Raw genomic sequence first — 57671 nt, forward strand, 5'->3', positions numbered from 1 at the left:
GTCGCAGGACCTTCTGAAGTTTCGCGACGCCTTTACCTTCAGCCTCGTCATCGTGATCCTGCTCTGGCGCCCCGAGGGCCTCATCAAGGGTCCGGCGAGCGGTCAACGGACCTGAGGAGCGAACGCCATGAAACACGCCTATCTCACCGCCCTCATCCTTATCGCCGTCATCCTGATCATCGGTGTCGGCAGCCAACTTCTCGGCATTCGCCTCTATGACCGCATCGCCACCAACCTCTTGATCTCCCTGGTGCTGGTCGTCGGGCTTCAGACCTTCATGGGCAATTCCGGCCTGCTCTCCTTCGCCCATATCGGCTTCATGGGGCTTGGCGCCTATACGTCTGCCGTACTCACCATCCCGGCACAGATGAAAGGAATGGCGCTGCCCGACCTGTACGACTTCATGAAAGTGGTGGAAGTCTCGCCCCTTGTCGCGATGCTCGCCGCCGGGATTCTCGCCGCAGTCGTTGCCGCGGTCGTCGCCTATCCGTTGATGCGACTTTCCGATGCCGCGTCGGTCATCACCTCGTTTGCGCTTCTTGTCGTGCTCTACACGATCATGAACAACTGGAGCGCCTTCACCAACGGTCCGCGCACGCTTTTCGGCCTGCCGAAGACGACGGACATGCCGATCGCTGCCATCGTCGCCGCCATCGTCGTTGTTGTGGCTCTGCTGTTCAAGGAGTCGCGCACCGGCAAGCTCCTGCGCGCGTCGCGCGAAGACGAAGTGGCGGCCGCGGCGCTTGGCGCCAATATCCCGCATCTGCGCTGGCGCGCCTTCATCCTCGCCGCCTTCATCGCCGGCATCGGCGGTGCGCTGTGGGGGCACTTCATCACGTCATTCGCGCCAAAGGCCTTCTATCTCAAGGAGACCTTCCTGATCGTCACCATGCTAGTGATCGGCGGGGCCAACACGGTCACCGGCGCGGTTGCCGGCACGGTGCTCATCACCATCGCCTATGAGGGCCTGCGCAGCACCGAGGGCGCGATTAACGCCACATCCTTCGGCGCCGGCCAGGTCATCGGGCTTACCGAAATCGTGCTCGCGCTCGCCATGATCGCCGTGATGATCCTCAAACCCGGCGGTCTCTTCCCGAACCGCGAGATCGGCCACATCATCACCCGCGCCCGCCGCAAGAAGGAGACCACCGCATGAGCTGGAAAACCACCTACCGCTCCTTCTACTACGCCAATGCCGAGGCGCCGGATGACATCGTGCTCGATCCGCAGACGACGGCCCTGCTCGTCATCGATATCCAGAACACTTATCTCGACCCGAAGGATACGCCGGAAGAGACCGCCCGCTGGCAACCCTTCTACGACCGTATGCGCGCAACCGTGATCCCGAACACCGCGCGGCTGATCGACGAATGCCGCAAGCGCAAGGTGGAGGTCATCTACGCCCGCATCGCCTGCCAGAAACCGGACGGCCGCGACCGGTCGCTGAGCCAGAAGAAACCGGGCTTCAATTACCTGCTGCTGCCGAAAGATCTGCCGGAAGGCCAGGTCGTGCCCGAACTCGAACCACGCCCCGACGAGATCGTCATCACCAAGACGACAGACAGCGCGCTGACCGGCACGAACCTGCGCCTCATTCTGCACAATATGGGTATCAAGGACGTCATCTGCTGCGGCATCTTCACCGATCAGTGCGTCTCCTCGACCGTGCGCAGCCTTGCGGACGAAAGTTTCGGCGTGGTCGTCGTCGACGATTGTGGTGCCGCGGCAACCGACGACCTGCATCGACGAGAACTGGAGATCATCAACATGATCTACTGCCATGTCGTCCAGCTCGACGAGGTTCTGACCTTCTTCAAATAAACGAGGAAAGCACGATGTCCGATCTCTACGCCCGCGAAAGCCGATCGGTCTCGAAGATGGCGCACCTGCGGTTCTTCCCGCAGGCAGTCGTCGGCGGCAGTGGTGCCTATCTCACCGGCGACGATGGACGACAACTCCTCGACTTCGCTGCCTCCTGGGGCGCGGTCAGCCTTGGCCATTCCCATCCCGCAGTCCGCGAAGCAGTCAATCGCGCGCTTTCGGACCAGGCGGGCGCGAGCTACCTGTCGACGGCAAACGAATCCTGCGTGCTGCTTGCGGAAAAACTTCTCTCCCTCGTGCCAGAGCGCGCCCGCGGCCGCGTCTGGTTCGGCCATTCCGGCTCCGACGCCAACGAGACGGTCGCTCGTATGGTCGTCGCGGCCACCGGGCGCCCACGCATCTTGGCCTTCAGTGGCGCCTATCACGGCGGCACGGTCGGATCGATGGCCGTTTCGGGCCACCCGGCGCAGCAGGGAGCCCGGGCCGAAGGGCTGACGCTCGTGCCGTACCCGAACAGCTACGCAGCCGGCAGCCCCGAGGCGGCCAAGGATACCGCGCTTGCTCATCTCGAAAGGCTGTTTGCGACCGAGGTCCCGCCGGAAGAGGTTGCCGCCTTCTTCATCGAGCCGATCCAGTCGGACGGTGGCATGTTGGTGCCGCCGGACGGCTACTTCAAGGCGGTGGAAGGGCTCTGCCGCAAACACGGTATCCTGCTCGTCTCGGACGAGGTGAAGGTCGGCCTCGGCCGCAGCGGACGCTTCAACGCCTTCGAGCACTCCGGTATCGAGCCTGATATCGTCGTCTTCGGCAAGGGCCTTGGTGGCGGTCTGCCGATCTCGGCGGTGGTCGGTCCGGAAGCCATCATGAACCATGCCGTCGCCTTTTCGCTGCAAACGGTCCATGGCAATCCGGTCTGCGCCGCCGCGGCCCTTGCCGTGCTGCGGGCGATCGAGCACGATCATCTCGTCGAGAACGCGGAGAGAACCGGCACGGTGTTGCGCAAGGCCCTCGACCGCCTCGCTGCCCGCCAAACGCTGATCGGCAACGTGCGCGGCCGCGGTCTTGCTCTCGGCGTCGAGCTTGTCACCGACCGCGTGAGCCGCGAGCCAGCGGCGCGACAGACCGCACTCACCGTCTACCGCGCCTTTCAGCTTGGCCTCGTGCTCTACTACGTCGGGGTCCGCTCCAACGTGCTCGAATTCACTCCGCCTCTGACCCTGACCGAAAGCCAGGCGCAGGAGGGCGTCGCCATCCTCGACCAGGCGCTCGCCGACGTCGCGGCGGCACGCGTCGATGAAAGCCTCCTTGCGGCGTTTGCCGGTTGGTAGCGCATCTCTCGACAACCGCCTCCAGCGCGCTGACGACCTCCATTCTAAGCCGGTAAGTGTGCCTGGCGAACAAGTTCGCCCTTGAGACGTGCCGTCTCCAGGCCAAGTTCGATGAACCGATGGGCGTGGCGGGCGAGCGCGATATTGTCGTCCCAGAGATTGCGCCAGATCGCGGTTTTCAGCGACAGGTCCTTGTCGACGATCGTCGTGGAGAAGGATTCGAAGGTAACGTAGTCGTCCCAGCCGATCGCCACCAGCGCGTCGAAGATCGCAGCGAAATCGATCGTACCCGTGCCGAGATAGCCGCGGTGGCTCTCACCGATATGGAGGTAGCCGATCTTGTCGGCGGCGTGGCGGATCGCGAGGCCGACATCGGCCTCCTCGATGTTCATGTGGAATGTGTCGAGGTGCAGCAACACATTCGATGCGCCCGTATCGCGGATATAGGCCATGCCCTGCGCCGCGGTGTTCAGCATGTTGCTTTCGAAGCGGTTGACGATTTCGAGATTGAGGGTGACGCCGGCGGCCTTGGCACGGTCTGCGACCTTGGTGAGCGCCGAAACACTGGTGTCCCAGCTCTTGCGGGTCAGCGCATGCTCCTGCTTGCCGTGCGCGGAACTCAGGATGCCGGCGAGCTTCGTTCCACCGAGATCACGCACGAGCGCCACAGCCCTGTCGAGAATGTCCGTCCCATTGACCACGACAGAGGCGTCATCACTGGAAATGTCGCCTTCCGGCGGCAGGCCCATGCTGATCGCCACATCGAGCCCGAGTTCCCGGATGCGGCCGGAAAGCCATGGAACATCGACCTGTTGCGGATCGAGATAGGAAAACTCGATGAGCTTGTAGCCGAGCCTGTGTGTATTCTCGAGCGCCTTTTCAAGCTCGTCACGCGAGGAGCCCGCGCTCCAGACGAAGGAATGGACACCGATCTTCGACATATCCCGGCTGCTTTCTAAAATGGATTAAACAAGGTCGGCCGGGCAAACCGCTTTCGCCTGCATGCCCGGCCATCTGGGAGGAATGTTAGCGGGCTGCGCTCCAGCCCTTGTAATCCTTGACGTTTTCCGCCGTGATGAGCTGCGGGTCGAGCAGCACGACCGGCTCGGCCGGCTTTGTGCCGTTCAGAACCTCGACGCCGAGCTTCAGCGCCTGGCCAGCCATCACATAAGGATCCTGCGACGCCGATGCCTTGATCATCGAATTGCCGCTGGCGAGCGACGTTTCGATATCCGGTGCGCCGTCGACGGCAGTGAAGAAGAATTCGCTACGGTTCAGCTGCTTGGCGGCAAGCTCGGCGCCGATCGCGGTCGGGTCGTTGATCGCGAAGACCGCATCGATCTTGTCGAAGCGGGTGAGAAGGCCCTGCATCACGGCAAGGCCGCCGTCGCGCGAACCCTGGCCGTTCTGGTCGTCGGAGAGGATCTTGATGTCGGCATGTTTGCCGAGCGCATCCTTGCAGCCCTGCACGCGTTCGAGGATCGACGAGGAAGCCGGGCCATTGATGATGATGACGTCACCCTTGTTGCCAAGCTTGTCGGCAATGTAGTTGCAGGCTTCTTCACCAGCCTTGACGTTGTTGGTCATCACGGTGACGTCGGCGCCTGGCGCGGAGACGTCGAAGGCGGCGACGACGACGCCGGCGGCCTGCGCCTTCTTCACGGCGGGAGCGATCGCCTTCGCATCGACGGCGTTCAGCATGATGATGTCGACGCCGGCGGCAATGAAGCTGTCGATCTGCGAAACCTGCTTGTTGAGGTCATAGTCGGCCGAAACCGAGATGACTTCGACATTCGGGTTGATTTCCTTGGCGCGGTCTTCGATGCCCTTGATGGTGGCGACGAAGAACGGATTGCCGAGCAGACCGACGGAAATGCCGATCTTGTTGAGATCCTTGGCGGTCGCGGGCATGGCGAGTGCTACGGCCATGGCGGTGCCGACGAGCAACGTGGAAATTAGACGCATGTTTTCCTCCTATGGTGGCGCTTGCCGCGCCGTTGTCTCCGGTTGCGACCGGTTCGTTCAGCCGGACCTCATGTCCGGCCAAGCCCCTTGAGCCTGTAGCGATCGAGGCCGACGGCGACGATGATGACGAGGCCCTTGATGATGTACTGCCAGATGTCCGAGACCCCGACGAGGATGAGGCCGTTGGAGAGCACGGCGATGATGAGCGCGCCGATGAGCGTGCCCCAGATCGAGCCGACCCCGCCGACGAAGCTGGTGCCGCCGAGGATGACCGCTGCAATCGCGTCGAGTTCGTAGGCCTGGCCGAGCTGCAGGCCGTTCGCGGCATAGAGACGGGCGGCCGACATGGCGCCGCCGAGGCCGGACAGGAGGCCTGACATCGAGTAGACGAAGAGCAGCACCAGCGGCACCTTGATGCCCGTCAGCCGCGCGGCCTCGGAATTGCCGCCGACGGCATAGATCCAAGTCCCGAGCACCGTGCGCTTCAGGATGAACCAGGAGACGATGATCGTGGCGATTGCGATGACGGCAAGCCACGGCACGCCGAACAGCGAGCCGTTGCCGATGAAGTCGAACGGCAGGTCCGGATTGAAGACGGTCGTATCGCCGCCGAGCAGGCGCGCTACACCGCGGATAGCGGTCAGTGAGCCGAGCGTCACGATGAAGGGCGGCAGTTTCAGCCAGGCGATGATCGCACCATTGAGGAAGCCGCAGGCAAGGCCCGCCGCGATCGCAGCCGGAATGCCGAGCATGCCGAGATCCGGCACCAGCGAGACGATGACCGCGATCATGGCGGAAGCGGCAAGGATCGAGCCGACGGAAAGATCGATACCGCCTGTCAGGATGACGAAGGTCATGCCGGCGGCCAGCACCGTGTTGATCGATGCCTGCTGCATGACGATGGACAGGTTGTTGACGGAAAGGAACCGGCCGCTGAGCACATGGAAGCCAATCGCCAGAAGCACGAGGACCGGCAGCATGCCGAGCGCCGTCAGTGTCGAGCGCAGTTTCAGCTTGTCCATCCGGACCTGTTCGGTTTCGCTTGCAGTCATCGTTCCACCCCGTCTTCTTCGTCTCTGTGTATTTTCAGGCCGCGTGGCCGGCAGAACCGGTTGCAAGCGCCATGATCGCTTCCTGCCCGATCGGCGCTTCCGCAGACCCCGTCACCTCGCCAGCGATGCGCCCCTCGCGCATCACGAGCACGCGGTCGGCGATGCCGAGGATTTCCGGCAGGTCACTGGAGATGACGACAATGGCGATGCCGTTCTGGGCAAGCTCGTCGATGATCCGGTAGATTTCCGACTTGGCACCGACATCGACGCCACGCGTCGGTTCGTCGAGAATGATGGCCTTGGGCTTCGTCTCCAGCAGGCGGGCGAGCAGCACCTTCTGCTGGTTGCCGCCTGACAGGGCGCCGACATTGATCTGCGTGCCGGCCGTGCGGATCGACAGCGACTTCACGGCATGCACCGCCCGCTCCCTGGCCCGTGCGAAATCGCGCACACCGCCCGCTTTCGCATCCGCCGAAAGAACGCCAATATTGATGTTGTCGCTGATCGACATGTCGAGGAACAGGCCGAGCACCTTGCGGTCCTCGGTGAGATAGGCAATGCCCGCATCCAGCGCGTCACGCGGCGAGTTAATCGCAAGCGGCTTACCGTTCAGCACCAGATCGCCGGAGGTCCGGTGGTCGGCGCCGTAGACGAGGCGAGCCAGTTCCGTGCGCCCCGAACCGACGAGGCCGGCAATACCCAACACTTCGCCGGCGCGCACCTCGAACGAGCAATCGTGCACCTTGTTGCCGTCACCGATGTTCTTGACGGAGAGCACAGCCGCGCGTTCGCTCCCGACCTGACGATGCTCCTTCTTGTAAAAGGACGAAAGATCGCGACCGACCATCATCGAGACCAGCTTGCTGGCGGAGAGATCCCCGCGATCGAGGGTGCCCACATAGGCACCGTCACGCAGCACGCTCACCCGGTCGGAGAGCTGATAGATCTCCTCCATGCGATGGCTGATATAGATGATGGCGATGCCATCCGCCTTGAGCCGGGCAATCACATCAAACAGCCTGTCCGTCTCACGGCTCGTCAGCGATGTCGTTGGCTCATCCATGACGATGATGCGGGCCTTGGTCGTCAGTGCCCGCGCGATCTCCACCATCTGCCGCTCGCCAAGCGACAGCTCCGCCACGCGGCGCGAGGAATCGAAACCGATGCCGAGCTGCTTGAGGATAGGCTCTGCCCGACGCCGCATTTCGGCGCGGTCGGCAAGGCCGAAGCGGGATGGCTCGTTGCCGAGGAACATGTTCTGCGCCACCGTCAGGTTCGGCGCGAGCGATAGCTCCTGATAGATGACCGCGATGCCGTAGGCCTTGGCCTTCAGCGGATCGCCGAGCGTCACCGTCTCGCCATCGATCAGCACCAAGCCGCCCGGATCGGCCGTGTATGCCCCCGACAAAATCTTCATCAGCGTCGACTTGCCGGCGCCGTTTTCGCCCATCAACGCGTGCACTTCGCCGGGATGGACCGTCAGGCTTACCTGCGACAGGGCCTTCGATGCGCCGAAAGTCTTGCTGATGTCGCGCATCTCCAGTAGCGCGCGCTGTCCGTTCGCCGTTGCGGTCATGCGCACATCTCCCTTGCCGTGGCCCGTTTCCCCGATGCCATGGCATCAACGTGATGCCGCCATTCCCGCCGATATGCATCGAGGCCAGAAAGGGTTGCCGGTTCGGCGATCACGCAGTCATTGACGAAGGGGCTGTGGCCGATCGTATCGAAGACGAGTGCGGCAGCACCAAAGGCGCTGCCTTCCGGATTGCTGCTGGTGTGCACGGTTTGCTGCGAGCGAAACGCCGCAAGAACGGAAGCATAAAGTCCCGTCTTCACAAGGCCGCCATCGATGACGATCGCATTGGCCGAGCCAATAAGGTCGAGAGAGAGATCCGTCATAAGCGCGACGTAGAGCATGGCAACAGCCGCCCGCTCCTCGCCCTCGACCGGCGGGCCGGCGAAATGCCCTTCATGGCCTGGCATCGGTCCGCCGGGTGCGAAGGATGGCAAGGCAAAGGCCCGCTTGGCGATGACCGCAGCCACAGTTTCCGAAGAGATCGGCTTCACCCAGCCACCGCTCGCAACGTCATATTCCCGACCGCCCATGAAGCGGATGGTCGCAACCGGCTGATGGTCGACCGTGACGTTGGCCAGCATGTCTCGTGCAGCGTCGAGTTCTTCTAGCGGACTTGCCGGGTTGAAGATGATGACCCAGGTGCCGGTCGAGACGAGCGTAAAATCCGAGAAGCCGAGCGAGCGATAGAAGTAGAGCGCCGCATTGCTGTCATGCACGCCGTTGTGCACCGCGACCGTCGTGCTTTGTTCGCCGTCGAGCACCACTGCGTAGGTGCCAACAACGCTGCCTGCCCGCGCGAATTCCGGCATCTGGCCACGCCAGCCCATGCGGTCGATGAGACTGCTGAAATCATCCTGCAACGGCGCCCACAGATTGGAATGGCAGCCGAGATAGGAAACTTCCGAGACCATTCGCCCGGAAAACTTCCAGGTCCAGAATTGCGGATAGGCAAGGATGGCGTCAGCCTTGGCGATGAGAGCCGGATCCCGTTCGTTCAGCCAGAGCAAATGCCGTCCATAGTTGAAACCCAACGGCAGTGGCGGCGAAAAGGTCTCGCCAAATTCGGGTGCCATCGCGTCGATGCGACCGGCGATATCAGCAGGCGGCTCCTGCTCATAGTCCAGTATTGCATGAACAAGCACATCGCCCGCAACGAGCGCAAAGGTGCAGCCATGCCCGGAGACGATCATGCGATCGACACCGTGCATCGCAACGGCTCGCGCGAGTTCGTCCTCCATCCAGTGGAAGAGCGCGGCGTCATCCAGAACACGCAGATCGGCGTCCTCGCGCCAGACGGGGCGCGTCCGTGCCTCGTCGATCACCTGGCCCTCGGCCGAAACGATGAACAGCTTTGAATTGGTCTTGCCGAGATCGAAGACGGCGATGGGAGACTGGCTCAACTTGCCCCTCCCATCGTCGCGATGGTGATGGCGACGCCCGCATCTTCCAGCATCTTCGCAGCCGCATCGGTTAGCCCGTCGTCGGTGATGATGGTGCCGATGCGCGACAATGGCAGGGCGACATGGCGCGGCTGAATGGAGAATTTCCGGCTGTCAGCCAGGAGCACGATCTCGTCGGCACAGGCGGCGAGTTCACCGATCACCTTGACGAGCAACGGATGGGATTCGAGCAGGCCCTTGCTACTGATACCCTGCGTGCCGACAAAGAAGCGCGAAGCAAAGAATCCCGGCGATCCGGCAGCGGCATCGTGAATAATGCCGGGTTCGCGATAAAGCTCGCCACCGGCAGTGGATAGCTGGCAGGTGCCGTGCTCGCCGAGATGGGCTGCGAGCGGCATGGAATTGGTCCAGATGCGCAGATTGCGGCGGGCAAGCAGGGTGCCGAGCTCATAGCAGGTCGATCCCGCATGCACGATGATGGAATCTCCGTCGCGCACGAGCCCTGCCGCGACGGCGGCAATGGCCCGCTTTGCCTCCACGGCGATATCGCGGTTCTCGTCATAGGGCCTTGCGGAAAGGCGCCCGCTGTCGCCGGCCTCGCTGGCGGAAATGCCGCCATAGACTTTCCGCGCCCGGCCAAGTTCGTGAAGCTTGTCGATGTCGCGGCGGATCGTGGCGGGAGAGACGTCGAGATGCTCCTGAAGATCCCGTACCGAAGCGAAGGGCGTCTCCCGCAAAAGATCGATGATAGCCTTGTGGCGCTCGGTATCGTTCACGAATGCTCCTCCTCGGCATCTCCCGCGCCGATGAATGAAGATAATCACATAAATCCAAGACCATCAAGGCATGTGAGTTATTTTCTTCATTGTTGACGACATACAATCACATCAATATCATTTGATAATAAAGTTCGCTCATCGCATCGCGAAATACCGTTGACGGGTCGGCAAGCAATCCAGAGGAGGAGGCCAGCATGGCTTCGGACATTCGGGCGGAAGACAATCCGGCCTTCAACGCATTTCTCGATCTCTCCGGAGAAATCGGCGGTGACGTGCTGAAGACGCAGGGTGCCGGCGGCAACACGTCGTTCAAGCGCGATGGCATGATGTGGGTAAAGGCATCCGGCACGTGGCTCGCCCATGCCGCTGAGCGTGACATCATGGTGCCGGTAATGGTAGCGCCGCTGGTAGCAGCGCTACGGGCCGGCGATCCGAGCGCCGAGAAGGCGACGGACTTCATTGTTTCGGCCCTGAACGCCTCCGGTCTTCGCCCCTCGATCGAGACCAGTTTCCACGCCGCCCTGCCTCAGAGCGTCGTTGCCCACTATCACTGCGTCAACGCGATCGCGCTCTCGATCCTCACAAACCGGGAAGCTGTCATTGCGGCACGCATGGCGAAACTCTCCGACTTGACCTGGGCGACCATCCCATATCGTCGCCCAGGTACGCCGCTCGCGCATGAGATCGACCGCGTTGCCGTTACGCGACCGGACGTGCTGATCCTCTACAATCACGGCATCATCGTAACCGGCGAGACCGTCGATGAGGTGCGTGAGCGCATTGCCCGCGTTACGGCCGCTCTCTCGGCCGAAGAGCGCCCGGCCACGCCGGCCGATCTCGCAGCGCTGAAAGCCCTCGCGGATGGTTCGGATTTCCACGTGGCCGAGGATGCCGGCAGCCACAAGACCGCGCTCAGCCAGGCCAATGTGGCGGTGGCGACGCGCGGTTCGCTCTACCCGGATCATGTCATCTTCCTGGGCACCGAGATCGGCGTGCTTGCCGATGGAGAGACGGTGGATGCCTATGTGGGGGCACGCCGCTCGCGCGACCTTGCAGTTCCGAAGATGCTCCTTGCACCCGGCCGTGGTGTGCTGCTTGCCAACGAACTCACTGCGGGCGGCCGTGTGATGGCACGCTGCCTCGCGGAAGTGGTCTCCCGCATTCCAGATGGCGCGTCGGTGGCTTATCTCACTCCCAACCAGGAACACGAACTGACCCACTGGGAGGCCGAGCAATATCGTCAGGCACTCGACCGCAAGGCGAGCAAACAAGCATGAGCACCGACAGAAAGCCCGTCGCCGCCCTCGGCATAGACCTCGGCACCTCCGGCGTGCGCGCCGCCCTGCTTTCCGAGGATGGCTCGCTGGTCGATATTGCAGCATACCCTTTTCCGGATGCCGCATCCGCGCGATTGCCATCGACCTGGTGGTGCGGCGTCAAGTCCAGCCTTGCCGAGCTTGCCTCGCGGAACTCCTTCGCGTCACTCAAGGGCGTTGCCGTTGACGGGACGTCCGGAACGGTCCTTGCGGTCGATTCCGGTGGAATGCCCGTGGGTGAGGCGCTGATGTATAACGATCCCTGCCCCGATCGCACCATTGTCGAGCGCATTGGCGCGCAGGCACCCTCCGACAGTCCAGCGCGGGGGGAGACATCCGCGCTCGCGCGCGCAATCCACCTGTCGCGCCGATCTGGCGTGCGTACGATCATGCATCAGGCCGACTGGATCCTGATGAACCTCGGTCTCGCCACGCCGACGAGTGACGAGAACAACGCACTCAAGACCGGCTACGATCTTGCCGCCGAGTGTTGGCCCAACTGGCTGGAAGCGTGCGGAATGGACATTGCCCTTCTGCCTGTCGTCAAACGGGCCGGCTCGCCCTTGTCGAGGATCACGGCGGGCGGGCTGGCGCTCGGCCTGCCTCGGGAATGCCGCTACTTCGCGGGCACGACGGACGGCTGCGCCTCGTTCCTGGCGACGGGCGCTTCAAACGTTGGCGATGGCGTTACCGCGCTCGGCTCGACACTCGTCATCAAGCTGGCCTGCGCGCTGCCGATCAATGCCGCCAACAATGGCATCTACTCGCACCGCGTCCTCGATTTCTGGCTCGCGGGCGGCGCATCCAACTCCGGCGGCGCCGTCATCCGCACGTTTTTCGATGGCGAGCAATTGAAAGCCATGACGTCGAAGCTGCAGCCGGACGCGCCGACCGGTCTCGCCTATTATCCGCTGCTGGGACCAGGCGAGCGCTTCCCCATCAATGATCCCGCCTACCCGCCCCGCCTGGAGCCGCGCCCTTCCGATGATCTCACCTTCTTCCAGGCGATCCTCGAAGGAATTACCGCCATCGAAAAATCGGGCTATGACCGGCTCGCTGAACTTGGCGGCCCAAGGGTGTTGTCCATCCGCACGGTCGGAGGTGGTGCCGCCAATCCCGCCTGGGCGAGAATGCGGGAGAATGCCCTCGGCGTCCCGTTTCTCGCGTCGCGGTCGGCAGAAGCGTCGGTCGGTGCGGCTTCCCTCGTTCTCGCCGGAAAGGCCCGCTGGCCATGAACATCGCGCCACAGACAAACCTTGCCACCCTCGCCCAGCGCTACGATGCCTTTTTTGTCGACCAGTTCGGCGTCCTGCGTGATGATGATGGTGCCTATCCAGGTACCAACGCAGCCTTGCTTCATCTGAAGGCACTTGGGAAAACCATCATCATCCTCTCCAACTCGGGCCGCAGCGGTGACTACAATGCCGAGCGCCTGGTCAGGTTCGGCTTCGACCGGGCGGGTTTCGACCGTTTCCTGACCTCCGGCGACGTCGCCCACGCTATTCTCGCCGGGGAGACGGCCGATCACGCAGGAAACACCCGCTGTCTGACGATTTCGAGCGGCGGCGATCGTAATCTTGCCGACCGCCTCGGTTTTGAAACCGTCGAGGATGCAGCGCTTGCAGACATCGTGATCGTTTCGGGAAGCGAGGCGGAAAGGATTCCGCTGTCGACCTATCGCGAGCGTTTGCAGCCGGCTGCGCAACGCGGTGTACCCTGCTACTGCACCAATCCCGACCGCCACAAACTGGCCAAAGGCGGCATCACTGTCCCGGGCGCCGGCAGTATCGCGCTTGCCTATCAGGAGCTCGGCGGTCCCGTCCGCTGGTTCGGAAAACCCTACCCGACAATCTACCAGCACGCCCGGGCGCTGCTGAACGACATGGCAGCCGATCGCATCCTGTGCATCGGCGACAGCATCGAACACGATATTGCGGGTGCCGCCAGCGCAGGTATCGCTTCCTGCCTTGTCCGAACGGGGATCCTTTCAGACAGCTCCGAAAGCGAACTCGCCGCAATCGCCGACGCGCACGGCGCGCGCCCCGATTTCCTGATGGATCGCTTCACAACGTGATACCCGGAGACTGAGCGACCTCGGTGTCGTGGACATTCCGAGCACAAGAACAAGCCTGCCAAGTAGAAACGCCTGTCGAGAACCACCAAAGGGATGCGGGCTACCACCGAAGGACTGCAATATGCCTCCCCGTTTCATCTTGCCGCCAATCCTCTCGTCGGCAATAGTGTGCGGGGCGGGATAGGGCATCCCCAGGATTGCAATCTAGAACTGGCTGGCTGGTTTTCTCCAGGTGCAGAAGGGTGCGTCATGCGAAAGTCACTCATTCTGGCGCTCGCTGCCGTTTGCGCGATCGTCCTATTGTTTGCGACCGGTGCCGAAGCCCAACGGCGCAAGGGTGATGTCCTGCTGGGACCGGTCGAGACGTTCAGGGGGCTTGCACGGCGCGAGCCGTCCTCCCGGCAGCAACAGACGGAGCCGACAGGCCGCTGGATGCCGCTTGCGGCGTCCAATGGCACGGGCGGCACGATCTGCAACACCACGGGCAGCAAATATTCCTGTTTTGCCGTGCGCTGCGGCAATGAAGGCCGCGCCGAATTCGCCTTTTTCTACAATGTCGGAACCTATGCGGATGCGGTCAGGCCCAGCATCGTCGTCGATGACCGCCTGACATTTTCGATCGCTCTGTCGCGGGTTGCGGAGGGCGTGATGGCCGGACCGATCGATGCCGGGCGCGACACGGTTCTCCTCGAAGCATTGAAGGCGGGGCGCACCTTCGCCTTCGATCCGGGTTTCCGCCATGTCTTCAGCCTCTCGGGATCGACCGCCCAGATCGATCGGACCCTTTCCCAATGCAGTCCGGCACAAACCCCTTCCTTTGTTGCGGAGGACACGGCGGAGACACAGGTTTCCGAAGCGCAGGGTGGTTCGAGAAGCGGCCTGCAATGGTTCTGGGACACTGATCTGCCTGGCCACGACTATCGCAGCGGGCTCAAGGATCCGGCCCTGCGCGGAATTAGCCGCGACCAGTGCGCATCCTTTTGCGAGGTCGATGACCGTTGCCGCGCCTTCACGCACAACGGCGCAAACAATGTCTGTATACTGAAGGAGGACGCGACACGCCGTGAAATCTTCGCGGGCGCATCCTCCGGCATCTTCCATGCCAAACAGCCGCGCGCCAAAGCGCGCACGGATGTCGTTGCCTCCTTTGCACAGGGGCTTTACTGGCGCGCCGGCGACACGCCGCAACGGTATGTCGAGCGTATCAGGAGCAATGCAACGGGCTCCGGCGGCGCCTGTGAGGACGAGAGGGCAGCGCTGCGCGCGCTGGCTGCAGGGTTCAGCACCGAAATGCCGGCGCGGGATGCGACCGCGAATACGCCGGTGCAGATCGCCTGGGCCAACAAGGCGCAGAATGCCGGCATCACCGCCTATTTCGTGCTGAGCACCAGCGGTTCGGTCCGCTTCACCGGAAAGGGTTTTCTCGCTTTGACGCCGGATGCGGTGGGACCCTTTGGCATCGAGCCGAGGCAGGAGGAAAACCGGGCGATCGTGGCACTCCATAGCCGTGGCGCGGGGCCGGCCGGCACGATCTCGCTGCTGCCGCTTTCGGCGGGCCCGATGGACCTGCACGCAACGCTCGTCGGCTACATTCGAGCCTGCAAGGAGGTCGTCGTTCTTCAGCAATGGGATGGCGCGCTTGCGGTAAAACCGGCAGCGCCGCAGATCGTGCTGAACGATCCCGTCGCCGGCACCCTCTATGACAAGCGTATCGACATTCCCGCTCTCGGGCGAGACGTGCTTTTCAACGAGACCCGTTTTTTGGTGATCGACACAGCCACCGGCAGTGAAATCCTGGACCGGGAAGGCCACGACATCGCGCTGTCCCCGACAAAACGTTTCCTTGCCGTGCGCAGCAACGAGAACTTCGATGTCATCGACCTCGTGGACGGCGCGCGGGTCGCGACGCTCGGCGGCAGCGACCTTGCCTGGTTCAACAACGATTCCTTCGTCATCAGCGAGGCCGAACCCTGGGGCCGTACGTGGCTCGCATCGACCCTGTCGCCTGCGATCATGATCGAGGAGCAGCGAACCGCTTGCGCGGCTTGCAGCAGTTCGATCTCCGCCTCCGTCAACATGGATCTCGAGAACATGCTCGGCATCGTCGCCGGACCGCTCGGCTATGCCGCCTTCGATTTGCAGGATGAAGATTTCGTCTCGCAGGATCCAAACCTGGTCATTGCCGACGAAGGCCTGAGAGGCGTGCGGGAGTTCATTCGGGTCCAAGCTGAAGCCATTGGGATAACCGCACCCATCGGCCTAGAGACTGGATGGAATGCTCCCCTTGGCCTTGCCTATACGCACTATACGGGTCAGCGCTCGACGGGCGGCGAGCGTGACACGAAAAACGCGGCGCTGTCGGCACTCCTGCTGAAGCGCGACTACGTTCGGCCGAACCGCGGCGTGCAGGAAACACAGGTCGCCATTGACCAGTCGCAGGAAGAAACGGTGCTGCGCGGCCTTGCGCCAGTCCGGCTGGATCGCGCCGCCATGGGCGTCGTCTCTCGGCGGACGCTGCTCGATGCCCTGCAACCCTTCGGCTTCACCGCGGGTAAGGCCACCCTCCCCGACTTCACCCTGGAGCCACTCGACGATACGCAGCGGTTCGATGAGACGGCGCGCTTGCCGTTCGAAGAACGGGTCAAGGCTGTAAGCAAGCAGCTTTCCGACGATATGGCCGCCATGAAGGCGCCGCTTGAATGGTCGCACGCAACGGAACCCATGGATGCGATCTATTGCGAACAGGTAAGCCAGGGCTTGGAAAGCGGGAAACTGCCTGACGCGCTGGACCTCGCGCATCGCATTCGCCTTGGCGGCCAGATGATGTGGATCGTCCGCGGCATATGCTATGGCGGCCCCACGGCGGGAAGCCAGCTCAGCAAATCCTATCTGGCGATCTTCGATCAGGGCAGTGGCACGCTTGGCGTAAAGCAGGCACTTGTTGCCCAGCAAGAGACATTCGGCGCTGCGCAGGAACGTTTCTTCCATGAACAGAAACTTGACGTGAAGGCCATCGGCACCACCGCGCTGCTGTTCTATGCGAAGGCCGCTGGCACGATCGGCCTGTTCGATCTCAGGTCACGCCGCTTCCTGTTCGAGAAAATGGACCTGCCGCGGGGCGATATGCTGAAGGATGCCTTCGCGGACGAGAGCGGCCGTTACATTCTCCAGGAGAATATCGACGGAACCTTCTATATCCACAGGGTTTCGGACGCAGCCGTGCTGCTGTCCGGCCGCTTCATTGACGACGAGGTCGTGTTCTGGAACGCGCATTTCCAGTTCGATGCAACGCCCGAGGGAAGCGCGTTCGTCAACCTGCGATTCCCCGGGGCCGGTGGCCAGTACAGCTTCCAGCAATTCGACCGGCGGCTTCGCGTCGAAGGGCTGATGCAGGCGGTGCTTTCCGGCAGCGAAACGGTGGGGGCGCCGACCATCGGTGCGCCGCCGTCGCTGGAGGGAACGCTCGAAGACAGCGGTGCCCGCATCACCGGTGACGTCACTGCGCACGGTGTTCTTCCGGTCGTCGCGGTCAACGTCTACCAGGATGGTGTCCTGACCGATCGGGTCTCAGTGTCGGATGCGTCGAAACCGATCGCGATCGACGTGGCACGGCTACCGGCGGCGCGATGGGTGAGCCTTGTTGCCGAAGATGCCGACGGGCTGCAAAGCCTGCCGATCGGACGCGACTTCGGTATGCAGCCCCAGAAGCCTGTTACCAGCGTGCTGGCGGTCGGCATCGACCTCTACGAGGACACCCGGATTTCGCAGCTTTCCTTCGCGAAGAGCGATGCGGAACGCGTGATCGCGCGCTTCCGCTCCCTCTCCGGCCAAACGATTGATGCGCCGGAGGAAGACCTGGTTCTTCTCGCCGACAAGGCAGCGAATAAGGCGGCGATCCTCGCCGCCGCCGAAAAATTGGCGCAGGGCGTCGGTCCCGGCGAGACGGCAGTGTTCTTCTTCGCCGGTCACGGTTTGCAGGGAGCCGACGGCAAATTCTATATCGCGACCTCGGCGACCAGGGCCGACGACGTCGAGGCAACCTCGCTTGCCTGGGATGACCTCGCCAGTGTCCTCTCCAAGACAAAGGGGCGGCTGATCGTCCTGCTTGACGCCTGCCATTCCGGCGCCGCCGGCACGGGCCTCTTTGCCACCAATGACGATGCGGTCTCGGGCCTGCAACGGTCCATTCCCGCAGGCCTGGTGGTGCTCTCGGCCTCAAAGGGACGGGAACTTTCCCGGGAATCCGCCAAGGCCAACGGCGGTGTTTTTACAACGGTGTTGACGAATGTCATGGGCGAAGGACGGATGAAGGCGGATCTCAACGGCAACGGCAGCCTCGAGGTTTCCGAACTGTTCCGCGCCGTCAAGGTCGGCGTCTCGCAGGAAAGCGGTGGCCTGCAGACCCCCTGGCTCGCCCGCAACCAGATGATCGGAGAGTTTTCGCTGTTTTGATGGGCGACCCGCCGATCAGGCGACCAGCCCTGCAAAAATGTTCCGTCGGAATGGTTTGATTATCTGTCGATTAGGATTTTTTTCCATAAAGCATAGACATTAAGGCGGCGGCATGCCATAAGATGGCCGAATTGCGACGCGCTATCGCATTTGCGAAGCCTCTTGTTTGCGCGTTTTCCCACCAGCTGATTTCTTCATCGGCACATGTTAGAACGAAGGAGAGCGCCCTGCTTCCGGAGCCGGGCCTAGGACAATATGGTATTTGCAACTGAGAGCTATCTTGCGGCGAACGATCGGCCGACCAAGATCAGCATCAGGAACGTTTTCAAGGTGTTCGGCGATCGGCCGGACAAAGCACTCGATCTACTCAAGGCCGGCAAGTCCAAGGCCGAGATCCACGCCGCGACGGGCTGCACCATCGGCGTCAACAATGCGACATTCGACATTCGCGCCGGAGAAATCTTCGTCATCATGGGGCTTTCGGGCTCCGGCAAGTCCACGATGCTGCGGCTCATCAACCGCCTGATCGAGCCCACCGCCGGGTCGATCGAGGTCGACGGCCGCAACGTCGCGACAATGCCGCGCAGCGAACTGATTGCACTGCGTCGCCGTGACATCAGCATGGTCTTCCAGTCCTTCGCTCTCCTGCCCAACCGCACCGTCATCGACAATGCCGCCTTCGGGCTCGAAGTCGCCGGCGTCGCTGAGACGGAGCGCAAGGCGCGCGCCTGTGCCGCATTGCAGGCCGTCGGGCTCGACGGCTACGACGACAGCCGCATCGACCAGCTCTCCGGCGGCATGAAACAACGGGTCGGCCTTGCGCGAGCACTTGCCGGCGAGCCGACCGTTCTCCTGATGGACGAGGCCTTTTCCGCACTCGATCCGCTCATCCGCACGGAGATGCAGGACGAGCTGGTGCGTCTCCAGGCCGAGCACAGCCGCACCATCGTCTTCGTCAGCCACGACCTCGACGAGGCCATGCGCATCGGCGACCGTATCTGCATCATGCAGAACGGGGAGGTCGTGCAGGTTGGCACGCCCGACGAGATCGTGCTCAAGCCCGCCAACGACTATGTGCGGTCCTTCTTCCGCAATGTCGACGTCTCACAGGTTTTTCGCGCCGGTGACGTCGCCCGCAAGACACAGGTGACGATCATCGAACGCCAGGGTGTGTCGGCCGCCGCCGCGCTCGAGCGCATGGAACATTACGACCGGGATGTCGCCATCATACTCGGCCGTGACAAGACCTATCACGGCATGGTCAGCCGAAATTCGCTGATCGAAACCACGCGGGACGGCGCCCGGGATCCCTATCGGCAGGCCTTCCTGCCGGATATCGAGCCGATCCCCGCATCGGAAAGCCTGTCCAACGTGCTCGGCAAAGTCGCCGCCAGCGCTTTTCCGCTGCCTGTTATCGACGAGGCCAACCGCTATCTCGGCTCCATCAGCAAATCGGCGCTTCTCGAAACGCTCGATCGCACCGCCTGACCCAGCCCGTTCGGAGACAATCTCATGACTTTCGATATCGGCGACGGCGTCGACAGCGCCGTCAACTACATTCTCGACAATTTCGCCCCGCTGCTCGATCTCATCGCAAGCGCAATCGGCGCGGTGGCGAACGGCATCCAGTCCGCGCTCCTGGCGACGCCGACATCCGTCGGCCTTGCGATCTTCGTGCTGCTTTCGCTCTGGCGCGTCGGGTTCGGCTTTGCCGCCTTCACCGCCGTATCGCTCTGGCTTGTGGACCATATGGGCCTGTGGTCGGCGATGATGGAGACGTTGTCGCTGGTGCTCGCCTCCACGCTGGTCGCGATGCTGATCGGCCTGCCGCTCGGCATCGCCATGGCGCGCAGCAACAAGGTCGCGGCGATCGTCCGCCCGCTGCTCGATCTCATGCAGACCATGCCGGCCTTTGTCTATCTGATCCCCGCCGCGATGTTCTTCGGCCTCGGCGCCGTGCCCGGCACCATCGCGACCGTCATCTTTTCGATGCCGCCCGTCGTGCGGCTCACCAATCTCGGCATCCGCCAGGTGCATGCGGAGTTCATCGAGGCCGGCAACGCCTTCGGCTGCACCGCCATGCAACTGCTCTTCAAGGTGCAGCTTCCCAACGCCCTGCCCTCCATCATGGCCGGCATCAACCAGACGATCATGCTGGCGCTGTCGATGGTGGTGATCGCCTCGATGATCGGCGCGGGTGGCATCGGCAACACGGTGCTGACCGGCATCCAGCGGCTCGATGTCGGTACCGGCTTCGAGGGCGGCATCGCCGTCGTCATCCTCGCGGTGATCCTCGACCGGATCACCCAGAGCCTCGGAAAGGAACGCGCCGCACCCTGGCGCGGCCTCTTCCGCCGTCAGGCGCAACAGCCGGTGGCCTCCACCGCGACAGCCTGAAGATAGCGGCGTCCGCGCCGCCCCTTGCAAACCTTCAAAAAAGGAGCACCCATGTTCAAAACCCTCGTTACGATCGGCCTCGCGGCCGGGATTGCCGCCGGAACATTCGGCGCCGCGCTTGCTGAGGACAAGGCGCCGGTGAAGATCGGCTGGGCGGCCTGGTCAGACGCTGAATTCGTCACCAAGCTCGCCGCCAAACTCATCAAGGACGAACTCGGCCGCGAAGTGGAACTGGTTCAGACCGACGTCGCACCGCTCTACCAGGGTGTCAGCCGCGGCGACCTCGATGCCATGATGATGGCCTGGCTGCCGGAAACCCATGCCGACTATTTCGCCAAGGTGAAGGACAAGGTGACGACGCTTGGCACCGTCTATGACGGCGCCAAGCTCGGCTGGGTCGTGCCCCAATACATCCCCGAGGAGGTCATCTCCTCCATCGAGGACCTCAAGAAGGACGACGTGAAGGACAAGCTCAAGGGCCGTATCGAAGGCATCGATCCGGGCGCCGGCCTGACACGGCTTTCCGAAGAGGCCGTCAAGGACTACGCGCTCGACGGCTACAAACTGCAGATTTCCAGCGAGGCCGGCATGCTGACGACGGTCGATAGGGCGGTCCGCAAGGAAGACTGGTTCGTCGCCACGTCCTGGAGCCCGCACTGGATGTTCGGCAAATACGAGCTTCGCTACATCGACGACCCGAAGGGTGCGCTCGGCAAGGCGGAACATGTCGATGTTATCGCCCGCAAGGATTTCGAGAAGGACAACCCGGAGGTCGCGGCCTTCCTGTCGCGCATGAAGCTGCCGGTCGGCGATCTTGAGGCGGCGATGTTCAACGCCCAGGAAACCTCTTATGAGGCCGCCGTCGACAAGTACATTACGGACCATCCGGACCAGATCAAGGCCTGGCTTGCCAAGCAAGACGGCTGACGCCCGCGCTCGACCACGCCCCACGAAAACCCGCGGGGCGCACACCCCCTCCTCACGACAAGGAGCATCCCCATGTTTACCGACACCACCCTTCCCTCGCGTGCCGCCGTCGACACCGCCTACGATACGATCGGCGGACGCATCTCGCTTGCCCGTGATGCTGTCGGGCTCACGGTCGACCAGATTTCTGCGATTGCCGGCGTAACAACCGAAACCTGGAACAACTGGGAAAACGACCGTGCCGAGCCAAGGGCCAATCGCCTCGACATGCTTGCTCGCATTCTTCAGGTCAGCATTACCTGGTTGCTCAACGGCCAGGGCAAAGGCCCCGCCGAGGCGAAATAACCTTCCTGCACGCAACGGGAACGTCGCCGGCGGCAAGATTTGACGCCGGCGAGGAGCAGGCCGACACGGAGACATTTCCCGGTTCGCCGGCATTGCCCAAAATCGTATTGACCCGCGGCGAGTCCATTATATAACCACACCATTCGCCCCGGACCCGGTGAAACTCCGGGTGGCTCCTCTGGCCGCCGATCCGCCAGACAACGCAAAGCATCAAACCTGTTCACGAGGCCGGACGCCGTCCGGTCTGGATGCACTTCTTTGCGGACTTTTCCATGTTTAATCTGACGCTTTACAAGCGCGAATGGTTCTCGAACATTCGCGCCGACATTCTCTCCGGCATCGTTGTCGCCCTTGCCCTCATTCCCGAAGCCATCGGCTTCTCCGTCATTGCCGGCGTCGACCCGAAGGTCGGGCTCTTCGCCTCCTTCGCCATCGCCTGCGTCTCCGCCTTCGTCGGTGGACGGCCTGGCATGATCTCCGCCGCGACAGCAGCGACCGCCGTGCTGATGGTCACGCTCGTGAAGGAGCATGGCCTCGAATATCTCTTCGCCGCCACGCTGTTGATGGGCCTCATCCAGATCGGCGCCGGCTTCCTCAAGCTTGGCCGCGTCATGCGCTTCGTGTCGCGCTCGGTCATCACTGGCTTCGTCAACGCGCTGGCGATCCTCATCTTCATGGCGCAGCTACCCGAACTCATCGGCGTACCGGGACTGACCTACGCCATGATCGCTGCCGGTCTCGCGATCATCTACCTCTTCCCCTATGTCACCAAGGCCATTCCGTCGCCGCTGGTCGCCATCCTTGTCCTGACTGGCGCAGCCTATTGGGGCGGCCTGGACCTACGCACGGTCGGCGATCTCGGCGAACTGCCGTCTGCGCTGCCGATCTTCGCGCTGCCGCAGGTGCCGCTGACCTTCGAGACGCTGCAGATCATCTTCCCCTATTCCATGGCCCTTGCCGCGGTTGGCCTGCTGGAATCACTGCTGACGGCGCAGATCGTCGACGACATGACGGACACTCCAAGTTCGAAGAGCCAGGAGTGCATTGGGCAGGGTGCCAGCAACATCGCCTCCAGCCTGATCGGCGGCATGGGCGGCTGCGCCATGATCGGCCAGTCGGTGATCAACGTCACGTCCGGTGGCCGCGGGCGCCTCTCCACCTTCGTGGCCGGCGCATTCCTGTTGTTCCTCATCCTCGTGCTGGACGATCTCGTGCGCGTCATTCCGATGGCCGCGCTGGTCGCCGTCATGATCATGGTCTCGATCGGCACCTTCTCCTGGCGTTCGATCCTCGACCTGCGCCGCAATCCGCTGTCATCCTCCATCGTGATGCTGGCAACGGTCGCGACCGTGGTCGGCACGCATGACCTCGCCAAGGGTGTGCTCGTTGGCGTGCTGCTGTCCGGCGTGTTCTTTGCCGGCAAGGTCGCCAAGCTGTTCCACGTCCGCTCGACGCTGAGCGGGGACGGCACGGAGCGCACTTACCATGTCGATGGCCAGGTCTTCTTTGCCTCGGCCGGGAGCTTTGCCGCCGCTTTCGATTTCACCGAAACGTTGCGCAAGGTGACGATCGACGTCACGGAGGCGCATCTCTGGGACATCAGCGCCGTCGCCGCCCTCGACAAAGTCGTCCTCAAATACCGTCGCCAGGGTGTCGATGTCGACGTCATCGGCGTCAACGAGGCTAGCGCGCACATGCTCGACCGCTTCGCTCTCCACGACAAGGAGCATGCCGCCTCCCCTGCACGGAGTGCTCATTGAACGCAAAAGAGCCTGGGGAATAACTCCAGGCTCCGCTCCCTGGGCAGCCATAGCAGTCCTCGAAGGCGCCGCGCATCGCCGGATGCGCCTTGAAGCGCTGACATTTCACAACTCACAAGGGTCTCACAGGCTTCCACACAAGCTATTGCGGCAAGCTCGCCCTTGAAAGCACCAATGCAGTGCTTTATATATTTCTCTATGGCAGCCAAGTTCACATCTAGTCTCCGGCTCGACCTTCAGCCCACGCCGGACACGCGCCAGGCGCTCGAAGAGACGCTCGCCGCCTATCAGCAGGCGATGGCGATCCTCGACCTGACCCAGGGCGCCAATGTCGTGGCGCTGCATCAGGCGGCCTATGAGGAAATCCGGGCGACGACGGGCCTTCCCTCGCGCCTCGCTACCCTTGCGCTGCGCGATCACGGCCGCCGTAAGCCCGGCGAGGTCATTGCGGATATCCCGCTCGACTCGAAGCTCTTCGCCGTCAAAGGCCCGGATAGCGTGAGCATCGCCACACTGAGCGGCAGGGTCGTCCTGCCCTATGCGGCAAGCGGTTATCGCGAGGGCTGGGCCGATTTTGCTGAGGCAAGGCTCGTCTTTGCCGGATCATCCATTTGTCTCTACGCCGGCATTCAGGCCGGCGTTCACCCGAAGAAGGAGGCTTCCATGTCCAATGAAGGTATTCTCGCCCGCCTCGGGCGCGTCATCGCCGGCGTCGTCAACAATGCGGTCGATGCCGCCGAAGCATCGAATCCGATTGCCGTGGCGCAGCAGGCCGTACGGGAGATCGGCGCGATCGCCGAGGAGGCCCGCGCCGCACTTGGCGTCGCCATGGCAGCCGGCCACCGGTTGAAGGCAAAGGCCGCGGATATCGATGCGGAAATCCGAGACCTCGACGAGAAGATCAAGGTCGGCCTGGAAAACGGCCGCGAGGATCTCGCCCGCGCCGCCACCGGCGTGCAGATCGACCTGGAGGCCCAGCGCGACGCCCTGTCGAAGGCCATTCTGGAAAATGCCGGCGAGATCGCCGAAGCGGAAGCGACGCTTCGCAGCATCGCTTCCGCCCGTGCCGACGCTGCAAAGCGGCTGGAAGACGCCAAGCGCGCCGAGCGCACGGTTCCCCAGGCGGCCACGCCCTCCCAGCGCAACGACCAGCGCCTTGCCGACGCGCTCCAGGCCGTCGAGCGCGTCACCGGCGTTCCATCGAGCCCAGCCAAGGAAAGTGCGGCGGAAGTTGAAGAACTTGGCCGTCTGCAACGTCAAAAGGCGATAGAGGCGCGCCTCAATGCCTTCAAACAGGGTGAGCGATGATGGATTCGATCGTCCAGCCGGGCACAGCCCCCTTCTGGATTGCACTTTTGACGGTCGCGGGTCTCGGCCTCGTCGAGCTCGTCTCTGTTTTGCTCGGGGCATCCGCTTCGGGATTGATCGACGAAGGCCTGGATTTCAACGGGCCGGGCGATGCGGAATCCGGTCTGCTTGGCGGATGGATGTCCTGGCTCAATGCCGGCGGCGTGCCCATCCTCGTGCTTGCGGTCATCCTGCTTTCGGCCTTTTCGGCGGCGGGCTTCGCCATTCAGGCTTTCATCGGCCAGTTTCGCGAACCGCTGCCGCTTTATGCCGCGGCCACCGGTGCGCTCGCCCTTGCCATCCCGGTCACCCGCTGGTCGAGCCGAGGGCTTGCGCGCATCATTCCGCGCGACGAAACGAGCGTGCAGGAACAGGCCGACTTCATCGGCCTTACCGGAACCGTGACGATAGGCCCCCTCGACCAGGGCCATCCGGGCACCGTGCGGGTCAAGGACCGCTACGACAACATCCATGCGCTGCGTGCCAAGGCTGTGCCGGGGCACATCATAGAAACGGGCGCGCTCGTGCTGATCGTGGACGGGGCAAATGGCCTTTTTCACGCCATTCCGGCGCCGGCCGCGCTTGAGAACGACCATCATTCCAGCAACGGAGGCTAAACGACCATGGACTTCCTCTCGGTAGGGCTCATCGCCGGGGTCATCGTGACGGCAATCGTCGTCATCGGCATCATCATGACCTCGCTTTACACGCGCGCCACGCGCGACAAGGCCTATGTGCGCACCGGCCTCGGCGGCAAGAAGGTCGTGCTCGACGGCGGATCGATCATCCTGCCGATCTTCCATTCCTATTCGTGGGTTTCGCTCAGCACGCTGCGGCTCGAGGTGAAGCGCGCGGAAAACGAGTCGCTGATCACCAAGGACCGCATGCGCGCCGACATCACCGCCGAATTCTATGTCCGCGTGAAGCCGGATGCGGAGAACATCGCGCTCGCCGCCCAGACACTCGGTGACCGCACCAACGATGCGGATGCGCTGAAGGCGCTGGTCGAAGCAAAGTTCGTTGATGGCCTGCGCTCGGTTGCCGCCACCATGTCGCTGCGCGACCTGCAGGAGCAGCGCGCAGAGTTCGTGAAATCGGTGCAGGCGGCCGTCGCGCACGACCTGCAATCGAACGGCCTGGAACTGGAATCGGTCTCACTGACCCGCCTCGACCAGACGGACATCAAACATTTCAACCCGAACAACAGCTTCGACGCCGAGGGCCTGACGGCGCTGACCAAGATCACCGAGGAACGCAAGCGCGAGCGCAACCAGATCGTCCGCGACAACGAAGTCGAGATTGCGACCAAGGACCGCGAAGCCTCGCTGCGACGCCTCACCATCGAGCGGGAACAGCGTGACGCCGAACTGTCGCAGGAACGCGATATCGCCAACAAGACGGCGGAAACCCGCGCAGAAGCGGCCAAGGCCGAACAGTTGGCACGCCTCAGCGAGGAGACCGCTCGCCTCGACACCGAAAAGGGCATCGCCGAACGCGATTCCCAGGCCCGCCAGGCAAAGGAAACCGCGCGCATCGACGCCGAGCGCGGCATTGCCGAGCGCGAGGCCGAAGCCCGGCGCGTGACAGAAACCGCCCGCATCGACGCCGCGATCGCCGTCGCCGAAAAGAGCGAGCAGGAGCAGGCCGCTCGCGCCAAGGCTGATGAAGCCAAGGCCGCGGCCACGACCGCAGAAGAGCAGGTCATCACGGCAAGGGAAGTCGAGATCGCCGAGCGTGCCAAGCGCATCGCCGTGCTCGATGCCCGCAAGGATGCCGAGCAGGCCGCGACCGCCATCACCGTGAAGGCGGAAGCGGAGCGTCAGGCCGCCGAGAACCTCGCTGCGGCCATCAAGATCCAGGCCGAGGCCGATGCGGCCGCCGCCAAGATCAAGGCGACCGGCGTCATCGAGCTTGGCGAGGCCGAGGCGAAGGCGGAACGCGCGCTCAACGAGGCCCGCAATGCGCTTTCGGCCAGCATCATCGAGTTCGAGCTTGCCCGTGCGCGCGTCGCCATCATCCCGGAGGCACTCGAGCAAGCGATGAAGCCGATCGAGAAGATTTCCGACATCCGCATCTTCAGCGCCGGCAATCTTGCCGGGGCGCTGGGCGGCAATGGCGGTAACGGCGGCGCCGGAAACGCGGTCGGTGACCTCAGCAGCCAGCTTCTGAACTTCACCGCCCAGAAACCCATTCTCGATGAAATCCTGAGCCAGGCGGGTTTCAAGGGAGCGGACCCGACCCAGGCCTTGCTCGCCGCTTCCATTGGCAATGCGGCGGCAAAGACGTCCGGCGACCGCTCGCAGAGCTCGGACGCCGACTGAATATCTGAGACGGGAGAGGCCGCCGGGTGAGCCTGGTGGCCTTACCGCTTTTTGTGGAAGGAGATGGACCCTTCGGCAACCAGCTACCCATCAAGGAAGCTGGCGGCTTGACTCACCCCATGCGCTCGGAAGCGTAGGAACCGGGGCTCGGCGGGAAGACGATGGTCTTGTTGCCGTTCATGAAGGTGCGGTGATGGATATGCGCATGCACCGCGCGGGCAAGCACCTGGCTCTCCACGTCACGGCCGATCGACACATAGTCCTCCGCCGACTGCGCATGCGTGATGCGCGCCACATCCTGCTCGATGATCGGACCCTCGTCGAGATCCTCCGTCACATAATGCGCCGTAGCACCAATCAGCTTCACGCCGCGCTCGAACGCCTGCTTGTAGGGGTTGGCGCCCTTGAAGGACGGCAGGAACGAGTGGTGGATGTTGATGATCCGGCCCGACATCTTCTTGCACACCGCATCCGACAGCACCTGCATGTAGCGGGCAAGCACGATCAGTTCGGCACCGGACTGCTCCACCACCTCCATCAGGCGGGCTTCGGCCTGCGGCTTGTTCTCCTTCGTCACCTTGATGTGGTGGAAGGGAATGTCGTGGTTGACGATGACCTTCTGGTAATCGAAGTGGTTGGAGACGACGCCGACGATGTCGATCGGCAGCGCGCCGATCTTCCAGCGATAGAGCAGGTCGTTCAGGCAATGGCCGAAGCGCGACACCATCAGCAGCACCTTCATGCGCTCGTCGCTGTCGTTGAAGCGCCAGGTCATGCCGAAGGGCTTGGCGACCGGGGCGAAACCGGCGCGGATGTCTTCCTCCGACACACCTTCTTGGCTGAGGAAGGTCAGGCGCATGAAGAACAGGCCCGTCTCCAGGTCGTCGAACTGCGAACTGTCGGAGATGTAACACCCCTTCTCGGCGAGGTAGCCGGTGATCGCGGCCACAATGCCGCGGGTCGATTGGCACGATACTGTCAGGACGTGGCTTTTCATCGAAATCATTCTCTTGGATAGAAGGCGGACCTCAAGCCACCCGCGCGGAGCGCGCCAGCGCCTTGAAGGCCATTTCGCGTGTGAGCATGCCGGTCGCGGCCCCATCCTCCGTAACGAGGATGGCGTCCTCAGCCGCCAGCAACGGAAAACAATGGCCGATGGCCGCACCGGCATCGACGGACGCCACCGGCATGGCGCTGCCCGATGCCCCGCGCGCCAGCAGACATGACGCGGTGCCGTTGGTGACGATGACGCCCGGATGCTCGCGCAGCAGCGCCGACGAACGCTCGGACGTTGCCTCCATCTCGGTCAGAACCGGAATTTTCTCGAAGGCCTCGTGGGCAACCATCGCCCGCGACAGATCGACCTTGCGCACGAACCGTTCGACATAGTCGTCGGCCGGGCGAAACAGAATGTCCTCGCCCGTGCCGACCTGCCGCAGTTCCCCATCCTTCAGAATGGCGATGCGGTCGCCGAGATGCAGGGCTTCATCGAGATCGTGCGTGATGAAGATGATCGTCTTCTTCAGGCGCGCCTGGATGTCCTTCAACTGCTCCTGCATGTCGCTCTTGATCAGCGGATCGAGTGCGCTGAAGGCTTCATCCATCAGAAGCACATCCGCCTGGGTCGCCAGCGCCCGCGCAAGACCGACGCGCTGCTGCATACCGCCCGAGAGTTGCCGCGGAAAACGGTTTTCGAAACCCTTCAGCCCGACGAGTTCCAACTGCTCCATGCCGAGCGCCACCGCCTCGCGACGGTTGACGCCCTGCAGGATCGGACCGCAGATCGCGTTTTCCAGTACCGTCTGGTGCGGCAGCAGACCGAAGCGCTGGAACACCATGGAAATGCCGTTGCGGCGGAAGGCGAGCAGTTCCTTCGCGTTCATCTCCATGATGTTGCGGCCATCGACGAGGATACGACCAGCGGTCGGCTCGATCAGCCGGTTGAAGTGGCGGATCAGGGTCGATTTTCCCGAGCCGGACAGGCCCATGATGACAAAGGTCTCACCGCGGCGGATCGAGAAGTCGATGTCGTTGAGACCGACGATACAGCCGGTCTTCTGCAGCACTTCGGCCTTTTGTGCACCGGCCCGGAGTTCGGCGAGCGCATCGTCCGGACGGTTGCCGAAGATCTTGTAGACCTTGTCGACCTGGATTTTTACGTCGGAAGCGATCACGGCCTCACTCTCCGCTGGCAAGATGTTTCTGGGCGCGCCGGCCATAGGACTGGGCGATGCGGTCGAAGATCACGGCAAGGAAGACGATGGCGATGCCAGCGATGAGGCCGCGGCTCACTTCCAGCCGCTGGATTCCCTGCAACACCTGATAGCCGAGGCCGCCCGCGCCGATCATCGAGGCGATGACCACCATGGAAAGCGCCATCATCGTCGTCTGGTTGATGCCCGCCATGATGGTCGGCAGGGCGAGCGGAATCTGCACCTTGAAGAGCTTTTGCCGGGGCGTCGCGCCGAAGGCGGTGATCGCCTCGACCACCTCGCCATCGACCTGACGGATGCCGAGATCGGTGAGCCGGATGACCGGCGGAATGGCGAAGAACACGGTGGCGAGGATGGCCGGGATTTTGCCCGGGCCGAACAGCATGACGAAGGGGATGAGATAGACGAAGATCGGCAGCGTCTGCATGATGTCGAGCAGCGGCAACGCCAGCGAGCGCAACCCATCCCAACGCGCCATCGCGACACCGAGCGGAATCCCGACCACGACGGCGACGACAGTGGCGGCAAGCATGAGCGCGATCGTCGCCATGGCGTCGTTCCACAGGCCGAGCGCGCCGATGAAGACAAGCATGAGGACCGCGCCGCCCGTTGCCTTCAGGCTTCGGGAGGCCGAATAGGTCAAGGCGGCGATGGCGGCAATCGTCACATACCAGGGCAGCCATTGCAGGAAGGTTTCCATGCCGCCCAGCAGCTTCAGCAAGGGCATCAGCAGCCGCTCGAACATATCGCCGTAATTCGCCACGATCCAGCTGAAGCCGTCGTCGATGGCGAAGCGCAGACCGCGCGTATCGATGATTTCAGGGAAATTGTCCGCCACCGTTTGAGCCTTTCAAAGCTGCCCCCTTGCCGGCGCCGCAGGAGCCGCGTCGGGAATATCCGGACAGCGGACGACGCGTTGCCCACCGGCAGAGGGCGTTTTGCGCGGGCGGCGCGCAGGATTGCGCCGCCCTTGCGTTTACGCCTCAGAGCGAGGCCTTGACCTTCTCGGCGACATCGGACGGAACCCACTTGGTCCAGATCGCCTCGTAGTTCTTGAAGAAATACGCTGCGACCTCCTCGGGCGAGGCCTTGTTGTCATCGCCCCAGGCCAGCACGTCGCTGATCTCGGCATTCGGCACCTGCATCTTCGACAGGAACTCCGCAACGGCAGGCGCCTTTTCCTTGAGACTCGTGGTCGCGGCCACGGCAACCTCGCCGACCGCCCAGCCGGTCAGTTCCGGCTTCTCGCATTTGGCATCGGTGAGGCAGGTAAACTTCGCCGCATCATAGGCAGGCATGTCGAGGACCTTGAGCTTGTACTTGCCGATCACCTCGGTCGGCCCCCAGTACCAGCCGATGAACGGTTTCTTGCGCGAGACCTGACGGGCGATGGTGGCCTTCAGGTTTGCGCCGGAGCCGGTCGGATAGACCTCATAGGTCTCTTCGAGGCCCAGCGCCTTGATGAGGTTGTTGGTGATGATCTCGCAGCCCCAGCCGGGCGGGCAGGCATAGAAGCGGCCCTTTCCGGTGGCGGAGGCATCCTCGAACACCTGCCAATTGTCCTTGAGGTCGCTGACGGAACGGATTTCCGGATGCGCCTCTGCAACATAGTCCGGAATCCACCAGCCCTCCTGGCCACCGCTGGCGAAGATGTCGCCTGCCTTGTAGACGGTGCCCTTCGTCAGCATCTGGTCCCAGGTCGCCTTGACGGTCGAGACCCAGAGTTCCGGCGCAATGTCGGGCTCGCCCTTGGCCAGCATGGAGGACGCGGTCGGCACCGTGTCACCGGGCACGATCTGGACATTGCAGCCATAGCCCTCGGCGAGGATCGCCTTCGTCACATAGGCCAGTGTACCAGCGGAAAGCCAGGTCATTTCGGCGACGGTGATGGGGTCGCTCGTGCCGCATTCCGCGGCCTGGGCGGCAGTCCCGCCGTGCACCAGGCAGGACAGGCAGGCCCCGGCAAGAATGGATGTCTTGATCTTCATGTCCGTTCCCTTGTTATGGTTGTGGTGGTCTTGACAGTTACGATGTCGAAAGCAGCCACTTTTATCAAACCGAAATAACTGATCCGGATTTCAGAAAAACTTTAATGAGCGAGCGCTTCGAGCCGCTCGATGAGCGCGCTGTCGACGGATACCCCGTCTCTTTCGGTGCGCTGGCGTGCCGCCTGACGGCGGCCGCCCGGAAGACGGGCGCCATCTTGCGCCGCGATCGCGTGGACGAGGCTTGAAACCTGATGCGAAAAGCCTCCAGAAAAGGCCGAGGGGTCGAAGGCGATGAAACATTGGCCGGTTTTCGGCGGCCCGCCCAGCGCACCGGAAAAAGGGCTGGCATCCTTGCTGGGGACTGCGCCCGAAAGGCAGGCAGCAAGGATTTCCACGAGGAGGCCGGTTCCAAACCCTTTGTGGCCGCCGGCCGGCAGCATGGAGCCCTTGAGGGCCTCAGCCGGGTCGACCGTCGGTAAGCCCTCTGCATCGAGCGCCCAGCCCGGCTCGATAGGCCGCCCCTCCCGCGCGCGCAGAAGAATTTCCGATTTCGCCACCACGCTCGCCGACTGGTCGAGCACGAGCGCCACCCCTCCAGCGCCATCGGGAACACCCAGCGCGAAGGGATTGGTGCCGATAACCGGCACGCGCCCGCCCGGCGGAGCAATGGAGGCCGGCGCATGCGTGGTGCAGAGGCCCAACAGGCCCGCCTCGGCGATGCGCTCGGCGTGATGGCCGAGCACGCCGCAATTGTAGGAGTTGAACACCGTCATTGCCGCCACGCCATTTTCGCGTGCTGCGGCGATGAAACGGACCCAGCCCGCGTCGATCGCCGGATGGGCAAAGCCGGTCGCCGCATCGACGACGACGGCGCCAGGACGCGGCTGCGATACCACTGGCCGAGCCATTCCATCGACCTTGCCGCAGCGCACGTGCTCCGCATAGATCGGCAGGTAGAGCAGGCCGTGGCTGCGAATGCCGTCACGCTCGGCTAGCATGATCGAGCGGGCGACGGCGGCGGCATTGTCCTCGCTGGCGCCCGCGGCCATCAAGGCCTGCAAGCACAGGTTCTCGATCGCAGCGAGCGTCATCATCTGGTCCGTCATGGAAACATCCTCAATCGTTGTCGGTCGTGCCGGCGCCGGCGCCGCGGGCGCGCGAAAAATCCGAGGCCGGCACGTAGGTTCTGGCGGCGAGGCCGAGCGCCGCCGCATAGGCCGCGGTATCGGTCGCCGCTGGCCGAGGCGATCCGGGGCGAAAGGGTTCGCCGTCATCAGGTAGAAGGGACAGAGCCTTCAGATCACGTATCAGGTCGCTGGCGTCGCTCACCTGCGCGAGCGGCAGGACATTGCCATTTGCGAGGCGCGCGGCGAGGTTCAGCCCGGAATTCGTCGCTGCTGCGCCGGCAAGGCCGATCAGCAGCAAGCCATGCTCCCGATCATGAAGGGAGACTTGCCTGGACTCTCCACAGCACAGCACATCAACGGCGGCCTGATCCCGCAGGACCGCCTGCGCGCCGCACGCATGGTCGCCAAGTGCCTCGACGACGATCCTGATGGCATCGACGCCGCGCGCGGAGAGCCAGACTGCGGCGTGACCGATATCGTCCGCCACGCCATGCGGCAGGCCCGCGCCGCAGGCCGTCTTGCGAGCCAGCGACTGGACTTCGTTGTAAGACAGAAGGATCGTCGTCATGGCAGCACCGGAAGCCAGCAATCGTCGGTTTCGCCGGCCGCAATCTCGCCCGCCGTCGGCGCGCCCTGGAAGAGCGTGATGCGGGTCCAGCGATCCGAGCGAGGATCGAACTTCGAGGCACCGAAAAAGGCGAGCTTGCAGCGCAGCATGTCTATCGGCAGACAGCGATCCGACAACAGGTTATCGCGGATTTCCGCATAGGGTGCGGCGGCCGTTGTCTGGATGCGGCGAACCACATGGCGGTGCTGGGGAAAATCCGCAAGGAAGGCAGCAACGCTCTGCCCATCCGGCGCATCTGCAAGGTCAACGGCAAGCCGCTGCACCTGCCGGGCGATATCCAGCGGCAGTTCCAGATCCGCGCCGGGTTCGTCGGCGCGGCGGCCGAGGCGGGGCTCCAGCTTCTCTTCCGATACGTACCAGAACTGGGCTGTTTCCGCCGGCGCTTCGAAGGCTATCGCCATGGCCCAGCCGTAGTGGTCGTGCAGGAGTTTGCGGAGGACCATAATCCGCATGCCTGGTTCAAACGCCCCCTCTCGCGCGGCCGCCATTCCATCCGCTAGATCGTCAATTTCCCGGCCTGCCAACTCGATGAGGAGAGCGGCCAGCAACTCCTGGAAATCCACGGACAGGGATTGCGAGCGATCCAGCAACGAGGCGACCGGGAACGAGGTGGCGAGCAGCCTTGCCGGATCGATCCAGCTCTCCGCCTCAATCCACTCCCCGCGAAGGCGCAGGATACGGGCCATCAGGGCATCGTCCTCGACCGACCATTGATCGAGATGCAGCGCCGCCTGCCGCCAGAGATCGGCGAGCCGGCCCAACGCGGCCGCATCCAGGCAGGGCTTCGCCCGCATCCGCGCCAATGCGGTCTCACGGGCGAGAACCCAGTTGCTCAAAAGCACAGGATGATTCGCCAGAAACGGCGCCATGCCGAGGCCGGTGGAATTGCCGACACCGATATGACGGCGAAGGCCCTGCGCAAGCGGCACGAAGGTGTCTGGCGCCCTGCAACGCGCGACGTGTTCGACCAGATCGTGAGAGAATTCACGGATCAGCCAGACGGTCAGCATCTCCGCCTGAAAGGGGCCGTCCAGCCCCCCGCGCGCCGCCAGCACGAAACGATCGGCAATGCCGAACTTGCCGTTGCCGTAGACGGCGGTCGTTCGCAGCAGATAGCCGACCTCCCCCAGGCGCTGCCGGTCCGGCTGGCGGCCGTGGGCGAGGCTGTCGGCGACATGCTCGAAGAACCGCACGGACTTGTTGGCGCGGCTCAGCACCAGGTCGCGCGGGCCGAACCGCCCCGCCTCCTGCCGCGGCGCATTCGCCCGCAGCCGGTCGATCTCGGCGGCGTCGGGAACACCGTCATAGAGCACGTAACTCGTGTCCCAGGCTTCCGCGATCACCCGGTCGGAGCGCTGATCATCGGGAAGCGGGCAGGAGAAGGCGACGAGACTGTAGTCATATCCGCCAAGCGTGAGCGTATAGACCGCGTGGCCGAAACCGGCATCGTCCATCTCCCAGACCGGGCGGCGCACGGATGTGCTGCTTGCGGCGAGACGCCGGATCAGGCTGCGCAGGAAGCTGAGCCGCGTCGGGAAGGAGGCCCCCATCCGCCGCAAGCGCATGACGACATCGGGCGAGCGCAGCGCAAGCGCCGGTCCTGTGGCGAGGTCAAGCGCCCGGATGGTCATGGCATCGGCCCGAAGGATGCGGTGTAGAACCGCAGCCAGTTGCCACCCATGATGCCGCCGACCTCCTCTTCGCAGAAGCCCACATCGCGCAGGCCGTGGCGCAGGTTGCCGAGGTCCGCATTGTTGTTGAACCATTGCGGCTGCCGGGGGAAACCCGCCGCGGCGGCCGATCCCTCGCCGTAGTCCAGGGCCTTCGACCAGCGGCCGTTGCGCATCCATGTCACAACGGAGTCCGGCTGATCCTGGCACAGATCGCTGCCGATGCCGATATGCTCGGTGCCGTAGCGTGACGCCGTTTCCGCAACCATGGCGCAAAAACTCTCCAGCGTGCAGTTCGAGCCATCCCTGAGGTGATGCGGATAGAGCGACAGGCCGAGCATGCCGCCCGACTGCGTTAGTGCCTTCAGCACGGTGTCGGACTTGTTGCGCAGCGCCGCATGCCACCCGTATGGATTGGCGTGGGTAATGGCGATCGGACGCGTGGAAATCTCGATTGCCTCCAATGTGGAGCGTTCGGCCGAATGGCTCATGTCGATGACCATTCCGACCCGGTTCATCTCGGCGATGGCCTGGCGACCGAAGCGGGTAATGCCGGGATCTTCCCCCTCGTAGCAGCCGGTGGCAAGCAAGGACTGGTTGTTGTAGCTGAGCTGCATGAATCGTACGCCGAGCATATGGCAGACCTCGATCAGGCCGATATCGTCCTCGATGGGCGACGGGTTCTGCAGGCCGAAGAAGATGGCCGTGCGTCCTTCCCGCATGGCGCGCTCGATATCGCTGCCGGAACGGCCGGGGAAGATGAGATCCGGATGACGCTCGAAATGCCGGTTCCAGGCGATGATGTTGGCCACCGTCTCGCGAAAATTCTCGTGATAGGCGATGGTGGCATGCACGGCATGCACACCGCCGGCCCGCATCTGCGAAAAGACGTTCGGGCTCCAATTGGCATATTGCAGGCAGTCGACGAGGGGGCTGGCGATCTTTGCGTCCATGGCCTTACTCCGGCTCCCCCGCCCGGATATAGGCGGTCTTGACCTGGGTGTAGAACTCGGCCGCCGAACGACCCTGCTCGCGCGAACCGAAGCTCGAATCCTTCCGCCCGCCGAAGGGCACATGATAGTCGGTTCCCGCCGTCGGCAGGTTTACGGTGACACAGCCGGTCTCGACATTTCGCCGGAAATGCGTGGCGCGGGCGAGCGAGCGGGTGAAGATGCCGGCGACGAGGCCGAAGCGGGTGTCGTTGACGACGGAAAGCCCCTCCTCGTAGGAGCCGACTTTCTGTACGGCGGCGATGGGCGCGAACATTTCCTCGCGGTTGAAATCCATGGCATTGGTCGTGCCGGTCAAAAGTGCCGGCGCCATGTAGAAGCCGTCATGAGCAAGCTGCAGGCGTCCGCCCCCAATTGCAATCTCCGCCCCGGCAGCGCGGGCGCGGTCCACCCAGGCGAGGTTCGCGGCAAGCTGGCGTTCGCTCACGACAGGACCGACTTGCGTGCCATCCGCCAGCGCATGCCCCACATTCAATGCGCCAACGGCGGCCGCAAGCTTGTCGACGAAGACGTCATGGATTTTTTGATGCACCACGAGGCGCGAGGAGGCCGTGCACTTCTGCCCCGTGCCGGAATAGCCGCCGCCGATCGATGCCGCCACGGCGAGGTCGATATCGGCGTCGTCCATGATGAGCAGGGCATTCTTGGAGCCGAGCTCGAGCTGGAATTTGGTGAGATTGGCAGCAGCCGCGACGGCTACCTGGCAACCGACCTCATGGGATCCGGTGAACGTGATGGCATCGACGCCGCGATGGCCGGCAAGTCCGGCGCCGACAACGGCGCCCGGCCCCATCAGCAGCTGGAACGCGCCGTCCGGCAGGCCGGCGCGATGGATGATATCGGCAAGTGCAAAGGCCGAGGCAGGGGTCTCGTTTGCCGGCTTCCAGATCACCGCGTTGCCATAGGCAAGGGCCGGCGCAATCTTCCAGCTTGCCGTGGCAGTCGGAAAATTCCAGGGCGAAACGACGGCCACCAGCCCCATCGGCTCGCGGCGCATGTCGATCTCGACGCCGGGGCGCACGGAATCCGCGTTCTCTCCAAGCTGCCGCAAAACCTCGGCCGCATAATAGGTGAAGAACTGGCCTGCGCGGAACACTTCGCCGCGGCCCTCCGCCAGCGGCTTGCCCTCTTCACGCGACAGCAGCTCGCCAAGCTCGGCGGAGCGGTCCATCAACTCCGTGCCGATCCGGTTCAGGATCGCCTGCCTTTGCTCGAGTCCCAAGGCCCGCCATGCCGGTATCGCCACGCGTCCAGCCGCAACCGCCTCGTCGACATCGACTGCATCGGCCTGAGCATAGAGGCCGATCAGATCGGTGACATCAGACGGGTTCCGGTTCTCACGGAAGCGTTCGCTCTGTTTCCACCGGCCGCCGATCAGGTTGGCGTAGCGTTCTGCCATTTGCGTCTCCATTCCGTTTCATTGAAAAATCCGCCAGCAGCGCGCTTCAATCAAGCAGATATTTCTGTTATCAATTTCAGAAGAATTGAAGTGGGCGCCTATGATCAAGCTGGAAGCATTGCGGGTCTTCGTCACCGTGGCGGAGAGCGGGAACATCAAGGACGCGGCCGATGCCGTCGGCCGCACGGCCTCGGCCGTGTCAATGACGCTCAAGCAGTTGGAAGATGAGATCGGCGGGCCGCTGTTCCAGACCGACCGCAAGAACAGCCTGACGGCGCTCGGCAACCTGATGCTCGACCTCGGCCGCGAGCAGATCCGCAGTTTCGACAAGTCCGTCAGCATCATGCGCGCCTTCGCGCACAGCCGCATCGGCAGCCTGTCCATCGCCTCCGTGCCCTCGGTGGCGACGAATGTGCTACCGCCAATCCTGCAACGCTTTCTCGAAACCCGCCCACAGGTGCAGGTTGAACTGTTCGATATCGACAGCGCGCAGGTGCGGCGCATGGTGGAAAGCGGCGTGGCCGATATCGGCATCGCCGGCGAGAGCCGCGCCGGCGGCGGGGTGGAGTTCACGCCGCTCTTCAGCGACCGGTTCAAGCTCTTGTGCAAGGACAACCACGATCTTTGCCGTCTGGATCGGCCCGTTGCGTGGAGCGACCTCAACGCGGCAACGCTGATCCGCAACGGCGCGTCCGACAGGATCGAGGCGGAAGACTACAGGCAGCTTTCGGCACGCTCGCTGATCACCGTCTACAACGTCACCTCGCTCGTCGCGATGGTGAAGGCGGGTCTCGGCCTCACCATCCTGCCCTCGCTGACCATGCACGGCGCCCACGAGGGTGTTGCGGCGCTTGACCTTGCCGACGCGTCGGCGAGCCGTCAGGTGGGGCTGGTCGAGCGGCGCGACGTGCCGCCCTCCCCGGTCGCCGCCGCTTTCCGCGCCTTCGCCCTGAAAGAAATCCCCGCGCTGGTCGCCGGGCAGCTCGGCAGTTAAATCAGCACCACGTCGCTACATATGTCTGTACCCCGGGACGCCGGCAGGCGGGTTGAGTTTGGCGTACGACACCCGACGGTGTGAAAACTCGAAACGGGCACTTCGGAGTGCCACGGCAAGCGCCGGTTCAAAGGCTCTGTGGCGCCATGAACTGGTAGTAGGCCCAGACGAGCGCGACCACGACGACAACGGCGATCCAGATCAGACCCTTTTTCGGGCCTGGCGCCTCAGGTTTGTTTCCCTTGTCCGGCTGCGGCTTTCGGCGTTCGAATTTCAGAACATTGTTGTCGTTCAAGGCGCCCCTCCGTCGCACTGCAAGTCACCGGAATGACTTACGCGATTTGGCTCGCAGGGCAAGGGCCGAGCGCATGGATCGGCTGTCATCAGCCGGTTTTTGCCAGCGCGGCGACCCGCGCGAAATGGCTTCGGCCAAGATGGCCGGTGCCGTCGCGGATATCGGCGGCGATCGCCACCTTCAGGGCTTCAGCGTCCCGCTGAACGATGGCGATGAGCGCCTCGGCGTGACGATCCACCTGGTAGGTTTGCGAGAGGGTCTCGCCGGCGCGACGCATGAAGGGCCCGAGGCGCAGCCAGAGGGATTCGATGAGCGGCAGCATGACGGTGCCCGGCCGTGCCTCATAGAGGCAGCGATGAAAGTCGAAATTCGCCTCCACCAGCCGGCCGAAATTGCCGATGGCCAGCGCCTGGTCGGCCTGCTGGTCGAAAGCCCGCATGCGGGCCATCCGCCTGTCGTCGATGAAGGGCATGGCGCGTTCGGCGGCGCGGGTTTCGAGTGCCACGCGCGCCTCAAGCACCTCCTCGAAACTCTGCGGGTCGAGATCCGGCACGCGGACGCGGCGATTGTCCAGCAGTTCCAGCGCCCCTTCCGAAACCAGCCGGTGCAAGGCCTCGCGCACCGGCATCGCGCTGACGCCAAGCGCCTCGGCCAGGCCGTTGATTGTCACCGGATCGCCCGGCTCGAACTGCCCCGTCATGATACCCCGCCGCAACACGCGGTAGACCCATTGTTTGACGGATTCGGACGCTTCACGATTGGCTGCCACGAACATGCTGTACCCTCCCTCTGCAGGCCCGGCCTTTGCCGTCCTCACGCCTCAGGGCTGAATTCCACGAGCTTTGCACGCAAAACTGATATTGTCGCAAAGCTTAAAATGGCCCTTTACAGATTTGATCAAATTATGGTTTGTTGTGATCATAAGCAAGACAAGCCTATCACATAAGAGCCGTGATCAGCGGCCGGACAGAGGACAGCCGGCGGATCGGGCAGGAGAAGCTCGAGCGTCGGTCGACAAACGGGGAACCGATGACTGACACCCGAACGACCGCGGCCCATGGCGGAGCTATAGGCTTGCATGGCATCAAGAAATGGTTCGGCACCTTCCAGGCCGTCGATGATGTGACACTGGAAATCCGCTCGAACGAATTCTTCACCCTTCTTGGCCCTTCCGGCTGTGGCAAGACCACGCTTCTGCGCATGATCGCCGGTTTCGAGCTGCCCACCGAAGGGCAGGTTCTGCTCGACGGGACAGATATTTCCCGCCTTCTGCCGAACCAGCGCCCCGTCAATACGGTCTTCCAGAATTACGCCCTCTTCCCGCATCTGACAGTCGCCGAAAACATCGGCTTCGGTCTCAAGATGCTCGGCAAGCCGAAGTCGGAGATCGACTCCGTCGTGAAGGACATGCTGAAGCTCGTGCATCTCGAAGGGCGCGGCAACAATCCCGTTACGCAGCTTTCCGGCGGCCAGCAGCAGCGTGTGGCGCTCGCCCGCGCCCTTGCGCCACGGCCGAAGGTGCTGCTTCTCGACGAGCCGCTGTCGGCGCTCGACCTGAAGCTGCGCAAGTCCATGCAAATGGAACTGAAGCGCCTGCAGCTGGAAACCGGCATCACCTTCGTCTTCGTCACCCATGACCAGGAAGAAGCGCTGACCATGTCCGACCGTATCGCCGTCATGTCGACCGGCACGGTCCGCCAGGTGGGCTCGCCCTGGGATATCTACGACCGCCCGGCCGAGCGCTTCGTCGCCGACTTCATCGGCGAGACGAATTTTCTGGAAGCCGACGTCGTCTCCGTTTCGGGCGACAGAGCCCGCGTTCGACTGTCCTCCGGTGCGGAAATTTCCGCAACCTACCCGGACGGCGTCACGCCGAAGGGCAAGGTCACCATCGTCGTCCGTCCCGAACATGCGCGTCTCGGCCCGCCCGGCTCCGGTGTGCTGGAAGGCGTACTCGACGACATCGTCTATCTCGGCACGGACAACCACTTCCACGTCAAGGTCGACGGCGGCGGCACCTTCATCGTGCGGCAGCAGAACGCCAAGAGCGGCCCCTGCGGCTTCTCCGAGCAGGAACGTGTGAGCATCGCCATCAACGACGATGTCGCCCAGATTCTGAGGGACTAGCCATGACGCTCAGCGCTCAGGACGCCACCGAACAGCGGCAAAAGAAACATGTTCGGGATCGCTGGCTGCTCAGCGCTCCTGCCCTTATTCTCATCATCGCGGCAAGCGTCGGCCCTCTCCTCATCGTGGTCCTCTATTCCTTTCTCGCACCTGGCAGTTATGGTGACGTGAAATGGGAGTTCTCGACGGAGGGCTGGTTCAACGTCCTGTTCACACGCGATATCTTCGACGACACCGTCTCGCTTGCGGATGCGCATTTCTCGATTTTCTGGCGCAGCATCAAGCTCGCCTTCGCCACGACGGTGTTCTGCCTGATCTTCGGTTTTCCGACGGCCTATTTCATCGCGACGCGCGCACCGCACAACCGCTCGCTCTGGCTGTTCCTGATCACCATCCCCTTCTGGACGAACATGCTCATCCGCACCTTCGCCATCCAGGAAGTGATCCGCTCGGAAGGCATCATCAACACGCTGCTCATGAAGATCGGCATCATCTCCGCGCCGATCCAGATGATGTTCACCGACTTCGCCATCATGCTCGGCATGACCTATGTCTTCCTGCCATTGATGGTCCTGCCGCTCTATGCGAGCCTGGAAAAGCTGGATTTCCGCCTGATCGAGGCGGGCTATGATCTCTACGCCTCGCGTTTCGGCGTGCTGTGGCGCATCATCATTCCGCTGGTCAAACCCGGCATCATCGCCGGCTCCATCCTCGTCTTCGTGCCGGCCCTGTCGTCCTACGTGGTGCCCCGCGTTCTCGGCGGCGGCAAGAACCTGATGGTCGGCAACCTGATCGAACTGCAGTTCGGCCAGGGGCGGAACTGGCCGCTCGGCGCGGCGCTGTCCGTAACGCTTGTGATCATCGTCCTCTTCGCCATGCTCTATTATGTCCGCAATGCATCGAAGTCGGGAGGCAGCGCCCATGGCTAAAACCTTCTCGATCAAGCGCCAGCCGGGCTTCGCGACGATTGCGATGTTCTGCTTTTTCCTGCTCTATCTGCCGATCGCGACGCTGGTCGTCTATTCCTTCAATTCCGGCTCGTCGATCGCGATCTGGGAGGGCTTTTCGCTGCGGTGGTTCCAGAGCGCCTGGAACAACCAGCAGGTCATCGAGGCGTCGGTTCGCTCGCTGCAAATCGCAGCGGTCGCCGCCGTCATCGCCACGGCCTGCGCAACATTGGCGGCCATCGCCACCACGCGTACGGCGCCCTATCGCGGCCTCACCATCAAGTACTCCATCATCAACATGCCACTTCTGGTGCCGGAAATCGTGACGGCGGTGGCGCTGCTGATCCTGTTTTCACGGGTCAAGGTATGGACCGGCTATTCCGGCCTCGGCTACCTCATTGTCGCCCACGCGGCCTTCTGTATTCCCTTCGCCTATATGCCGATCCGGGCGCGTCTCGAGAGCATGGACCTTTCGCTGGAGCGCGCCGCCTCTGACCTCTATGCGTCGTCGTTCCAGACCTTCCGCTATGTCACGCTGCCGTTGCTCTGGCCGGGCATTCTCGCCGGGCTTATGCTGGCCTTCGTGATCTCGCTCGACGACGTCGTCATCACCGAGTTCGTCAAATCCGGTGGTCAGGACACGCTGCCGACCTACATGCTGGGGCAATTGCGCCGCGTCGTAACCCCGGAGATGAACGCCATCTCGACGGTCTTCCTTGTAATATCGCTGGCGATCGTCACCCTCTTCTTCTTCCTGAGCCGTACGCCTCAGAAGGACAACGAATAGAAAAAGGAGAACAGCCGATGAAACTGAAACTGGGATTTTTTGCACTCGCGGCCGGCATGATGGCCTCCACCGCCATCGCGCATGCCGAAGGTGAGCTCAACATCTTCAACTGGGGCAATTACACCAGCCCCGAAATGATCAAGAAGTTCGAAGAGGCCTTCAAGGTCAAGGTGACGGTCACCGACTACGACTCGAACGACACCGCGCTCGCCAAGATCCGCCAGGGTGGCCACGGTTTCGACATCGTCGTGCCGTCCGCCAGCGTCGTGCCGATCTGGATTTCGGAAGGCCTTCTGCTCGAGTCGCGTCCCGACGAGATGGAGAACTTCAAGAACGTCGATCCGCAGTGGGTTGACGTGCCCTTCGACAAGGGGCGCCACTACACGGTTCCGTGGCTGTGGGGCACGACGGGCGTGACGGTCAACACGTCGGTCTATTCCGGCGATATCAACACCTCCGCCATCTTCCTCGATCCGCCGGCCGAACTCGTCGGCAAGGTCAACGTCGTTCCGGAAATGTCCGACGTCATGCACATGGTCGTGACCTATGCGGGCGGCGAACCCTGCACGGGCGACCTGACGGTGCTGAAGAAGGCACGCGACATCCTCACGGCCGCCAAGCCGAAGTGGATTTCGATGGACTACGGCAACATCGAGAAATACTCGAAGGGCGACCTTTCGGCCGGCGTGAACTGGAACGGTGCATCGTTCCGCGCCCGCCTGCAGAACAAGGATGTCCATTACGGTTATCCGAAGGAAGGCTATCCGATCTGGATGGACAACGCCGCCATCCTGAAGGACGCCAAGAACGTCGACAACGCCAAGCTCTTCCTGAACTTCATCATGGATCCGGAAAACGCGGCCATGATCTCCAGCTTTGCGCGCTATGCGAACGGCATCAAGGGCTCCGAAGCGTTCATGCCCGCAGACATGAAGGATGCGTCGGAAATCGCCATTCCCGAAGAGCTGAAGGCCGCCGGCAAGTTCAACCTCGCCTGCCCTCCGGAAGTGCAGGAACTCTACACCAAGCTCTGGACCGAGTTGCAGAAGTAAGCGGTCCGGCCGCATAATCGAGGACTTCCGTACGCGGGAAGGTGATTTTGCCTTCCCGCGCTTCGGTTGGATGTTTCATGATCAAGACGTTTAAAGACAAGCACGGCTTCGCCCGCGCCGATGTGACGCTCGCCAATTGGCGCACCGCCCCCTACAGCCGCTGGACCTTTCAGAACGTTCGCGACTTCGTGCCGACCGCGGTGATCGCCGCCGAGGGCCCGACCACCGAACAGCCGCTTGCCAGCGACGCGTTCCTTGATGCGACGATGGAAACCGGACTGGCCGGTGCGGTGACCGCCCGCGCCTTCCTCGAATTCGCCCATACGGACGCGTTCGTGCTGATGCGCAAGGGCGAGATCGTTGCGGAATATTATGCGCCGCATGCGGACCCCAACGCGCCGCATCTCGTCTTCTCCATTTCGAAGTCGTTGACGGCGGTCGTCTCCGGTATTCTCGAGGCACAGGGGCTTCTCGATCCCGACCGGCCGGTGACGGATTACCTGCCGGAAGCCGCGGGCAGCGTCTATGGCGACTGCAGCTATCGCGACGTGCTCGACATGCGCGTCAGCCTCGATTTCGAGGAGGCCTATCTCGATCCCTATGGCGCCTTCGCGCGCTACCGCCGTTCGATGCTCTGGAACCCGCCGATGGTCGGGGCCGAGCCGGAAACACTGGCCTCCTTCCTGCTCACCCTTCAGAAGGCCGAGCGCCCGCATGGCGGCCCGTTCTACTATGCCTCGCCGAATGCCGATCTGCTCGGCGTCATCATCGAGCGCGTCACGGGCGCCCGCTTCGCCGACCTTGCCTCGGACCTGCTGTGGAAGCCGATGGACGCAAAAGGCAACGCCGATATTACGGTGGATTCGATCGGCACGCCGCGCACCGCCGGCGGCGCCTCCATGACCGCCCGCGACCTAGCCCGCCTCGGCGAACTGCTGCGCAATGACGGCGCCCGGAATGGCCAGCAGATCGTGCCGGTCGCATGGATCCGCGACATGCAGGAGAACGGCGACAGACAGGCCTGGCAACAAGGCCGCAATGTCGACCTGCCGAACGGACGCTATCGCAGCCAATGGTATCAATCCGGCGAAGCGGACGGCGCCTTCGCCGCAATCGGCATTCACGGCCAGTGGCTCTATGTCGACCCCAGCACCGAGACGGTCATCGTCAAACTCTCCTCCCAGCCGGAACCGCTGGGCGACGAGGAGAACCAGGACAATTTCACCTTCTTCCGGGCGCTCTGCCGCCGGGCAGTCTGAAAAAACCGAGGAAACAGACCATGCAGACCGAAGCGAGCTTTATCATCCGCAACGCGCGGGTGCTGACGATGGACGAGGCGAACCCGCGCGCGAGCGCCGTCGCCGTTTCCGGCAACCGCATCCTGGCGGTCGGTTCAGAAGCGCAGATCGATGCCTTTTCCGGCCCTGATACCCATGTCATCGATGCCAAGGGCGCAACGGTCCTTCCGGGTTTCAACGAAGCCCATATGCACATTTTCGGCGGCTCCGCCGAACTGCGCGAACTCTCGCTCTACGGCATGAAAGGCTTCGATGCACTGGACAGCGCATTGAAGGCTTATGCAGCCGAATACCCGGAGCGCCAACTGCTGATCGCACAGCACGCGGACTATACGATCCTCTCCGACGATGAACGCGTAACCCGTCACCATCTCGACCGCATCCTGCCGGATCGCGCCGTGCTGATCTTCGCGCCGGACCATCACACCGCCTGGGCCAACACGCTGGCGCTGAAGCTCGGTGGCATCCTCGAAGGGCGCGATGTCGGGGTTGGCAACGAGATCGTCATGGCCGACGACGGTCTTGCCAGTGGTGAATTGCGGGAAAGCAATGCCATCCGCCCGGTTTCCGCCCTCAGCGAAACAGGGGGGCGCGAAATGCTCGGCGTCGGCACGGGCGGCGATCCGGACCATGTGACGGCGGAACAGCGCGCCGGCGACATTGAGATCATCAAGGAAGGCCTCGCCTATGTCGCCTCCCTCGGCATCACCTCGCTGCAGAACATGGACGGCAGCCTCTATCAGCTCGAAATGCTGGACGAGATCGAGAAGACCGTCGGCCTGCCGGTACGCGTGCGCATGCCCTTCCACATGAAGAACTTCATGCCGCTCTCAGACATCGAGGCCAAGGCCGCGGCCTGGCGCGAGCGCTTCAATTCCGACCGCCTGCGCTCGGACTTTGTCAAGCTGTTCATGGACGGCGTGACGGAATCGGGCACGGCCGTCTTCGTCGACGACTATTGCCACCAGCCGGGCCTGAAGGGTGATCCGCTCTTCTCGCAGGAGCACTTCGACAATGTCGCCATCGCCGCCGACAAGCTTGGCCTGCCGGTGGCGGTGCACGCCATCGGCGACGGTGCGGTGCGCATGGTGCTGAACGGCTACGAGGCCGCCATCAAGGCGAATGGCAAACGCGACAGCCGCAACCGCATCGAGCATATCGAGGTGGTGCATCCCGACGACATCCCGCGCTTCAAGCAACTCGGCACTGTCGCCTCCATGCAGCCGACCCACCCGCCGGGCAGTGCCGGCCTGCCGCTCGAACCGTACCTCTCCTATATCGGTGAGGCGCGCTGGCCCTATGCCTTCGCCTGGCGCACGCTGGTCGATGCGGGCGCGGAGATCGTCTTTGCCACAGACTGGCCGGTCTCGCCGCTCGACCCGATGAACTGCATCCAGTGCGCCATGACGCGCGCCGTGTGGAAGGACGGCATGAAGGACGAACGCCTGTCCCTGCACGAGACGCTTGCGGCATACACCAAGAACGGCGCATGGGTGGAGTTCATGGAAGACCGCAAAGGTGTTCTGAAGCCCGGCTATCTCGCCGATATCGTCGTGCTCTCCGCCGACGTGGAGGCAACCGACTTCGCAAGCCTCGCCGAAGTGCGCCCCGTCACCACCATTTGCGACGGCCGCATCACCTATCAGGCCTGACCGTGAAAAGAAGCCCTATCGGCAGGGGCAAATCCATGCGATAGGCCGGGCGATCAATTGCCCGGCCTTTCCATGTACATCGCTGAAATCCTCGCCCTTTCCGCCGCCGTTTGCATTGCGATGAGCGGCATGCTGGTCAGCGAATTGCGGGGCCGCCTGCCGCTCCTCGATCTCGCGCGGCTGCAGATGTTTGCCGCCTTCCTGATGACGGGGGCCGTGTCGCTTGTCATCGGCGGTTGGCGCACGGTCGAGCTTTGGCAATTCGGCTATCTCGCCGCCTCCAGCCTCTTCGGCATCATCATCGCCAGCACCACCTATTTCGCGACGATCTACACGGCCGGCCCGCGCGCCACCGCTTTGCTCTTTTCCCTCACCTCACCCTTCGCGGTGCTGCTCGGCTATGTCTTCCTGGGCGAAACCCTGTCTGGCCAGCAGGGGATAGGCATCGCCTGTGTATTGCTCGGCATCCTGCTGGCGATCGGCGCTCGTTCGCCGTCGAAGGCCAAGACCGTCGAGCGCACGCCGTGGCTCGGAATAGCGCTCGGCGTCGTGACAGCCTTCGGGCAGGCACTGGGCAGCCTTGCCGCCCGCCCGGCCATGGCGAGCGGCGTCGAACCCTTCACGGCGATGGCCGTGCGCTCGGGTCTTGCGGCCCTGTTCTTCGTGCTGCTGGTGCTCGTTCCTCACCCGGTGCTGAAGCCTGCGTCGAAGATTACCAACCGGTCGCTGGGATTTGCCGCCGGCTCGGCTTTCTTCGGCGTCGGGCTTGGCATGTCCCTGCTCATGGCCGCACTCGCCCATGGCAATGTCGGGATCGTCTCGACGCTGTCATCCATGACGCCAGTCGTCATCCTGCCGATGATCTGGGCACGCACCGGCATCGTGCCGCCCGCGCCCGCCTGGATGGGAGCGGCGCTGGCGGTGATCGGCACGGGTTTGATCAGCCTCTAGAGCAATTCCCGCAAAAGTGCGCCGCGGTTTTGCGATTCGAAGAAAAGCGAAAATGCTCTAGCCCGGTCGGCCGAGATCGACGAGATAGGTGTTTTCCGCCCGCGACCTGGCATAGTCTTCCGGGCGAACCTCTGCAAACAGCAGTGTCTCGCCCTCCCCCGGGGCTTCGGCGAGCAGCTTCCCATCCGGCGCGGCGATGCGTGACAGACCGGCATAGGTGAAGTTGTCGTCAGCGCCGCAATGGTTGATATAGGCGACGAAGACCTGGTTCTCGAAGGCGCGAACCTGGATCATATGATTGGCGATGAAGGTGCCGGAAGACCCTTTCGGCAGCGCGGTGGGAACCACGACGAGGTCTGCGCCGGCAAGCGCGAGACGCCGCACGTTTTCGGGAAACTCCACATCGTAGCAGATCAACATGCCGAGACGGATACCGCCGAGTTCCACCATGACGGAGGCCGGCACACCGGGTTTGAAGGCATTGCGCTCATATTCACCGTAGAGATGCGATTTCCGGTAGACGGCATTGGTGCCGATGCCATCGGTGAAGAGCGCGCTGTTATAGGTCAGCGTGCCCTCCTGCTCGGCAAAGCCGGCAACGATGGCAATGCCGTGATCCCGCGCAATGGTGCTGAGGCGTGCTGCGACCTCACCGGTGGCCGGTGAGGCAAGCCGCTGGAACGTCGCCTCCCCTGCCCCATAACCGGTGACGGCGAGTTCCGGCACGATCAGCAGCTTTGCGCCTCCCGCCGCGGCATCCGCGGCAGCGGCCGCGATGCGCTCGATATTGGCTTCGCCGTCACCGGCAATGGCATGCATCTGGAGGGCGGCGATCCGCATGCTGGCTCCTGTGTGTTCTATGCGGTTTGCGAGTGCAAAGCCGCTTCCCTAGTCCTTTGACGACATTGCGCCGAGCAGCTTCGGCAGGTCACCGAAGCGTGCGACGAGGCCGAAGATGGTGGCGGCGATCGCGACGAACAGGATCGTGACGGAGGCCATCGTCGGCGTATAGCCGTAGCGCAACGCGTTGAAGATCTTGATCGGCAGTGTCTCCATCGTGAAGCCGATCGTCATGTACGCCACGATATACTCGTTGAGCGACAGCACGAAGGCGAAGGCATAACCGGAGACGAGGTAGGGCAGGATCAGCGGCAGGACAACCGTGCGGAAGATCGTGCGGTCATCGGCGCCCATGGTCGCGGCGGCTTCCACCAGCGAACGGTCGATGGAGGAGAAGCCGAGTGACAGCGTCACCAGCGGCAGCGTCACGAAGAAGATAGCATGGCTGATGACGGCAGTTGCAGGCTGGCCATAGAAGCCGGTTGTCGCCCAGAAGGTGAGCAGGCCGAGCGCCGTGATGACCGGCGGCAGCGTGAAGGGTGCGACGCCGAGCAATTGAAAGATGTTTGCCCACGGCGCATGGCGACGCCACAGGAACCACGCGAGCGGCAGCGCGATGAGAAGTGCCACGGCGGCTGAAAGGGCCGCGAGCGTGATCGACGCGAAGAGCGCGTTGCGCCACTCGACATTGGCGAAGATCTCACCGTACCAGCCGAGCGAGAATCCCTTCGGCGGGAAGGCGAGATCCTGCTTCTCGTTCACCGACACGCCGGCGACGACGATGATCGGCAGCGACAGAAAGAGGCCGATGAGACCGAAATAGGCCTTTTGCAGGAACCCGTTCATGCGGCTTCTCCCTTGCGGCCTGCAATGACCGTGAGTGCGACGAGACCGAGCGTGACGAGCACGAGAAACACGGCCATGGCGGCGGCGAACGGCATGTTCGACTGGTAGATCGCTTGGTCGGTGATGAGCACCGAAAGCGTCCAGTGCTGCGGGCGGCCGAGGATCTGCGGCAGCAGGTAGGAGCCGAGCGCGAAGATGAAGACCATGATCAGCGTGGCGACGATGGTGTTCCTGAGCGCCGGCACGACGACGGTGAAGAAGGATTTGATCGGCGAAGCGCCCAACGTGCGCGCGGCCTCCGTCAGCGTCGGATCGAGCCGCACGAGGGCGGGATAGAGCACGAGCACCGTGTAAGGCAGCGCCTGATAGGTCATGGCAGTGAGCACGGCGCCGAAGCTCGGGTTGAGCGCCACGGCCTCGTTCATGATGTCGAGCATGACAAGCAGGTTGGTGATGCCGGCGGTGCGCGAAAACAGTGTCGACCAGGCAAAGCCGATGATGACTTCCGACAGTGACAGGATCGACAGGAGTGCAACCAGCCAGAGCACCTGCGTCCTGCGCTTGGCGCGCGACAACAGATAGGTGAAGGGAACCGCGAGCACGACACAGCAGATGGCGACGGTGACGGCGAGAAACAGCGAGAAGCCGAGCACCTTGCCGAAGAACAGACTGAGGAACCGGGCGTAATTGTCGAAGACGAAGTCCGGCGTGTAGAAGCCGGATGGATCGCGCCGGAAGAAGGAGACCGCGATCATCGTCGCGAAGGGCACGACGAAGAAGACGATCAGCATGCCCGCGGGAAAGAACAGCGGGCCATAGTCGGTGAATTTCTGCGGGGCTTCGCGTCTCATGACTTCAGCACCACGCAGTCTGCGGGGTTGAGCTGGAGGCCGACCGACTGGCCGACGGTGACGTCCGGCCGGGCATTCGGCATGGAGACAGCGACGACCTGCTTTCCGCCGGCTTCCACGAAGGTCTCGATCGTGCCGCCGAGATCGCGCACGAAGGTGACGGTGCCGGTGATCGGGGCGTTGCCGGGTGCGGTGAGATGCACGTCCTCTGGGCGCACCGAGATGATGCCGGACTTCAACCCTGCGGGGATGGCGAGGCCGGGAACCGAGGCGCCGAGCACGTTGGCCCCACTACCGTCAGCATTGAAATCGATAAGGTTCGTCATGCCGATGAAGTCGGCAACGAAAGTGTCGGCCGGGCGGCGGTAGATTTCCACCGGTGCTGCGGCCTGTCGGATCTCGCCGCTGTTCATCACGACAACCGTATCGGCCATGGTCATGGCCTCGCGTTGGTCATGGGTGACGACGATGGTGGTGATACCGAGGCGCTGCTGGAGCTGGCGAAGCTCGACCTGCATGGCCTCGCGCAACTTCGCATCGAGCGCTGAAAGCGGTTCATCGAGCAGGAACAGTTTGGGCGAAATGGCAAGCGCGCGGGCAATCGCTACGCGCTGGCGCTGGCCGCCGGACAGTTTTGCCACGGGACGGTCGGCATAGCCCGTCAGATGGATCATCGCGAGAAGCTCGTCGACGCGCTTCTTCTGCTCTTCCTTGCCGACGCCGCGGATGCGCAGGGAATAGGCGATGTTCTCGCCGACCGTCAGGTGCGGGAAAAGCGCCAGCGACTGGAAGACCATGCCGAGGTCGCGCTTGTGGGTCGGAACATTGGTGATGTCCTTGCCATCAAGCTTGATCGCGCCGCTCGTCGGCAGGTCGAGGCCGGCGACCATGCGCATCAACGTGGTCTTGCCGCAGCCGGACGGGCCGAGAAGGCAGACGAACGTGCCATGCGGCACGGTCAGTTCGACATTCTTGACGGCCGTGAACTGGCCGAACTGCTTGACGATATTCTGGAGGGTCAATCCGGACATTTTAGCTCCGCTCGGCGCTTGTTGTGAGACCGGCCGGCTGAGGCAGCCGGCCGGTTGTCTTGAGGAATGGTCGGGATCAGCCCGCGATCATTTCCGTCCACTTCTGGTTCAGCCAGTCGGCCTTGGAGGTGTAGAGGTCGTAGCGCGGAATGATCGGATCGATATCGGAGGAAACCGCGGCGAACTCTTCGGCCGTCAGGTCGAGAAGATCACGCTTGACGGTCGGCGCGGTGCCGACCTTGCGCGACAGCAGCGCCTGGATTGCTGGCTGGCTCATATAGTTGATGAAGGTGTGAGCCTCCTCGACCTTTTGCGAGGCGCGCGACAGGGCCCAGCAACCGGAATCCATGATGCCGCCTTCCTTCGGGAAGGTCGAGCGGACCGGCTGGCCATCCTTGGCGGCAAGGCCCGTCACGTCGTGGTAGTACTGGCCCATCGGGATTTCGCCCGACTTCAGCGACTGCTCGAACTGCGCTTCGTCGCGGTACCAGAGACGCACGTTCGGCTTGACTTCAGCGAGCTTTTCAAAGGCCTTGAGCAGGCCCTCCTCGGTGTCGAGCGCATTGGTGCCGCCGAAATGGGTTTTGGCCGTCACTTCGAGCAGGAAGGAGTTGGAGACCAGCGCCAGCAGGCCAAGCTTGTCGGCGTTTGCCGGATCCCACAGCGCGGTCCAGGAGGTCGGCGCCTCCTTGAAGACATCCGTGTTGGTGACGAGCGTGATGTACCACGCGACGGCACCGATGCCGGCGACACGGCCGTCCGGGTACTTGTTGACGAAATGGTCGATCAGGTTCGATGCGTTCGGGATCTTGGCGGTGTCGAGCGGCGCCCAGAGCTCCGTCGACTGGCCCTTCAGCATGGCGACCTGCGACATCATCGAGACGTCGGCGGGCGCCAGACCAGCCTTGGCGGCCTGCTCGAGCTGGACGAGCCATGCCTCGCCGGTCGGCTCGGCGACCGATTCCACGGCGATACCGGTCTGCTTGGTGAACTCGGCGAAAATGTTCTTGTCGAAGGAATCTTTGAAGTAGCCGCCGTAGACGCCGACCTTCAGCGACTTGTCCTGCGCGCGCAGCACCGCCGGCATGGCAAGCAGCGAAGCGCCGGCAACGCCGGCGCCCAGCACCGCACGGCGGCTGACATTGGTCTTGAGGATGTCACGCATAGTCGTCTTTCTCCTGTTAGGCCGACCGTTGATCCGGCCGGAGCGTTCCCATTGTCGTATTCTATGCCAGGCGCTCCGCGCCACGGAAGGGCTGAAAGCAATCGGGTCTGGATTTTCGGGAAGATTTTTGCACGCATTTGACGCATGCCGCACCATGTCCGGCGCTTGAAGCCCCCTGATTGTCCCCCGGGGCTTTGCCCTCGTTTTTTACAGTATCGTAATAAAACGCTTGGAAAAGCAATTAGCGTTGTTATAGAAATCGCCGTGAGAAAAACTCACATGTGAGATCGCCCTTCATGGCCGCGCGCCTGCCACCGCTCAACCCGCTCCGCGCCTTCGAGGCGACCGCCCGTCGCGGCGCCGTTTCGGCCGCGGCACGGGAGCTGAAGGTGACGCACGGCGCCGTCAGCCACCAGATCCGGGCGCTGGAAGAATCCCTGGGGACCGTGCTTTTCGAGCGCGGCGGAAAGCGCTTGAAGTTGACCCCGCAGGGTGCGCTGCTGCTGCCCGCCGTTACCAATGCCTTCGGCGAGATCGCGGCGGCAACGGCCCTGATGAAACAGCCGGAAGCCCATGGCGACCTCACCGTCACCTGCGTGCCGGCACTCCTCTCGCTCTGGCTGATCCCGCGCCTCAACACCTTCACCGACCAGTATCCCGGCGTGCGTGTCACCCTGATCGCCTCCAACGATCCGGACCACCTGCGGTCTCTCGATACGGATGTCTGCATGCTCTACGGCGACGGCAACTGGCCGGACTGCTGGACGCGGCTCTGGTCGCGTCTCAAGCTTTTCCCGGTCGCCAGCCCGACGCTGCTCAACAGCCGGCCACTGCGTTCCGTACGCGACCTTGCCGATCACACGCTGTTCCATGGCGACGACGGCAGGGAATGGAACACCTGGCTGGCGGCGGCGGATGCGCTCGACATGGTGCGCGGCCGCCAGCACTTCATGAGCGATGCCCGTCTTTCCACCGAGGCCGCGCTGCATGGCCAAGGAATCGCGCTCGGCGATACGATCACTGCCAGCAACCTGATCGCCCGTGGTGAACTCGTCGTGCCGTTCGACCTGACGGTGCCGGCCAATGATGCCTTCTACGTCGCATGCCGACCGGCGGCCCGCCAGGCGCCCCTCGTAAAGGTGTTCCTCGACTGGCTCTTCGCCGCACTGGAAGAAACCCTGCCAGAACCGCAGGCCTCTGCCCGCACGCATCTGCGCGGGCGCGGCAGCCGTCTGGTCGAGCCCCATCGTCCGGTTTCGGCCCCGGCCAAGCGCCGGACCACCGCCACCCCCCAACGCAAGACCCGCGCCTGATGTCAACGGAAATGACCATGCCTCGCTTCAATCCGCTCGTCGAAACCCTCACCGCCCCGCCCATCCCGTCGGTTTTCGCCTGGGGCGATGCCTATGACGGCCGCAGTGGCCCGATGATCGATTTCTCGCAGGCCGTGCCTGGCTATCCCCCGCACCCGGACATGTTGCGCCTGCTTGGCGAATATGCCGCTTCGCGCGCCTATACCGGCTATGGACCGATCGAGGGCGAGGATTCGTTGCGCACCGCCTATGCGGCGCATGTTTCCGAGAGCTATGGCACGTCGCTTTCCGCCGGCAATATCCATGTGACGGCCGGCTGCAACCAAGCCTTCATCTGCGCCGCCATGGCGGTGGCCGGCGCCGGCGATGCCGTGCTGATGACGGACCCCTACTATTTCAACCAGGAAACCACCCTCGCCATGCTGGGCATCCAGACCCGGTTCGCCGCCTGCGATCCGGCAAAGGGTTTCTTGCCTGATGTCGCGACGCTCGCCGCCGGCATCACGCCGGATGTGCGCGCCGTCGCCCTCGTCTCGCCCAACAACCCGACCGGGGCCGTCTATCCGCCGGAGCTGCTTGCGGCCATCTACGACCTCTGTGCCGCACGCGGCGTCTGGCTGATCCTCGACGAGACCTATCGCGATTTCCTGCCGGCCGGCGCGGGGCGTCCGCACGACCTGTTCGGCCGGGCGGGCTGGGAAAACACGCTCATCAGCCTCTACAGCTTCTCGAAATCTTTCTGCATTCCCGGCCATCGCCTCGGCGCGATCACCGCCGGCACTGCTGTTGTCGAGCAGGTGGCGAAGATCATGGACAACCTGCAGATCTGTCCGCCGCGATCTGCCCAGGCCGCCGTCGCCACCGCCCTGCCCCTGCTTGCCGATTGGCGCGAGGAGAACCGCCGCGAAATCGCGCGGCGCGTCGAAGGCCTGCTCTCCACCATGGCCGCCGTACCCGCCTGGCGCGTCGGCGCCGTCGGCGCCTATTTTGCCTTCATCGGCCACCCGTTCGGCAAAACGCCGTCCGCCATCGTGGCCGAGCGCCTTGCCAAGGAAGCCGGCGTCCTTTGCCTGCCAGGCAGCTATTTCGGCGCTGGGCAGGACGGGTATCTGCGCTTCGCTTTTGCCAATGCCGACGTTGCGACGATCGCTCTCCTCAAGGATCGGCTCAATCGGTTCGTCCTTGGCTGACCCGGCGTTTATGACCGGTTGAATAACGCGCTCCTGAAATAACGGTCGGGAGCGCAGGTCAGGGTATCATTCCATCAGCCGATCAACGAGGAATTGACCCAAAGGTCGTCAAGTGCGATCCGCGACCAGTTACCGGATGTCTCGTGGACATAGACGGTCTCGCCCTTCATGAAGCTCCGCAGGATTTCGAAAGAGGTTCCGGGACCGGCACGCCCTTTTGAATCGTCGGTGTTCACGGTGCGCTGGGTGACAGGCTTGACCCATTTTCCATAGACCCAGTACTCCTTCGAATTAGCGATCTTGTACCAGCCGTTCTCTTCACGGAACACGCGGATGATCGCGCCGGTCTCCAGCGGCCCCTGTGTTGCGGCAAGAGCGGCCGAGGCGCTTGACGAAACCCGGACATTCAGCGTGTCGGAAACAACGACACCGTAGGTGGGCGTTGCAACCGATGGCGCGAATGGCACGCCGGTCAAGGCCTGCTCGACGAGCGGGAGGAAGTTGTTCCGGCAGTCGGCAACAGTGTTGCCGCCGAAGAATGCCGTGCCGGGGCAAGTTTTCGTGACCCCCGTGCCGTTCGTCCGCTGACCCGTGTTGAGATCGTACCAGTGATGGTAGACGATGTTGTTGGTGTTCACCGGAGCAAGGCTGAAGCGGCGAACCAACGCGGCAGTGGCTTTGACGATCGCCTCCTTCTGCGCGTCGGTCATCTGGTCCTGTCCCGTGTCAAAGTCGCCGACATTCTCGATGCACACCGACCGGCTGTTGTTGCCATAGATACAGGCCGGCGTGTTGTTCATCGGCCGGCCGGTAACGATCATGCCATCCGGAAAAATGGAAAGGTGCTGGCCGATATCCGCCCAGCCATTGTGGCCGATGTGGTGATCACGCATACCCTTCTGCATTTCGAAGTGGTTGTTGCCTGTAAACTGCGCATAACGAGGGCTCCAGGTGTGATGTTCCTGCACCTTGTCGACCACGCGGCTTACCGAGATCGTGCCCAGCCATTGCTCGAATTCTGTGAGGGTAAAACGCGTAAAGCCGTACTTCGTATCCATGGAAGCCCCTCCGTGGAATGGACGGTTGATGTCGAACCGATGCGAAACATCGCCGCCAACGCAATGCATGGCGGTCCCCGAAATCAATTTTCTGCGGGCACAAACAGGCAAGCCCGCGTCGTCAAACCACGGCGCGAGAACTCTGGACCTGCTTTTTGTATATTAGCGGGCAGAATATCATTCTGCTTCGGGACCGCAATCTTTAATTGATTAAGCGCTTGGAAAAACGCACGCAGACGTCAGTAAAAAATCTCAGCGTTTCAGAGACGGACCGAGAGATGTTCGTGCACGCCGAGCCATCGGCCTGCCGGATCGCGTGAGAAAACAATGGTCTCGCGCTCGTTGTTCGTCATCGTCTCACCACCCATCGAGATCTCGGTCTCGACGGCGTGGGTGAAGATCGCGACGTCGCCGAGGAGTTGGATTTGGCGGTCCGTCGAGCGGCAGCCGAGCACGCGAAACCCGTCACGGCTCTCCCAGAGCGCCCACTCTTCTTCGTAGGCGGCGCGATCTTCGAGCATGTGGTCGAGATTGTGGAAGAGGAAGGTCGCCGTGGGTGCGAAAGCGGCGAAATAGGCGTCGCGGTCGTGCCGAGCGAAGGCGCTGACCAGGGCATCGGCAGCGGAAAGCACAGCGGATTCCGTTTCAGTCATGCGTTCCTCAGACAATCTTGATGCTGTTGATAAGCGCGGCAATCGGCGCGTGCTGAGCGTTCACCCGCGCCTTCAACTCTTCCAGCGGCATGGCGTCGACCTTGCAGAACTCGACAAACATCATGTTGAGATTGTTGAAGAAAACCTCACCCATGGCCTTTGCGTCCACGCTGGCATGGACCACGCCGCGCACCTGCAATGTCTCAATCAGGCGGACGACCTGGGCGCAGAGCTGGCCATCGAGGTCCGTGTAACGCCGGGAAAGCGGCGTGTCCGGCTGCTGGATCGAGATCGCCATCGCGGTGCGCCACATCTCCTTGGAGAGATAGTAGAGTGAATGGTCGTAGTACTGCTCGATCAGCGTACGCAGTGCCTCGGCAACGTTCAGCGGCGGATTGGCGACGATGCGGGCGCCGGCCTCCAGCACTTCCGTGACCTCCATCGCCACGGTCGCGACGAGGATGTCGCCCTTGTTCTGATAATAGTTGTAAAGCGTGCCGACGGAGACTTCGGCCATCTCAGCGATGTCCTCGATGCGGGCGCTGTCATAGCCCTGTTCGCGAAACAGCGTGGTCGCGGATTCGAGAATGCGGCGTGTCTTGTCCGCCTTCTGTTTTGCACGCAATCCGGCCATGGAACCCTCCGTTGGAATCTCCTCAAAAATGAGATTGACTTAAAAAATGAACTCGTTCAATCTTTTTCTCAAGGCACCGCAACGAGTGCCATCCGCCAAGGCTGAAAGCCTGCACCAGAGGGAAAGATGATGAACAAAACCGTTTCTGGCGGTCTGCGCCGCCGCACGCTTCTCGCCACAGCAACCGCCATCGCCCTGTCACCGGTCGCCGCGCAGGCGCAGGACGAGTTGAATGCGCTGGTCTGGTGCGACCACACCGATCCGGCGCTGGTCGAACCCTTCGAGAAGGCCAACAACGTCAAGGTCAATCTCAAGGAATATGAAGGCACGGGTGCCGCCATCTCGATCATCGAGCAGTCCCGTCCCGGCGACTGGGATGTGCTGGTGATCGACGCCGTCGACGTGCCGCGCGCCATCGACATGGATATTCTCGGCGAAATGCCGGCCGACAAGCTGCCGTTGAACGACCTTTTCCCGGAAGTGCGCATGGACGCGACGACCACCAAGGACGGCAAGGTCTATGCCGTCACGGAAAAGTTCGGCTACAACACGATCTCCTACGACAAGACGAAGGTCGATCCGGCCGACATGGACGACCTCTCGGTCATCTGGTCGGAAAAGTATAAGGGCCGGATCGCGCTCTATGATTACTACCTGCCGATGGTCGGCCTCACCGGCGTCGGCATCGGCAAGAAGACGGCCGACCTGAAGCAGGATGACCTGCCGGCGATCAAGGAAAAGCTGTTCGAGATGAAGAAGGTGGCGCGCCAGGTGAGCGACGTCGTCGCCTCGCAGACCGCGCTGGCGACCGGCGAAGTCGATATCGTTGTTGGTGGCGGCGAGTGGCTGACGGCCGGCCTTTCCGCGGAAAAGCCGAATCTCGACTGGACCATTCCCAAGCAGGGCGCGCTGCGCTGGGCGCAGTCGATCGGCGTCTTCAAGGATTCGGAAAAGCAGGATCTTGCGCTGAAATTCGTGCAGTACATCGTCAGCCCTGAGGGCCAGGCACGGCTTGCCACCTCCTCCTGCTACTGGGCGATGCCGGCCAATGCCAAGGCCGGCGCACATCTCACCGATCTGCAGAAGGCGGCG

52 protein-coding genes and 1 other annotated feature (2 of these 53 cut by a window edge) are annotated in these 57671 nt (G+C 63.0%); of the genes, 27 read left to right on the forward strand and 25 right to left on the reverse strand.

From position 1 onward, the window contains the following. The 4 genes in view from GR138_RS08135 to GR138_RS08150 are tightly spaced (at most 14 nt apart) and all read left to right on the forward strand, a layout consistent with a single transcriptional unit that may run on beyond the window. Positions 1-115, forward strand: the final stretch of a protein-coding gene (locus GR138_RS08135; protein ID WP_160858213.1) for a branched-chain amino acid ABC transporter permease. Its footprint begins 776 nt before the window's first position; the window shows 115 of its 891 coding nt (coding positions 777-891); the start codon falls outside the window, past its left edge; its stop codon occupies positions 113-115. Between the two features lie 12 nt (positions 116-127). Continuing rightward, the gene (locus GR138_RS08140; protein ID WP_160858215.1) at positions 128-1156 is read left to right on the forward strand and encodes a branched-chain amino acid ABC transporter permease; all 1029 of its coding nucleotides are present in this window, start codon (positions 128-130) and stop codon (positions 1154-1156) included. After that, positions 1153-1821, forward strand: a complete 669-nt coding sequence (locus GR138_RS08145; RefSeq protein ID WP_160858217.1) for a cysteine hydrolase family protein — start codon at positions 1153-1155, stop codon at positions 1819-1821. The genes GR138_RS08140 and GR138_RS08145 overlap by 4 nt, the downstream gene beginning before the upstream one ends. 14 nt (positions 1822-1835) lie before the next feature. Next, positions 1836-3149 (forward strand): aspartate aminotransferase family protein, encoded by a 1314-nt coding sequence (locus tag GR138_RS08150; protein ID WP_160858219.1) that lies wholly within the window; start codon positions 1836-1838, stop codon positions 3147-3149. A 44-nt stretch (positions 3150-3193) separates the two neighbouring features. Here GR138_RS08150 and GR138_RS08155 read toward each other — a convergent pair whose 3' ends face one another. The 6 genes from GR138_RS08155 to GR138_RS08180 form a co-directional block, all read right to left on the reverse strand. After that, on the reverse strand, positions 3194-4090 hold the full coding sequence (locus tag GR138_RS08155; RefSeq protein ID WP_160858221.1) for a sugar phosphate isomerase/epimerase family protein: 897 nt from the start codon (positions 4088-4090) through the stop codon (positions 3194-3196). 85 nt (positions 4091-4175) lie between these two features. Next, positions 4176-5114, reverse strand: a complete 939-nt coding sequence (locus GR138_RS08160; RefSeq protein ID WP_160858223.1) for an ABC transporter substrate-binding protein — start codon at positions 5112-5114, stop codon at positions 4176-4178. Between the two features lie 68 nt (positions 5115-5182). Then, positions 5183-6166, reverse strand: a complete 984-nt coding sequence (locus GR138_RS08165) for an ABC transporter permease subunit (protein WP_160858225.1) — start codon at positions 6164-6166, stop codon at positions 5183-5185. Between the two features lie 34 nt (positions 6167-6200). Further along, on the reverse strand, positions 6201-7742 hold the full coding sequence (locus GR138_RS08170) for a sugar ABC transporter ATP-binding protein (protein ID WP_160858227.1): 1542 nt from the start codon (positions 7740-7742) through the stop codon (positions 6201-6203). Then, positions 7739-9142 carry an FGGY-family carbohydrate kinase gene (locus GR138_RS08175; RefSeq protein ID WP_160858229.1) on the reverse strand — a complete coding sequence of 468 codons (1404 nt, stop codon included), beginning with the start codon at positions 9140-9142 and terminating at the stop codon, positions 7739-7741. Before GR138_RS08175 ends, GR138_RS08170 begins: the two co-directional genes overlap by 4 nt. Further along, entirely contained in the window at positions 9139-9918 is a 780-nt protein-coding gene (locus GR138_RS08180) for a DeoR family transcriptional regulator (RefSeq protein ID WP_160858231.1), read from the reverse strand. The genes GR138_RS08175 and GR138_RS08180 overlap by 4 nt, the downstream gene beginning before the upstream one ends. Positions 9919-10115: 197 nt before the next feature. Here GR138_RS08180 and GR138_RS08185 point away from each other — a divergent pair, with 197 nt between their 5' ends. From GR138_RS08185 to GR138_RS08240, 12 genes are all read left to right on the forward strand, one after another. Beyond that, a complete protein-coding gene (locus GR138_RS08185; RefSeq protein ID WP_160858233.1) occupies positions 10116-11198 on the forward strand; it encodes a class II aldolase/adducin family protein in 1083 nt (360 codons plus the stop codon). Further along, entirely contained in the window at positions 11195-12472 is a 1278-nt protein-coding gene (locus GR138_RS08190; RefSeq protein ID WP_160858235.1) for an FGGY-family carbohydrate kinase, read from the forward strand. Before GR138_RS08185 ends, GR138_RS08190 begins: the two co-directional genes overlap by 4 nt. Continuing rightward, on the forward strand, positions 12469-13311 hold the full coding sequence (locus GR138_RS08195) for a TIGR01459 family HAD-type hydrolase (RefSeq protein ID WP_160858237.1): 843 nt from the start codon (positions 12469-12471) through the stop codon (positions 13309-13311). Before GR138_RS08190 ends, GR138_RS08195 begins: the two co-directional genes overlap by 4 nt. A 249-nt stretch (positions 13312-13560) precedes the next feature. Beyond that, positions 13561-17763 (forward strand): caspase family protein, encoded by a 4203-nt coding sequence (locus GR138_RS08200; RefSeq protein WP_160858239.1) that lies wholly within the window; start codon positions 13561-13563, stop codon positions 17761-17763. Positions 17764-18018: 255 nt separating this feature from the next. Beyond that, the gene (gene proV, locus GR138_RS08205; RefSeq protein WP_160858241.1) at positions 18019-19251 is read left to right on the forward strand and encodes a glycine betaine/L-proline ABC transporter ATP-binding protein ProV; all 1233 of its coding nucleotides are present in this window, start codon (positions 18019-18021) and stop codon (positions 19249-19251) included. Positions 19252-19275: 24 nt separating this feature from the next. Next, positions 19276-20160: an ABC transporter permease gene (locus GR138_RS08210; protein WP_160858243.1), complete on the forward strand. Its 885-nt coding sequence runs from the start codon at positions 19276-19278 to the stop codon at positions 20158-20160. A gap of 51 nt (positions 20161-20211) precedes the next feature. Then, positions 20212-21087: a glycine betaine ABC transporter substrate-binding protein gene (locus GR138_RS08215; RefSeq protein ID WP_160858245.1), complete on the forward strand. Its 876-nt coding sequence runs from the start codon at positions 20212-20214 to the stop codon at positions 21085-21087. 72 nt (positions 21088-21159) lie between these two features. Further along, positions 21160-21432, forward strand: coding sequence for a helix-turn-helix domain-containing protein (locus tag GR138_RS08220; RefSeq protein WP_160858247.1), 273 nt, complete (start codon positions 21160-21162; stop codon positions 21430-21432). Between the two features lie 147 nt (positions 21433-21579). Further along, positions 21580-21635: a sequence feature (sul1 is cis-regulatory element that is thought to sense ions involved in sulfur or methionine metabolism; They are found in Alphaproteobacteria), on the forward strand. A 69-nt stretch (positions 21636-21704) separates the two neighbouring features. Then, a complete protein-coding gene (locus GR138_RS08225; RefSeq protein WP_160858249.1) occupies positions 21705-23192 on the forward strand; it encodes a SulP family inorganic anion transporter in 1488 nt (495 codons plus the stop codon). Between the two features lie 198 nt (positions 23193-23390). Further along, on the forward strand, positions 23391-24500 hold the full coding sequence (locus GR138_RS08230; RefSeq protein ID WP_160858251.1) for a PspA/IM30 family protein: 1110 nt from the start codon (positions 23391-23393) through the stop codon (positions 24498-24500). Further along, positions 24500-25156: an OB-fold-containig protein gene (locus tag GR138_RS08235; RefSeq protein WP_160858253.1), complete on the forward strand. Its 657-nt coding sequence runs from the start codon at positions 24500-24502 to the stop codon at positions 25154-25156. The genes GR138_RS08230 and GR138_RS08235 overlap by 1 nt, the downstream gene beginning before the upstream one ends. Positions 25157-25162: 6 nt before the next feature. Continuing rightward, a complete protein-coding gene (locus tag GR138_RS08240; protein ID WP_160858255.1) occupies positions 25163-26860 on the forward strand; it encodes a flotillin family protein in 1698 nt (565 codons plus the stop codon). 112 nt (positions 26861-26972) lie between these two features. On the opposite strand, the gene purU is transcribed toward GR138_RS08240, so the two are convergent. The 9 genes from purU to GR138_RS08285 form a co-directional block, all read right to left on the reverse strand. Then, positions 26973-27857 carry a formyltetrahydrofolate deformylase gene (gene purU, locus GR138_RS08245; RefSeq protein ID WP_160858257.1) on the reverse strand — a complete coding sequence of 295 codons (885 nt, stop codon included), beginning with the start codon at positions 27855-27857 and terminating at the stop codon, positions 26973-26975. A 31-nt stretch (positions 27858-27888) separates the two neighbouring features. Continuing rightward, a complete protein-coding gene (locus GR138_RS08250; RefSeq protein ID WP_338091054.1) occupies positions 27889-29034 on the reverse strand; it encodes a quaternary amine ABC transporter ATP-binding protein in 1146 nt (381 codons plus the stop codon). A 4-nt stretch (positions 29035-29038) separates the two neighbouring features. Continuing rightward, positions 29039-29911 carry an ABC transporter permease gene (locus GR138_RS08255; RefSeq protein ID WP_338091055.1) on the reverse strand — a complete coding sequence of 291 codons (873 nt, stop codon included), beginning with the start codon at positions 29909-29911 and terminating at the stop codon, positions 29039-29041. A 145-nt stretch (positions 29912-30056) separates the two neighbouring features. After that, a complete protein-coding gene (locus tag GR138_RS08260; protein ID WP_160858261.1) occupies positions 30057-31061 on the reverse strand; it encodes a glycine betaine ABC transporter substrate-binding protein in 1005 nt (334 codons plus the stop codon). 101 nt (positions 31062-31162) lie between these two features. Then, positions 31163-32167, reverse strand: coding sequence for an Ldh family oxidoreductase (locus GR138_RS08265; RefSeq protein WP_160858263.1), 1005 nt, complete (start codon positions 32165-32167; stop codon positions 31163-31165). 10 nt (positions 32168-32177) lie between these two features. Next, complete coding sequence (locus GR138_RS08270; RefSeq protein ID WP_160858265.1) at positions 32178-32756, reverse strand: DUF3726 domain-containing protein; 579 nt, start codon at positions 32754-32756, stop codon at positions 32178-32180. Beyond that, complete coding sequence (locus GR138_RS08275) at positions 32753-34447, reverse strand: hypothetical protein (RefSeq protein WP_160858267.1); 1695 nt, start codon at positions 34445-34447, stop codon at positions 32753-32755. The genes GR138_RS08270 and GR138_RS08275 overlap by 4 nt, the downstream gene beginning before the upstream one ends. After that, positions 34444-35439 (reverse strand): membrane dipeptidase, encoded by a 996-nt coding sequence (locus GR138_RS08280; protein ID WP_160858269.1) that lies wholly within the window; start codon positions 35437-35439, stop codon positions 34444-34446. The genes GR138_RS08275 and GR138_RS08280 overlap by 4 nt, the downstream gene beginning before the upstream one ends. 4 nt (positions 35440-35443) lie before the next feature. Next, positions 35444-36895: an aldehyde dehydrogenase family protein gene (locus tag GR138_RS08285; RefSeq protein ID WP_160858271.1), complete on the reverse strand. Its 1452-nt coding sequence runs from the start codon at positions 36893-36895 to the stop codon at positions 35444-35446. A gap of 100 nt (positions 36896-36995) precedes the next feature. Between GR138_RS08285 and GR138_RS08290 the strand changes: the two genes are divergently transcribed. Beyond that, positions 36996-37889: a LysR family transcriptional regulator gene (locus GR138_RS08290; protein WP_160858273.1), complete on the forward strand. Its 894-nt coding sequence runs from the start codon at positions 36996-36998 to the stop codon at positions 37887-37889. 127 nt (positions 37890-38016) lie between these two features. Here GR138_RS08290 and GR138_RS30210 read toward each other — a convergent pair whose 3' ends face one another. Both GR138_RS30210 and GR138_RS08295 read right to left on the reverse strand, forming a co-directional pair. Continuing rightward, a complete protein-coding gene (locus GR138_RS30210) occupies positions 38017-38184 on the reverse strand; it encodes a hypothetical protein (RefSeq protein WP_202402570.1) in 168 nt (55 codons plus the stop codon). Positions 38185-38272: 88 nt separating this feature from the next. Then, positions 38273-38959 (reverse strand): GntR family transcriptional regulator, encoded by a 687-nt coding sequence (locus GR138_RS08295; RefSeq protein WP_160858275.1) that lies wholly within the window; start codon positions 38957-38959, stop codon positions 38273-38275. 254 nt (positions 38960-39213) lie between these two features. Here GR138_RS08295 and GR138_RS08300 point away from each other — a divergent pair, with 254 nt between their 5' ends. From GR138_RS08300 to GR138_RS08330, 7 genes are all read left to right on the forward strand, one after another. Beyond that, positions 39214-40311 carry an ABC transporter ATP-binding protein gene (locus GR138_RS08300; protein ID WP_160858277.1) on the forward strand — a complete coding sequence of 366 codons (1098 nt, stop codon included), beginning with the start codon at positions 39214-39216 and terminating at the stop codon, positions 40309-40311. A gap of 2 nt (positions 40312-40313) precedes the next feature. Further along, positions 40314-41240, forward strand: a complete 927-nt coding sequence (locus tag GR138_RS08305; protein ID WP_160858279.1) for an ABC transporter permease — start codon at positions 40314-40316, stop codon at positions 41238-41240. Next, positions 41233-42045, forward strand: coding sequence for an ABC transporter permease (locus GR138_RS08310; protein WP_160858281.1), 813 nt, complete (start codon positions 41233-41235; stop codon positions 42043-42045). The genes GR138_RS08305 and GR138_RS08310 overlap by 8 nt, the downstream gene beginning before the upstream one ends. A gap of 17 nt (positions 42046-42062) precedes the next feature. Further along, positions 42063-43097, forward strand: a complete 1035-nt coding sequence (locus GR138_RS08315) for an extracellular solute-binding protein (protein WP_160858283.1) — start codon at positions 42063-42065, stop codon at positions 43095-43097. Positions 43098-43174: 77 nt separating this feature from the next. Continuing rightward, complete coding sequence (locus tag GR138_RS08320; protein WP_160858285.1) at positions 43175-44356, forward strand: serine hydrolase domain-containing protein; 1182 nt, start codon at positions 43175-43177, stop codon at positions 44354-44356. Positions 44357-44376: 20 nt separating this feature from the next. After that, the gene (locus tag GR138_RS08325; protein WP_160858287.1) at positions 44377-46047 is read left to right on the forward strand and encodes an amidohydrolase; all 1671 of its coding nucleotides are present in this window, start codon (positions 44377-44379) and stop codon (positions 46045-46047) included. Between the two features lie 72 nt (positions 46048-46119). Next, complete coding sequence (locus GR138_RS08330) at positions 46120-46998, forward strand: DMT family transporter (protein ID WP_160858289.1); 879 nt, start codon at positions 46120-46122, stop codon at positions 46996-46998. A 57-nt stretch (positions 46999-47055) separates the two neighbouring features. Here the strand turns inward: GR138_RS08330 and GR138_RS08335 are convergent, their stop codons facing one another. The 5 genes from GR138_RS08335 to GR138_RS08355 form a co-directional block, all read right to left on the reverse strand. Further along, on the reverse strand, positions 47056-47838 hold the full coding sequence (locus GR138_RS08335; RefSeq protein ID WP_160858291.1) for a carbon-nitrogen hydrolase family protein: 783 nt from the start codon (positions 47836-47838) through the stop codon (positions 47056-47058). A 48-nt stretch (positions 47839-47886) separates the two neighbouring features. Further along, positions 47887-48684, reverse strand: coding sequence for an ABC transporter permease (locus GR138_RS08340; RefSeq protein ID WP_160858293.1), 798 nt, complete (start codon positions 48682-48684; stop codon positions 47887-47889). After that, entirely contained in the window at positions 48681-49535 is an 855-nt protein-coding gene (locus tag GR138_RS08345) for an ABC transporter permease (protein WP_160858295.1), read from the reverse strand. The genes GR138_RS08340 and GR138_RS08345 overlap by 4 nt, the downstream gene beginning before the upstream one ends. Further along, on the reverse strand, positions 49532-50566 hold the full coding sequence (locus GR138_RS08350; protein WP_160858297.1) for an ABC transporter ATP-binding protein: 1035 nt from the start codon (positions 50564-50566) through the stop codon (positions 49532-49534). Before GR138_RS08350 ends, GR138_RS08345 begins: the two co-directional genes overlap by 4 nt. Positions 50567-50642: 76 nt before the next feature. After that, the gene (locus tag GR138_RS08355; RefSeq protein ID WP_160858299.1) at positions 50643-51731 is read right to left on the reverse strand and encodes an ABC transporter substrate-binding protein; all 1089 of its coding nucleotides are present in this window, start codon (positions 51729-51731) and stop codon (positions 50643-50645) included. Positions 51732-52027: 296 nt separating this feature from the next. Here GR138_RS08355 and GR138_RS08360 point away from each other — a divergent pair, with 296 nt between their 5' ends. After that, positions 52028-53044 carry a LysR substrate-binding domain-containing protein gene (locus tag GR138_RS08360; protein WP_160858300.1) on the forward strand — a complete coding sequence of 339 codons (1017 nt, stop codon included), beginning with the start codon at positions 52028-52030 and terminating at the stop codon, positions 53042-53044. 17 nt (positions 53045-53061) lie between these two features. Beyond that, on the forward strand, positions 53062-54234 hold the full coding sequence (locus GR138_RS08365) for an aminotransferase (protein WP_160858301.1): 1173 nt from the start codon (positions 53062-53064) through the stop codon (positions 54232-54234). Positions 54235-54308: 74 nt separating this feature from the next. Here the strand turns inward: GR138_RS08365 and GR138_RS08370 are convergent, their stop codons facing one another. From GR138_RS08370 to GR138_RS08380, 3 genes are all read right to left on the reverse strand, one after another. Then, positions 54309-55292 carry an SH3 domain-containing protein gene (locus GR138_RS08370; RefSeq protein WP_160858303.1) on the reverse strand — a complete coding sequence of 328 codons (984 nt, stop codon included), beginning with the start codon at positions 55290-55292 and terminating at the stop codon, positions 54309-54311. Positions 55293-55552: 260 nt separating this feature from the next. After that, entirely contained in the window at positions 55553-55945 is a 393-nt protein-coding gene (locus tag GR138_RS08375; RefSeq protein WP_160858305.1) for a YybH family protein, read from the reverse strand. A 7-nt stretch (positions 55946-55952) separates the two neighbouring features. Further along, positions 55953-56579, reverse strand: a complete 627-nt coding sequence (locus GR138_RS08380; protein ID WP_160858307.1) for a TetR/AcrR family transcriptional regulator — start codon at positions 56577-56579, stop codon at positions 55953-55955. 126 nt (positions 56580-56705) lie between these two features. Here GR138_RS08380 and GR138_RS08385 point away from each other — a divergent pair, with 126 nt between their 5' ends. Further along, positions 56706-57671, forward strand: partial view of an ABC transporter substrate-binding protein gene (locus GR138_RS08385; RefSeq protein WP_420853626.1) — the 5' portion only. It continues 114 nt past the right edge of the window; only the first 966 of its 1080 coding nucleotides appear in the window; the start codon lies at positions 56706-56708; its stop codon lies off the right edge, out of view.

It is taken from the genome of Shinella kummerowiae (assembly GCF_009827055.1).
Classification (GTDB): Bacteria; Pseudomonadota; Alphaproteobacteria; order Rhizobiales; family Rhizobiaceae; genus Shinella; species Shinella kummerowiae.

Coding starts and splice junctions, on each gene's coding strand:
- GR138_RS08140 (WP_160858215.1), top strand. CDS start 128: ATGAAACACGCCTATCTCACCGCCCTCATCCTTATCGCCGTCATCCTG.
- GR138_RS08145 (WP_160858217.1), top strand. CDS start 1,153: ATGAGCTGGAAAACCACCTACCGCTCCTTCTACTACGCCAATGCCGAG.
- GR138_RS08150 (WP_160858219.1), top strand. CDS start 1,836: ATGTCCGATCTCTACGCCCGCGAAAGCCGATCGGTCTCGAAGATGGCG.
- GR138_RS08155 (WP_160858221.1), bottom strand. CDS start 4,090: ATGTCGAAGATCGGTGTCCATTCCTTCGTCTGGAGCGCGGGCTCCTCG.
- GR138_RS08160 (WP_160858223.1), bottom strand. CDS start 5,114: ATGCGTCTAATTTCCACGTTGCTCGTCGGCACCGCCATGGCCGTAGCA.
- GR138_RS08165 (WP_160858225.1), bottom strand. CDS start 6,166: ATGACTGCAAGCGAAACCGAACAGGTCCGGATGGACAAGCTGAAACTG.
- GR138_RS08170 (WP_160858227.1), bottom strand. CDS start 7,742: ATGACCGCAACGGCGAACGGACAGCGCGCGCTACTGGAGATGCGCGAC.
- GR138_RS08185 (WP_160858233.1), top strand. CDS start 10,116: ATGGCTTCGGACATTCGGGCGGAAGACAATCCGGCCTTCAACGCATTT.
- GR138_RS08190 (WP_160858235.1), top strand. CDS start 11,195: ATGAGCACCGACAGAAAGCCCGTCGCCGCCCTCGGCATAGACCTCGGC.
- GR138_RS08195 (WP_160858237.1), top strand. CDS start 12,469: ATGAACATCGCGCCACAGACAAACCTTGCCACCCTCGCCCAGCGCTAC.
- GR138_RS08200 (WP_160858239.1), top strand. CDS start 13,561: ATGCGAAAGTCACTCATTCTGGCGCTCGCTGCCGTTTGCGCGATCGTC.
- proV (WP_160858241.1), top strand. CDS start 18,019: ATGGTATTTGCAACTGAGAGCTATCTTGCGGCGAACGATCGGCCGACC.
- GR138_RS08210 (WP_160858243.1), top strand. CDS start 19,276: ATGACTTTCGATATCGGCGACGGCGTCGACAGCGCCGTCAACTACATT.
- GR138_RS08215 (WP_160858245.1), top strand. CDS start 20,212: ATGTTCAAAACCCTCGTTACGATCGGCCTCGCGGCCGGGATTGCCGCC.
- GR138_RS08220 (WP_160858247.1), top strand. CDS start 21,160: ATGTTTACCGACACCACCCTTCCCTCGCGTGCCGCCGTCGACACCGCC.
- GR138_RS08225 (WP_160858249.1), top strand. CDS start 21,705: ATGTTTAATCTGACGCTTTACAAGCGCGAATGGTTCTCGAACATTCGC.
- GR138_RS08230 (WP_160858251.1), top strand. CDS start 23,391: ATGGCAGCCAAGTTCACATCTAGTCTCCGGCTCGACCTTCAGCCCACG.
- GR138_RS08235 (WP_160858253.1), top strand. CDS start 24,500: ATGGATTCGATCGTCCAGCCGGGCACAGCCCCCTTCTGGATTGCACTT.
- GR138_RS08240 (WP_160858255.1), top strand. CDS start 25,163: ATGGACTTCCTCTCGGTAGGGCTCATCGCCGGGGTCATCGTGACGGCA.
- purU (WP_160858257.1), bottom strand. CDS start 27,857: ATGAAAAGCCACGTCCTGACAGTATCGTGCCAATCGACCCGCGGCATT.
- GR138_RS08260 (WP_160858261.1), bottom strand. CDS start 31,061: ATGAAGATCAAGACATCCATTCTTGCCGGGGCCTGCCTGTCCTGCCTG.
- GR138_RS08265 (WP_160858263.1), bottom strand. CDS start 32,167: ATGACGGACCAGATGATGACGCTCGCTGCGATCGAGAACCTGTGCTTG.
- GR138_RS08270 (WP_160858265.1), bottom strand. CDS start 32,756: ATGACGACGATCCTTCTGTCTTACAACGAAGTCCAGTCGCTGGCTCGC.
- GR138_RS08275 (WP_160858267.1), bottom strand. CDS start 34,447: ATGACCATCCGGGCGCTTGACCTCGCCACAGGACCGGCGCTTGCGCTG.
- GR138_RS08280 (WP_160858269.1), bottom strand. CDS start 35,439: ATGGACGCAAAGATCGCCAGCCCCCTCGTCGACTGCCTGCAATATGCC.
- GR138_RS08285 (WP_160858271.1), bottom strand. CDS start 36,895: ATGGCAGAACGCTACGCCAACCTGATCGGCGGCCGGTGGAAACAGAGC.
- GR138_RS08290 (WP_160858273.1), top strand. CDS start 36,996: ATGATCAAGCTGGAAGCATTGCGGGTCTTCGTCACCGTGGCGGAGAGC.
- GR138_RS08295 (WP_160858275.1), bottom strand. CDS start 38,959: ATGTTCGTGGCAGCCAATCGTGAAGCGTCCGAATCCGTCAAACAATGG.
- GR138_RS08300 (WP_160858277.1), top strand. CDS start 39,214: ATGACTGACACCCGAACGACCGCGGCCCATGGCGGAGCTATAGGCTTG.
- GR138_RS08305 (WP_160858279.1), top strand. CDS start 40,314: ATGACGCTCAGCGCTCAGGACGCCACCGAACAGCGGCAAAAGAAACAT.
- GR138_RS08310 (WP_160858281.1), top strand. CDS start 41,233: ATGGCTAAAACCTTCTCGATCAAGCGCCAGCCGGGCTTCGCGACGATT.
- GR138_RS08315 (WP_160858283.1), top strand. CDS start 42,063: ATGAAACTGAAACTGGGATTTTTTGCACTCGCGGCCGGCATGATGGCC.
- GR138_RS08320 (WP_160858285.1), top strand. CDS start 43,175: ATGATCAAGACGTTTAAAGACAAGCACGGCTTCGCCCGCGCCGATGTG.
- GR138_RS08325 (WP_160858287.1), top strand. CDS start 44,377: ATGCAGACCGAAGCGAGCTTTATCATCCGCAACGCGCGGGTGCTGACG.
- GR138_RS08330 (WP_160858289.1), top strand. CDS start 46,120: ATGTACATCGCTGAAATCCTCGCCCTTTCCGCCGCCGTTTGCATTGCG.
- GR138_RS08335 (WP_160858291.1), bottom strand. CDS start 47,838: ATGCGGATCGCCGCCCTCCAGATGCATGCCATTGCCGGTGACGGCGAA.
- GR138_RS08340 (WP_160858293.1), bottom strand. CDS start 48,684: ATGAACGGGTTCCTGCAAAAGGCCTATTTCGGTCTCATCGGCCTCTTT.
- GR138_RS08345 (WP_160858295.1), bottom strand. CDS start 49,535: ATGAGACGCGAAGCCCCGCAGAAATTCACCGACTATGGCCCGCTGTTC.
- GR138_RS08350 (WP_160858297.1), bottom strand. CDS start 50,566: ATGTCCGGATTGACCCTCCAGAATATCGTCAAGCAGTTCGGCCAGTTC.
- GR138_RS08355 (WP_160858299.1), bottom strand. CDS start 51,731: ATGCGTGACATCCTCAAGACCAATGTCAGCCGCCGTGCGGTGCTGGGC.
- GR138_RS08360 (WP_160858300.1), top strand. CDS start 52,028: ATGGCCGCGCGCCTGCCACCGCTCAACCCGCTCCGCGCCTTCGAGGCG.
- GR138_RS08365 (WP_160858301.1), top strand. CDS start 53,062: ATGCCTCGCTTCAATCCGCTCGTCGAAACCCTCACCGCCCCGCCCATC.
- GR138_RS08370 (WP_160858303.1), bottom strand. CDS start 55,292: ATGGATACGAAGTACGGCTTTACGCGTTTTACCCTCACAGAATTCGAG.
- GR138_RS08375 (WP_160858305.1), bottom strand. CDS start 55,945: ATGACTGAAACGGAATCCGCTGTGCTTTCCGCTGCCGATGCCCTGGTC.
- GR138_RS08380 (WP_160858307.1), bottom strand. CDS start 56,579: ATGGCCGGATTGCGTGCAAAACAGAAGGCGGACAAGACACGCCGCATT.